Source organism: Actinocorallia libanotica (assembly GCF_039525175.1).
GTDB lineage: Bacteria > Actinomycetota > Actinomycetes > Streptosporangiales > Streptosporangiaceae > Actinocorallia > Actinocorallia libanotica.
Genome location: NZ_BAAAHH010000009.1, coordinates 1 through 56,600 on the forward strand (window position 1 = coordinate 1; position 56,600 = coordinate 56,600).

General features: G+C 72.3%; 52 protein-coding genes (1 of these 52 running past the window's edge). 35 read left to right on the top strand and 17 right to left on the bottom strand.

Annotated features, from left to right (window positions below; all coding sequences use genetic code 11):
* The first annotated feature begins 118 nt into the window (after positions 1-118).
* The 9 genes from ABD140_RS13330 to ABD140_RS13370 are packed head-to-tail and all read left to right on the top strand — an operon-like array spanning position 119 to position 8,839.
* On the top strand, positions 119-658 hold the full coding sequence (locus tag ABD140_RS13330) for a MaoC family dehydratase (protein ID WP_344240447.1): 540 nt from the start codon (positions 119-121) through the stop codon (positions 656-658).
* Positions 655-1,683, top strand: a complete 1,029-nt coding sequence (locus tag ABD140_RS13335; protein WP_344240449.1) for an LLM class flavin-dependent oxidoreductase — start codon at positions 655-657, stop codon at positions 1,681-1,683. Before ABD140_RS13330 ends, ABD140_RS13335 begins: the two co-directional genes overlap by 4 nt.
* Entirely contained in the window at positions 1,680-2,882 is a 1,203-nt protein-coding gene (locus ABD140_RS13340) for a CaiB/BaiF CoA transferase family protein (protein WP_344240451.1), read from the top strand. The genes ABD140_RS13335 and ABD140_RS13340 overlap by 4 nt, the downstream gene beginning before the upstream one ends.
* Positions 2,879-4,222, top strand: a complete 1,344-nt coding sequence (locus tag ABD140_RS13345) for an MmgE/PrpD family protein (protein ID WP_344240453.1) — start codon at positions 2,879-2,881, stop codon at positions 4,220-4,222. The genes ABD140_RS13340 and ABD140_RS13345 overlap by 4 nt, the downstream gene beginning before the upstream one ends.
* Positions 4,212-5,294: a RidA family protein gene (locus ABD140_RS13350; protein WP_344240455.1), complete on the top strand. Its 1,083-nt coding sequence runs from the start codon at positions 4,212-4,214 to the stop codon at positions 5,292-5,294. Before ABD140_RS13345 ends, ABD140_RS13350 begins: the two co-directional genes overlap by 11 nt.
* The gene (locus ABD140_RS13355; RefSeq protein WP_344240457.1) at positions 5,291-6,433 is read left to right on the top strand and encodes an acetyl-CoA acetyltransferase; all 1,143 of its coding nucleotides are present in this window, start codon (positions 5,291-5,293) and stop codon (positions 6,431-6,433) included. Before ABD140_RS13350 ends, ABD140_RS13355 begins: the two co-directional genes overlap by 4 nt.
* Positions 6,430-6,831, top strand: a complete 402-nt coding sequence (locus tag ABD140_RS13360) for a Zn-ribbon domain-containing OB-fold protein (RefSeq protein WP_344240459.1) — start codon at positions 6,430-6,432, stop codon at positions 6,829-6,831. Before ABD140_RS13355 ends, ABD140_RS13360 begins: the two co-directional genes overlap by 4 nt.
* Positions 6,832-6,833: 2 nt before the next feature.
* Positions 6,834-7,997 (top strand): acyl-CoA dehydrogenase family protein, encoded by a 1,164-nt coding sequence (locus ABD140_RS13365; protein WP_344240461.1) that lies wholly within the window; start codon positions 6,834-6,836, stop codon positions 7,995-7,997.
* Positions 7,994-8,839, top strand: coding sequence for an HpcH/HpaI aldolase/citrate lyase family protein (locus ABD140_RS13370; protein WP_344240463.1), 846 nt, complete (start codon positions 7,994-7,996; stop codon positions 8,837-8,839). The genes ABD140_RS13365 and ABD140_RS13370 overlap by 4 nt, the downstream gene beginning before the upstream one ends.
* A 97-nt stretch (positions 8,840-8,936) precedes the next feature.
* Here ABD140_RS13370 and ABD140_RS13375 read toward each other — a convergent pair whose 3' ends face one another.
* The 5 genes from ABD140_RS13375 to ABD140_RS13395 all read right to left on the bottom strand — a co-directional run bounded on the left by ABD140_RS13375 (position 8,937) and on the right by ABD140_RS13395 (position 14,648).
* On the bottom strand, positions 8,937-10,049 hold the full coding sequence (locus ABD140_RS13375) for an ABC transporter substrate-binding protein (RefSeq protein WP_344240465.1): 1,113 nt from the start codon (positions 10,047-10,049) through the stop codon (positions 8,937-8,939).
* Positions 10,050-10,223: 174 nt separating this feature from the next.
* Positions 10,224-11,660 carry an FAD-dependent oxidoreductase gene (locus tag ABD140_RS13380; protein WP_344240467.1) on the bottom strand — a complete coding sequence of 479 codons (1,437 nt, stop codon included), beginning with the start codon at positions 11,658-11,660 and terminating at the stop codon, positions 10,224-10,226.
* A 54-nt stretch (positions 11,661-11,714) separates the two neighbouring features.
* Positions 11,715-12,164: a DUF3598 family protein gene (locus ABD140_RS13385; RefSeq protein WP_344240469.1), complete on the bottom strand. Its 450-nt coding sequence runs from the start codon at positions 12,162-12,164 to the stop codon at positions 11,715-11,717.
* 2 nt (positions 12,165-12,166) lie between these two features.
* Positions 12,167-13,591: an aldehyde dehydrogenase family protein gene (locus tag ABD140_RS13390; protein ID WP_344240471.1), complete on the bottom strand. Its 1,425-nt coding sequence runs from the start codon at positions 13,589-13,591 to the stop codon at positions 12,167-12,169.
* A gap of 10 nt (positions 13,592-13,601) precedes the next feature.
* Positions 13,602-14,648, bottom strand: a complete 1,047-nt coding sequence (locus ABD140_RS13395; protein ID WP_344240473.1) for a nitrilase-related carbon-nitrogen hydrolase — start codon at positions 14,646-14,648, stop codon at positions 13,602-13,604.
* 174 nt (positions 14,649-14,822) lie between these two features.
* Here ABD140_RS13395 and ABD140_RS13400 point away from each other — a divergent pair, with 174 nt between their 5' ends.
* The 4 genes from ABD140_RS13400 to ABD140_RS13415 all read left to right on the top strand — a co-directional run bounded on the left by ABD140_RS13400 (position 14,823) and on the right by ABD140_RS13415 (position 19,908).
* Complete coding sequence (locus tag ABD140_RS13400; protein ID WP_344240475.1) at positions 14,823-15,662, top strand: VOC family protein; 840 nt, start codon at positions 14,823-14,825, stop codon at positions 15,660-15,662.
* The gene (locus tag ABD140_RS13405) at positions 15,659-17,128 is read left to right on the top strand and encodes an FAD-dependent oxidoreductase (protein ID WP_344240477.1); all 1,470 of its coding nucleotides are present in this window, start codon (positions 15,659-15,661) and stop codon (positions 17,126-17,128) included. Before ABD140_RS13400 ends, ABD140_RS13405 begins: the two co-directional genes overlap by 4 nt.
* A gap of 263 nt (positions 17,129-17,391) precedes the next feature.
* A complete protein-coding gene (locus tag ABD140_RS13410) occupies positions 17,392-18,618 on the top strand; it encodes an ABC transporter substrate-binding protein (protein WP_344240479.1) in 1,227 nt (408 codons plus the stop codon).
* A gap of 60 nt (positions 18,619-18,678) precedes the next feature.
* Positions 18,679-19,908: an ABC transporter substrate-binding protein gene (locus ABD140_RS13415; RefSeq protein WP_344240481.1), complete on the top strand. Its 1,230-nt coding sequence runs from the start codon at positions 18,679-18,681 to the stop codon at positions 19,906-19,908.
* A gap of 99 nt (positions 19,909-20,007) precedes the next feature.
* Here the strand turns inward: ABD140_RS13415 and ABD140_RS13420 are convergent, their stop codons facing one another.
* The 3 genes from ABD140_RS13420 to ABD140_RS13430 form a co-directional block, all read right to left on the bottom strand.
* A complete protein-coding gene (locus ABD140_RS13420) occupies positions 20,008-20,940 on the bottom strand; it encodes a VOC family protein (RefSeq protein ID WP_344240483.1) in 933 nt (310 codons plus the stop codon).
* 14 nt (positions 20,941-20,954) lie between these two features.
* A complete protein-coding gene (locus tag ABD140_RS13425) occupies positions 20,955-21,392 on the bottom strand; it encodes a YybH family protein (protein WP_344240485.1) in 438 nt (145 codons plus the stop codon).
* A gap of 99 nt (positions 21,393-21,491) precedes the next feature.
* A complete protein-coding gene (locus ABD140_RS13430; protein WP_344240487.1) occupies positions 21,492-22,505 on the bottom strand; it encodes a zinc-binding dehydrogenase in 1,014 nt (337 codons plus the stop codon).
* A 120-nt stretch (positions 22,506-22,625) separates the two neighbouring features.
* On the opposite strand from ABD140_RS13430, the gene ABD140_RS13435 reads away from it, so the two are divergent.
* The 7 genes from ABD140_RS13435 to ABD140_RS13465 all read left to right on the top strand — a co-directional run bounded on the left by ABD140_RS13435 (position 22,626) and on the right by ABD140_RS13465 (position 29,847).
* The gene (locus tag ABD140_RS13435; RefSeq protein WP_344240489.1) at positions 22,626-23,222 is read left to right on the top strand and encodes a cupin domain-containing protein; all 597 of its coding nucleotides are present in this window, start codon (positions 22,626-22,628) and stop codon (positions 23,220-23,222) included.
* A gap of 26 nt (positions 23,223-23,248) precedes the next feature.
* Complete coding sequence (locus tag ABD140_RS13440) at positions 23,249-24,814, top strand: alpha/beta hydrolase (RefSeq protein WP_344240491.1); 1,566 nt, start codon at positions 23,249-23,251, stop codon at positions 24,812-24,814.
* Positions 24,815-24,937: 123 nt separating this feature from the next.
* Positions 24,938-25,288 carry a hypothetical protein gene (locus tag ABD140_RS13445; protein WP_344240493.1) on the top strand — a complete coding sequence of 117 codons (351 nt, stop codon included), beginning with the start codon at positions 24,938-24,940 and terminating at the stop codon, positions 25,286-25,288.
* Between the two features lie 29 nt (positions 25,289-25,317).
* Positions 25,318-26,145 (top strand): IclR family transcriptional regulator, encoded by an 828-nt coding sequence (locus ABD140_RS13450; protein ID WP_344240495.1) that lies wholly within the window; start codon positions 25,318-25,320, stop codon positions 26,143-26,145.
* A gap of 221 nt (positions 26,146-26,366) precedes the next feature.
* Positions 26,367-27,236, top strand: coding sequence for a branched-chain amino acid ABC transporter permease (locus ABD140_RS13455; protein ID WP_344240497.1), 870 nt, complete (start codon positions 26,367-26,369; stop codon positions 27,234-27,236).
* Positions 27,236-29,113 (top strand): branched-chain amino acid ABC transporter ATP-binding protein/permease, encoded by a 1,878-nt coding sequence (locus ABD140_RS13460; protein WP_344240499.1) that lies wholly within the window; start codon positions 27,236-27,238, stop codon positions 29,111-29,113. Before ABD140_RS13455 ends, ABD140_RS13460 begins: the two co-directional genes overlap by 1 nt.
* Positions 29,110-29,847, top strand: a complete 738-nt coding sequence (locus ABD140_RS13465) for an ABC transporter ATP-binding protein (protein ID WP_344240501.1) — start codon at positions 29,110-29,112, stop codon at positions 29,845-29,847. Before ABD140_RS13460 ends, ABD140_RS13465 begins: the two co-directional genes overlap by 4 nt.
* A 294-nt stretch (positions 29,848-30,141) precedes the next feature.
* Here the strand turns inward: ABD140_RS13465 and ABD140_RS13470 are convergent, their stop codons facing one another.
* The 4 genes from ABD140_RS13470 to ABD140_RS13485 all read right to left on the bottom strand — a co-directional run bounded on the left by ABD140_RS13470 (position 30,142) and on the right by ABD140_RS13485 (position 34,945).
* Positions 30,142-30,888 (bottom strand): hypothetical protein, encoded by a 747-nt coding sequence (locus tag ABD140_RS13470; RefSeq protein WP_344240503.1) that lies wholly within the window; start codon positions 30,886-30,888, stop codon positions 30,142-30,144.
* 89 nt (positions 30,889-30,977) lie between these two features.
* Positions 30,978-32,255 carry a DUF4437 domain-containing protein gene (locus ABD140_RS13475; protein ID WP_344240505.1) on the bottom strand — a complete coding sequence of 426 codons (1,278 nt, stop codon included), beginning with the start codon at positions 32,253-32,255 and terminating at the stop codon, positions 30,978-30,980.
* 97 nt (positions 32,256-32,352) lie between these two features.
* Positions 32,353-33,900 carry a class I adenylate-forming enzyme family protein gene (locus tag ABD140_RS13480; protein ID WP_344240507.1) on the bottom strand — a complete coding sequence of 516 codons (1,548 nt, stop codon included), beginning with the start codon at positions 33,898-33,900 and terminating at the stop codon, positions 32,353-32,355.
* Positions 33,901-33,973: 73 nt separating this feature from the next.
* Positions 33,974-34,945 carry a VOC family protein gene (locus ABD140_RS13485; protein ID WP_344240509.1) on the bottom strand — a complete coding sequence of 324 codons (972 nt, stop codon included), beginning with the start codon at positions 34,943-34,945 and terminating at the stop codon, positions 33,974-33,976.
* 142 nt (positions 34,946-35,087) lie between these two features.
* Between ABD140_RS13485 and ABD140_RS13490 the strand changes: the two genes are divergently transcribed.
* From ABD140_RS13490 to ABD140_RS13520, 7 genes are all read left to right on the top strand, one after another.
* A complete protein-coding gene (locus ABD140_RS13490; RefSeq protein ID WP_344240511.1) occupies positions 35,088-35,537 on the top strand; it encodes a DUF3598 family protein in 450 nt (149 codons plus the stop codon).
* Between the two features lie 139 nt (positions 35,538-35,676).
* Positions 35,677-36,645, top strand: coding sequence for an ABC transporter permease (locus ABD140_RS13495; RefSeq protein ID WP_344240513.1), 969 nt, complete (start codon positions 35,677-35,679; stop codon positions 36,643-36,645).
* Between the two features lie 8 nt (positions 36,646-36,653).
* Entirely contained in the window at positions 36,654-37,541 is an 888-nt protein-coding gene (locus ABD140_RS13500; protein ID WP_344240515.1) for an ABC transporter permease, read from the top strand.
* A gap of 32 nt (positions 37,542-37,573) precedes the next feature.
* Positions 37,574-39,130, top strand: a complete 1,557-nt coding sequence (locus ABD140_RS13505; protein ID WP_344240517.1) for an ABC transporter substrate-binding protein — start codon at positions 37,574-37,576, stop codon at positions 39,128-39,130.
* A complete protein-coding gene (locus tag ABD140_RS13510) occupies positions 39,130-40,125 on the top strand; it encodes an ABC transporter ATP-binding protein (RefSeq protein ID WP_344240519.1) in 996 nt (331 codons plus the stop codon). Before ABD140_RS13505 ends, ABD140_RS13510 begins: the two co-directional genes overlap by 1 nt.
* Entirely contained in the window at positions 40,122-41,054 is a 933-nt protein-coding gene (locus ABD140_RS13515) for an oligopeptide/dipeptide ABC transporter ATP-binding protein (protein ID WP_344240521.1), read from the top strand. Before ABD140_RS13510 ends, ABD140_RS13515 begins: the two co-directional genes overlap by 4 nt.
* 35 nt (positions 41,055-41,089) lie before the next feature.
* Entirely contained in the window at positions 41,090-42,118 is a 1,029-nt protein-coding gene (locus tag ABD140_RS13520; protein WP_344240523.1) for a nitrilase-related carbon-nitrogen hydrolase, read from the top strand.
* 64 nt (positions 42,119-42,182) lie between these two features.
* On the opposite strand, the gene ABD140_RS13525 is transcribed toward ABD140_RS13520, so the two are convergent.
* Positions 42,183-43,496, bottom strand: a complete 1,314-nt coding sequence (locus ABD140_RS13525) for a flavin monoamine oxidase family protein (RefSeq protein ID WP_344240525.1) — start codon at positions 43,494-43,496, stop codon at positions 42,183-42,185.
* Between the two features lie 273 nt (positions 43,497-43,769).
* On the opposite strand from ABD140_RS13525, the gene ABD140_RS13530 reads away from it, so the two are divergent.
* Genes ABD140_RS13530 through ABD140_RS13560 form a run of 7 tightly spaced genes read left to right on the top strand, consistent with a single transcriptional unit; the run spans position 43,770 to position 52,721 of the window.
* Entirely contained in the window at positions 43,770-44,387 is a 618-nt protein-coding gene (locus ABD140_RS13530; RefSeq protein WP_344240527.1) for a TetR/AcrR family transcriptional regulator, read from the top strand.
* Positions 44,384-46,102 (top strand): acyclic terpene utilization AtuA family protein, encoded by a 1,719-nt coding sequence (locus ABD140_RS13535; protein WP_344240529.1) that lies wholly within the window; start codon positions 44,384-44,386, stop codon positions 46,100-46,102. Before ABD140_RS13530 ends, ABD140_RS13535 begins: the two co-directional genes overlap by 4 nt.
* Complete coding sequence (locus ABD140_RS13540; protein WP_344240531.1) at positions 46,099-47,241, top strand: acyl-CoA dehydrogenase family protein; 1,143 nt, start codon at positions 46,099-46,101, stop codon at positions 47,239-47,241. Before ABD140_RS13535 ends, ABD140_RS13540 begins: the two co-directional genes overlap by 4 nt.
* On the top strand, positions 47,238-48,815 hold the full coding sequence (locus ABD140_RS13545; RefSeq protein WP_344240533.1) for an acyl-CoA carboxylase subunit beta: 1,578 nt from the start codon (positions 47,238-47,240) through the stop codon (positions 48,813-48,815). The genes ABD140_RS13540 and ABD140_RS13545 overlap by 4 nt, the downstream gene beginning before the upstream one ends.
* Positions 48,816-48,822: 7 nt before the next feature.
* Complete coding sequence (locus tag ABD140_RS13550; protein ID WP_344240535.1) at positions 48,823-50,778, top strand: acetyl/propionyl/methylcrotonyl-CoA carboxylase subunit alpha; 1,956 nt, start codon at positions 48,823-48,825, stop codon at positions 50,776-50,778.
* A complete protein-coding gene (locus ABD140_RS13555; RefSeq protein WP_344240537.1) occupies positions 50,775-51,938 on the top strand; it encodes an acyl-CoA dehydrogenase family protein in 1,164 nt (387 codons plus the stop codon). Before ABD140_RS13550 ends, ABD140_RS13555 begins: the two co-directional genes overlap by 4 nt.
* Positions 51,939-51,965: 27 nt before the next feature.
* Positions 51,966-52,721: an enoyl-CoA hydratase family protein gene (locus ABD140_RS13560; protein ID WP_344240539.1), complete on the top strand. Its 756-nt coding sequence runs from the start codon at positions 51,966-51,968 to the stop codon at positions 52,719-52,721.
* A 211-nt stretch (positions 52,722-52,932) separates the two neighbouring features.
* Here the strand turns inward: ABD140_RS13560 and ABD140_RS13565 are convergent, their stop codons facing one another.
* Positions 52,933-53,736, bottom strand: coding sequence for an SDR family NAD(P)-dependent oxidoreductase (locus ABD140_RS13565; RefSeq protein WP_344240541.1), 804 nt, complete (start codon positions 53,734-53,736; stop codon positions 52,933-52,935).
* Positions 53,737-53,838: 102 nt separating this feature from the next.
* Between ABD140_RS13565 and ABD140_RS13570 the strand changes: the two genes are divergently transcribed.
* Entirely contained in the window at positions 53,839-54,483 is a 645-nt protein-coding gene (locus ABD140_RS13570) for a TetR/AcrR family transcriptional regulator (protein WP_344240543.1), read from the top strand.
* A gap of 69 nt (positions 54,484-54,552) precedes the next feature.
* Here the strand turns inward: ABD140_RS13570 and ABD140_RS13575 are convergent, their stop codons facing one another.
* The 3 genes in view from ABD140_RS13575 to ABD140_RS13585 are tightly spaced (at most 26 nt apart) and all read right to left on the bottom strand, a layout consistent with a single transcriptional unit that may run on beyond the window.
* Positions 54,553-55,836 (bottom strand): FAD-dependent oxidoreductase, encoded by a 1,284-nt coding sequence (locus ABD140_RS13575; RefSeq protein ID WP_344240545.1) that lies wholly within the window; start codon positions 55,834-55,836, stop codon positions 54,553-54,555.
* A gap of 26 nt (positions 55,837-55,862) precedes the next feature.
* A complete protein-coding gene (locus ABD140_RS13580; protein ID WP_344240547.1) occupies positions 55,863-56,573 on the bottom strand; it encodes a maleylpyruvate isomerase family mycothiol-dependent enzyme in 711 nt (236 codons plus the stop codon).
* Positions 56,573-56,600 carry the 3' end of a fumarylacetoacetate hydrolase family protein gene (locus tag ABD140_RS13585; RefSeq protein ID WP_344240549.1) on the bottom strand. Its footprint extends 818 nt past the window's final position, so only the last 28 of its 846 coding nucleotides appear in the window; its start codon lies beyond the right edge, outside the window — the gene reads right to left on this strand; its stop codon occupies positions 56,573-56,575. Before ABD140_RS13585 ends, ABD140_RS13580 begins: the two co-directional genes overlap by 1 nt.

The following is a 56,600-nucleotide window of genomic DNA, read 5'->3' on the forward strand; positions in this document are numbered from 1 at the left end:
GCCGGCCGGCGCCCGCGGGCCGGATCCGGCCGCGCGGAGGGCCTGGGCCATGCTTGATTTTGAAACATCAGACCTTTAGTCTGTAGCTAATATCAGACTTTTTGCGAAGGGCTGTACCTTGACCGTTCACGAAGCCGGCATCGGGCGTTATTTCGAGGACTACACCGTCGGGGACGTCTACCAGCACCCCTTCGGCCGGACCATCAGCGAGACGGACAACACCTGGTTCACCCTCCTCACGCTGAACACCAACCAGAACCACTTCAACGCCGACTTCGCCGCCCGCGCGCCCTACGGCAAGCTGATCGTCAACTCCGGGCTGACCGTCGCGCTGGTGCTGGGCCTCTCGGTGGTGGACATGAGCCAGAACGCGTTGCTCAACCTGGGATGGACCGACATCAAGCTGACCCACCCGGTCTTCGTCGGCGACACCCTCTACGCCGAGTCGATCGTCACCGAGACCCGCGAGTCCAAGTCGCGGCCCTACGCCGGGATCATCACCATGCGGACCCGCGGCCTCAACCAGGACGGCGAGGAGATCGTCTCCTGGACCCGCTCGGTCATGATCTACAAGCGCGGCGCCACGCACGACAAGAACTACTTCCCCGAGGCCAAGACCGGGCAGCTGCAGCTCCCTCCCACCGGGGAACCGGCGTGAGGGGCCTGAACATCACCTTCGGCCCCTGGGGGGAGACCCTCGAGGAGCTGGTGGCCGCCGGGCGGGCGGCGGAGGAGGCGGGCGCCACCACCCTGTGGGTGCCCGAGCTGCACCGCAGCGCCACGGTCTCGGCCGCGGCGCTGGCCCAGGGCACCTCCACCGCCCGGATCGGCACCGCCATCGCGCTGGCCTTCACCCGCAGCCCGATGACCACCGCGCTGGAGGCGCTGGACCTGGACGAGCTGGCCGGCGGCCGGTTCGTGCTCGGTCTGGGCAGTGGCGTCAAGCGGCTCAACGAGGACTGGCACAACGCCCGCTGGGGGAAGCCCGTCGCGCACCTGCGCGAGACCGTCGCGGCGGTGCGGCACTTCGTCGCCCACGCCGCCGACGGCACGCCGATGACGCTGGAGGGCGAGCACGAGCCGATGCGCATCCGCGGCTACCAGCGCCCCTTCCCGCAGGCGCGCCGCGAGATCCCGGTGTACGTGGCGGGCATGGGCCCGGCGATGACGCGGCTGGCCGGCGAGATCGGCCAGGGCTGGATCTCGCACGAGCTGTGCTCCCCGGCCTGGCTCGCCGACCGCTCCCTGCCGCCGCTGCTGGAGGGCCTGGCCGGGAGCGGCCGGGACCGCGCCGACCTGGACGTCGTCGTCTCGGCCTGCTGCTCGGTCGACACCGACCTGGAGACGGCGCGCCGCCGCTCCGCCGGGACCGCGGGCTTCTACGCCTCGGTGCGCACCTACGCCGACTTCTTCGCCTTCCACGACCTGGCCGAGGACCAGGAGAAGGTGATCGAGGCCTTCCGCGCCGGGACGGGAGCCGACCACCTGGGGGGCGCCGTCTCCGCCCGGATGGCCGACACCCTCACCCTGACGGGGACCTTCGACCAGGTCGCCGAACGGATCTCCGCCTACGCGGGCACCGCCGACTCCATCAAGCTGACCCCGCCCGTCCACGGAGTCGGTCCCGCCGACATCCGTGCCGCGCAGGCGCGCATCATCGAACTGATCAGGGAGCTGTCGTGAAGCCCTTGCAGGACGTCCGCATCATCTCCCTGGAGCAGTACGGCGCCGGGCCCTTCGGATCGCTGCACCTGGCCGACATGGGCGCCGAGATCATCAAGATCGAGGACCCCCGGACCGGCGGCGACGTCGGACGCTACGTGCCCCCGTACGCCGAGGACGAGGACTCGCTGTTCTACGAGACCTTCAACCGCAACAAGAAGTCGATCTCGCTGGACATGTCCACCCCGGCGGGCCGCGCGGTCTTCGAGGACCTGGTGCGCGACGCGGACGCGGTCTACTCCAACCTGCGCGGGGACGTCCCGGCCAAGCTGAAGATCACCTACGACGACCTCAAGCACCTCAACCCGCGGATCGTCTGCTGCTCGCTCACCGGCTTCGGCATGACGGGCCCGCGCGCGAAGCAGCCCGGCTACGACTACATCCTGCAGGGCCTCGCCGGCTGGATGGACCTCACCGGCGAGCCCGAGGGGCCGCCCACCAAGTCCGGCCTGTCGCTGGTGGACTTCTGCGGCGGCTACGTCGCGGTCGTCTCGCTGCTGACCGGCCTGCACGCCGCCCGCCGCGACGGTGTGGGCATGGACTGCGACGTCTCCCTGTACGACACCGCGATCTCGATGCTCACCTACCCGGGCACCTGGCACATGAACGCCGGTTTCACCCCGGTGCGCACCCGCCACTCGGCGCACCCCTCCCTGGTGCCCTTCCAGGCGTTCCAGGCCAAGGACGGCTGGATCGTCGTCGGCTGCGCCAAGGAGAAGTTCTGGCAGCGGCTCGTCGAGGTGATCGACCGTCCCGACCTGGGCGCCGACCCCCGCTACGCCACCTTCGCCGACCGGCAGAAGAACGCCGGCGCTTTGCTTCCGGAGCTGGAGCGCACCCTCGCCACCCGGACCGTCGAGGAGTGGCTCGCGCCGATGACCGCCGCGTCCATCCCCTGCGGCCCCATCAACGACGTCTCCCAGGCGCTCCAGGAGGAGCACACCCTCGCCCGCGATCTGATCGTGGAGACCGAGCACCCCAGGTACGGCACGCTCAAGAACCTGGCCTCCCCGGTCCGGGTCGGCGCGGAGCGGCCCGAGTACCGGCGCGCGCCCCAGCGCGGCGAGCACTCCGAGGAGATCCTCCGCGGGCTGCTGGGCTACTCGGGCGAGCGCGTCGCCGAGCTCGCCGACGAGGGCGCCTTCGGAGCACGGCCGTGACGACCATCGCCGAGGAACTGGCCGACTGGGCGCTGGGCGTCCGGCCGGATCAGGTGCCCGAGGACGTGCGGCGGGCGGCGGCCCGCCACCTGCTCGACGCGCTGGGCAACGCGGTGGCGGGGGCCAAGGCGCGGGCCGCCGTCGCCGCGGTGCGCGCCGCCCGGGCGATGGGGCCCGGTGACGCGCTCGTCATCGGGGAGTCCGAACGCCTCTCCCGCCCGGCGGCCGCGCTGGCCAACGGGGTGCTGATCCACGCGCTGGACTTCGACGACACCCATGCCGGCGGGCTCGTGCACGCCTCGGCGCCCGTCGTGCCGGTGCTGCTCGCCGAAGGCGGCGCGGTGAGCGGCGAGGAGGCGCTCACCGCCCTGGCGATCGGCCTGGAGACGATCTGCCGGCTCGGGGCGGCGGCCCCCCACGGCTTCCACGCCGTGGGGCTGCACGCCACCGCGGCCTGCGGGGTCTTCGCGTCGGCGCTCACCGCCGCCCGGCTGCGCGGCCTCTCGGCGGCCGAGACCGTCAACGCGCTGGGCATCGCGGGCAGCCGCGCGTCCGGGCTGCTGGAGTTCCTCAACACCGGCAGCTCCACCAAGCAGCTCCACCCCGGCTTCGCCGCCTCCGACGGGCTCGTCGCCGCCGCCCTCGCGGCGGCGGGAGCCACCGGACCCTCGACGGTGTTCGAGGGCGAATACGGCCTCTACCGGGCGCTGGCCCGCCGCGACGCCGACAGGTCGGCGATCCTGGACGGCCTCGGCGACCGGTGGGAGGCGACACGCATCACCGTCAAGCCGTACCCGGCCTGCCAGCTGATGCACGCCCAGCTCGACGCGGCTCACGAGGTGCGCGCCGAGCTGGTCGACCACCTCCGCGACCTCGACGAGGTGGTCGTCGAAGCCCACCCCGACGCCGCGTCGATCGTGTGCGCGCCCGGCAAGGAGACGCCGCGCTCGGCCTACGACGCCAAGTTCAGCCTGCCGTGGAGCGTCGCGGCGATGCTGGTCGACGGCTCGGTGACCGTCGCGACCTACGACCGGATCGACCGCCCCGAGGTGACGGCCCTGGCCGCGCGGGTGCGCACCGAGGTCGTGGACTTCGGCGGCGTCGCCGCCGACCAGCCCGGCCGCATCCGCGTCCGGACCGCCGGGGGCCGGACCGCGGCCGCCGAGGTCGCGCGCAGCGGCGGCGGTCCCGACGACCCCGGCATCGACCGGCTCGTCACCGCCAAGGCCCTGGGAAACCTCGGCCCCGGCGGCGAAAAGATCATCGACCCTGTTCTCGGCCTGGCCGACGCGCCGTCCCTGGCCGGCCTCATCCGTGCATTGGAGAACCATGAGCTCTGAAACGACACGCCTGTCGTCGGTGGCGGGCACCGTCGAGGACGCCTACGCCGGAGCGTTCGCGGCGCTGGCCGAGGCGGGTCTCGGCCCGGCCGACGTGGTGCACGTGGTGGAATACGCGACCAACGCGGCGCTGGACTCCTACGAGCGGGTCGAGAACGCCCGCACGGCGGCGTTGGGCGGCCACCAGGCGCCGGTCGCCACCGTCGGCGTGGAGGGGCTGCCGCAGGAGGGCGCGGAGCTTTCGGTCGAGCTGACGGCCTTCCCCGGCGGCGGGCAGCTGGTGCAGGCGCACCCGGACGAGGGCTTCCACCGGGGGACGCTGCGCGTCGCCGACGACATCGTCTACCTGCCGAGCATCCACCCGCACGACGGCGCCTCCATCGTGTTCGCCGACGACTTCCGCGAGCAGTACCGCTACTGCCTGGAGCGGGCCGGCGAGCTGCTGAAGGCCGCCGGGCTCGGCCTGGACGCGCTGGTGCAGACGACCGACTACACCGCGCAGGCCACCCGTTCGCAGTACCCGCGCTGCGGCCGCCCCCGCAAGGAGCTGCTCGGCGGGACGGGCACCGACGGCAAGCCGGTCCACCCGGGCGCGGCGGGGATCGTCATCGACCAGGCGGTCGTGCCGGGCGCGATGGTCTCGCTGGACGCGATCGCCTCGGCGGCGCCGTTCCGCGCGGTCAACCCGGGCTGGCAGCGCTACCGGACGCTGACGTACAAGCCGGGCCTGGCCACCGGGCGCACCCTGTTCATGTCGGGGTTCGGCGCGCTGGAGCCCGCCACGCAGAAGGCCATCTTCGAAGGCGACCTCGCGGCGCAGGCGGAGTACACCTACGCCGCGATCGCGGCGGTGCTGCGCGAGGCCGGGCTGGGGGAGGACCTGCCGTACGGCTGCGTGCCGCGGCTGGTGGAGTACATCACCCCCGACGCCGTCGCGCGCTACGACGAGATCGCCGAGATCCGCCGCAAGTACTTCGGCGACACCCCGGCGCTGACGTCCGTGGTGTGCTCGGCGCTGCTGCGGCCGGAGTTCCTCATCGAAGTCGTGCCGACGGCGGTGTTCCCCTCATGACCGTCGCGATCGTCGGGGCCGCCGAATCCGACCTCGGAGTGACCGGCAAGTCCATCCTCACCCTGCAGGCGCAGGGAATAACCCGGGCGCTGGCCGACGCGGGCCTGTCGCTGTCGGACGTGGACGGACTGGCCACCGCGGGCGTCTCCCGGTTCTCGACACCGCAGCTGGCGGAGTACCTCGGGCTGGAGCCGGCGTGGTCGGACTCCACGTTCGCCGGGGGATCGGCGTTCGAGATGTACGTGGCGCGCGCCGCGCAGGCCATCGAGGCCGGGCAGTGCTCGACCGTCGTCATCTCCTACGGCTCCAACCAGCGCTCGGCCAGGTCGCGCTCCCTGGGCGGAGTGCAGGAGTCGCACATTCCGCAGGCGCAGTTCGAGGACCCGTACGCGCCGCTGTTCCCGCTGTCGTACTACGCCATGGCCGCGCAGCGGTACCTGCACTCCTACGGGGGCGGACGGGAATGGCTGGCCGAGGTGGCGGTGGCCGCGCGGGAGTGGGCGCTGCTCAACCCCAAGGCGTTCCGCCACGAGGCGGGGCCGCTGACCGTCGAGGAGGTGCTGGCCGCCAAGCCGGTCTCCTCCCCGCTGACGGTCGCCGACTGCTGCCTCGTCACCGACGGCGGAGGCGCGATCGTGCTGACGTCCCTGGAGCGCGCCCGCGACCTGCCGAAGCCGCCCGTGGTCGTGCTGGGCTACGGCGAGTCGACGACCAACGCCTCGATGACGGCCGTCGACAACCTGCTGCGCCCCGGCTCGTTCGCCTCGGGGGAGAAGGCGTTCCGGATGGCGGGGCTCACCCCGGCCGACGTGGACGTGCTGCAGCTGTACGACTCGTTCACCATCACCGTGCTCCTCACCCTGGAGGGGCTGGGCTTCTGCAAGCCCGGCGAGGCGGGCGAGCTGGTCTCCAGCGGGCGGATCCGGCCCGGCGGCGACCTCCCGCTGAACACCTCCGGCGGCGGGCTGTCCTACAACCACCCCGGCATGTTCGGGCTGCTGCTGCTCGTCGAGGCCGTCCGGCAGCTGCGCGGCGAGTGCGGCGCCCGGCAGGTCCCCGGTGCGGAGATCGCGCTGGCGCACGGCACGGGCGGCATCTTCTCCACCCACGCCACCGTTCTTCTGGGGGCCGACCGATGAACGAACCCGACATCCCCGTCGACGAGGTCACGGGGCCCTGGTGGGAGGCCACCCGCGAGCGGCGGCTGACCGTCCAGAAGTGCCGGGGGTGCGGACGCCTCCAGCACTACCCGCGGGCCCTGTGCACCGGCTGCGGCGGCACCGACCTGGACTTCACGGACGTCTCGGGCCGCGGCACCGTCGACTCCTTCACCGTGGTGCACCGCGCGCCCCGGCCCGGCGTCGAGGCGCCCTACGTGGTGGCCCGCGTCCGGCTCGCCGAAGGGCCGCTGCTGCTGACCAACCTCGTGGACGCCGAGCCCGGCTCCTGGCGGTGCGACGCGCCCGTGGAGGTCGCCTGGCGCGCCCTGCCCGACGGCCGCAACCTGCCGGTGTTCACCCTCGCGAATCAGGACTGATCATGGATTTCTCCCTCTCCGAAGAGCAGAAGATGTTCCGCGACACGCTGCGGGACTTCGTCAACAAGGAGATCCGCCCCGTCGCCCAGGAGTGGGAGGCCTCCGGCCGCTACCCCACCGAGATCGTCGAGGGCATGAAGGAACTGGGGCTGTTCGGCCTGACCGTCCCCGAGGAGTACGGCGGCCTCGGCGTCGACATGGTGTCGTTCGCCCTGGTCTTCGAGGAGATCTCCAAGGGCTGGATGGGCATCGCCGGCATCCTCGGCAGCCACTCCCTGGCCTGCTGGATGATCAACAAGCACGGCACCGAGGAGCAGAAGGCGCGGCTGCTGCCGGACCTGGCGGCCGGGCGCCGCCGCACCGGCATCGGCCTCACCGAGCCGGGCGCGGGCACCGACCTGCAGGGCATCGCGACCACCGCGCGGCTGGAGGGCGACCACTACGTCGTCAACGGCAGCAAGACGTGGATCACCAACGCCCGCCACGCCGACCCGCTGCCCGTCCTCGTCAAGACCGACCCGACGGCCAGCCCCGCGCACAAGGGCATGTCGGTGCTGCTCATCGACGCCGACACACCCGGCTTCACCGTCTCCCGCGACCTGCCCAAGCTCGGCTACAAGGGCACCGAGTCGTGCGAGATCACCCTCGAGAACGTCCGCGTGCCCAAGGAGAACCTCCTCGGCGGCGTCGAGGGCCGCGGCATGCAGCAGGTCCTCGGCGGTCTGGAGGTCGGCCGCATCAACGTCGCCGCGCGCTCCCTGGGCATCGCGCAGGCCTCCTACGACGAGGCGCTCGGCTACGCCGCCCAGCGCGAGGCGTTCGGCAAGCCGATCCACGACTTCCAGGCCGTCCAGCTCAAGCTCGCCGAGATGGCCATCAAGGTGCAGGCCTCCCGCCTGCTCGTCTACTGGGCCGCCGCCCAGGCCGACGCCGGGCACCGCGTCGACATGGAGGCGGGCATGGCCAAGACCTTCGCCTCCGAGGCCGCCATGGAGTGCGCCCTCACCTCGATGCAGGTGCACGGCGGGTACGGCTACTCCAAGGAGTTCGTCGTCGAGCGGCTCTTCCGCGACGCGCCCCTGATGAGCATCGGCGAGGGAACCAACGACATCATGCGCACCGTCATCGCCAAGGCGCTGACCAGCGGCAAGAGCGTCATCGGATGACCGCGCGCTCGGCCCTGTACGTCCCCGGAGACGTGGCGGACAAGCTCGCCAAGGCCCTTGCCAGGGGCGCCGACGAGCTGATCGTCGACCTCGAGGACGCCGTGCCCCAGTCCGGGAAGGAGGCGGCCCGCGCCACGGTCGCCTCCTGGCTCGGCGGCCTCCCGGCCGGAGGCGCGGGCCCCCGGTTGTGGCTGCGGATCAACCCCGGCGAGCAGGGCCACGAGGACCTGCGCGCCGTGGCGGCTCCCGGACTGGCCGGCGTCTGCGTCGCCAAGGCCGAGGACCCGGCCGATCTGGCGGAGCTCGACGCCCTGCTGACCGGCCTGGAGGCCGAGCGCGGCATCGCCGAGCCGCTGCGGCTCATCCCGCTGCTGGAGTCGGGCGAGGCTCTCTTCCGCGCCCGCGAGCTGGCCCGCGCCCCGCGCGTGGTCAGGCTCCAGCTCGGCGAGGCCGACCTCGCCGCCGACCTGGGCGTCACACCCTCCCCGGACGGCCGCGAACTGCTGTGGGCCCGCTCGCAGGCCGTCGCCGCCAGTGCCGCCGCGAAGATCGAACCGCCCATCGCCCCGGTCAGCACCGACTTCCGCGACCTGGACGCGCTGCGGGAGTCCACGCGGGCACTGCGCAGGCTGGGCTTCTGGGGCCGCGCCTGCATCCACCCCGCCCAGATCCCCGTGGTCCACGAGGTCTTCACCCCCACCGAGGCCGAGACCGCCAAGGCCCGGGACGTCCTCGCCCGCTACGACGAGGCGCTCGCCACCGGCTCCGGCGTCTGCCTCGACGCCGGAGGCCGGCTCATAGACGAGGCGGTGGTCCGCTCCGCTCGCCGCCTCCTTTCCTGACGCCTCGGTCGGGAAGGGCAAGGGTCCGCCGGTTCACGCCGGCGGGCCCTTCGGCGTTCGGGGGACCGCCCGGTCCGGGAGCCCGGACCCCGCGCGCTCAGCCGGTGTGGAGGATCCGGAAGCGATCGGGTTCTGCCGGATCCCGATCGACGACCTGGACGGGCGGTCCGTCCCATTGCCGGACGCCGATGCCCGGTACGCGGGAGAACCGGATCCACCCGCGCGTACCCTCGACCGCGACGCCCGGCCAGGGCGCGGCGGTGCGCGTGCGTTCCACGCCGTGAGAGCGCAGCACGTCGGCGAGGACGGTGATCGTGTCGTAGCCCTCGAAGGCGACGAAGGAGGGCGCCTCGGCCAGCCGCTCGCGGAGGGCGGTCTCGACCCGTGCGCCGAGGGGGCCGAGGCGTTCGGGCAGGTAGCGCAGGAACGGGATCGCGGTGCCGTCGCCGCCGAGCGACGCCGCCCATGAGGCGAACTCCGGTTGCCCGGCCGGAGCACCGATCATGATCTCGGCGAGGCGCCGGTCGCGGCGGACGGACTCGACGAGCGCCACCGCCGGTTCCGGGTGGCCGACCAGGAGGAGGAGGGCCGTCGCGCGGTCGACGGCGAGCTCGTCGCATGCCGCCGCGGGGGAGAGCGCGCTCATGTCGAGTTCGAGGACGGTGCCGCCGCGTCGCGCGAAGCGCTCGCGCAGGAGGCGGGTCCCGGACGCCCAGTAGACACTCGGTTCGGCGGCCACGGCGATGCGGGTGTGGCCTTCACGGAGGAGGAAGTCCGCGTAGATCCGCCAGCCGCGGGACTGCGGCGGGGCGAGGCGCGCCACCCGTTCCGTCGGATGCCCGGTGAGCGCGTCGAGCACCGCCGACGAGCACAGGAACGGCAGGCCGAGGGCGTCGGCCCTGGCGGCGGCGGCGCGGGCGGCGACGCTGTGGTACTCCCCGGCCAAGGCGGCCACGCCCAGGCGCGCCAGCTCGTCCACGGCCGCCGCGGCCCGCCGCGGATCGGCCGCGGTGTCCCGGACCACCAGCGCGAGCGGCCTTCCGGTGATCCCGCCGGCCTCGTTGACGTCGCGAACGGCCAGTTCGAGTCCGGCGAGCAGGTGCCGGCCCGCCTCGACCCAGCCGGGCCGGGTCAGCGGAGCGAGGGCGCCGATCCGGACGGCCGGCCCGCCGGTCCGCTCCGCTCCGGACGGCGATGGCGGCGTGTTCATGCGTCGGCCCTCCCGTGTGACGATGGGTCGTGGTCCTTTCGTGCCCGCGCGCACGGTGAGAGTCTTCCACCGCCCGGCGGCGCCACGATCCGGCCGCATCGCTTCGAGGCCGCCGGGACGCCCGAAACCCCTGGCGGGTCGGGTCCGGCCAGGGGTTCTCCGCCTGCGCGCCCGCTATGCGGCCCGTCCGGCCGACGCGGCGAGGCGGCGGCCGAGGAGGCGGCCGAAGGTGATGGCGGGGGTGACGAGCATGCCCGAGCAGAAGCTCTGGCCGCAGGTGGCGGCGGCGCCGATCACCTCGCCGATCGCGTACAGGCCGGGGATCGAGGTGCCGTCGGTGCGCCGCACCCGAAGGTCGGAGTCGATGTCGAGACCGGCGAACGTCACCAGCGAGATGCCGTGGTTGCGGATCGCGTAGAACGGCCCCCGCTCCAGCGGCAGCGGCAGGTGGGTGCGGCCGAAGTCCGGGTCGGCCCCGGCCGCGACCGCCTCGTTGTAGCGCGCCGCGGTCGCGGCCAGCCCGGCCGGGTCGATGCCGGCGAGGCCGGCCAGCTCCTCCAGCGTCGCGGCCGAGTGCACGCCCGTCCGCTCGTTCGCGCGGGCGCGCAGCTCCTCGGGGGTCCAGCCGACCACCAGCGGGCGGCCGTCCCGCGTGGACTCCAGCATCGCGTCGTCGAACACGGTCCAGAACGTCATGTCCTCGATGCGGGTGAGCTCGCGCTCCTTGACGTCGATGGACGGCTCGTCCTCGGCGACCCAGCGCCGCCCGGACCTGTCGACGTAGATCTCCACCGGGGGGCGCTCGGCGGTGACGAGGAGCTGGCGGTCCGACCAGTTGGCCTTCCCGGGGGAGACCGGGTCGGGCAGGCCGCCGAACGAGGGCAGGTAGGAGCCGGTGCCGGCCACGGCGGCGTCCAGCTCCCGGGCGAGCAGGATGCCGTCGCCGGTCGAGGTCGGGTGGGCCGCGGAGACCAGGGGGGCGCCCTCGAGCTCCAGGAACAGCTCCGGCTCGGCCGCGAAGCCGCCGGTGGCCAGCACCACGTCGCGGGCGCGCACCTCCACGTCCTGGCCGCGGCGCAGCACGGTCACCCCGGTGACGGCGCCCTCGCCGTCGGCGGACAGGCCGATGACGGGCGCGTTCTTCCAGACCTCCAGCCTGCCGGTGGCGACCGCCTCGTCGAGCAGCCCCTCGAACACCTCCAGGATCGACACCGCCTCGTCGACCCCGTAGTAGGTGCGCGGCGTCCCGTACGGCTCGTGCCCGTAGACGATGCGCGGGGTCTCGGCGGCGAATTTGAAGCCCCGCCCGTCCAGCCAGTCGACGGTCTCGGCGGCGTTCTCGGCGACGGTGGCGATGAGGTCCTCGCGGGCGGTGCCCTCGCTGATGCGGCGGATGTCGGCCAGGTGGGCCTCGGGCGAGTCGGTGATGCCGCGCTCGGCCTGCCTGCGGGTGCCGGCCGCGGCCATGTGGCCGCCGGAGACGTGCAGGGTGCCGCCGATGCGCTGGTCCTTCTCGACCAGGAGGACCCTGGCTCCGGCGAGCGCCGCCTCGGCCGCGCAGGGAATGCCCGCGGTGCCGGCTCCGACGACCACGAGGTCGTAACTTTCCACGACTGGAATCTCCTGTAGTGCTGGGGTTTCTCTCGGGCGGGCGCGGTCCCGCGGTCAGGGCGTGTACCAGCGCTCGGGCTCGACGCCGGGCAGGCGGCGCTCCTCGATCACGGTGAGGCGGCTGAGCGCGCCGTTCTCGAAGTGCTGCCACATCCGGGTGCGGTAGTCGCCGTCGGGCATCGACATCTCGACGATGCGCTCGCCCGGCCGCGCGTTCCAGCCGAAGGTGAACAGGACGGCCTGGCCGCCGGCCCGCAGGGTCGTCCCCCACATCTCCTCGTCGACGAACGCGACGTCGTCGCCGTCGACCACGGCGCGGTAGTGGCGGGACTCGGGCTCGGCGCCCTCCCGGAGGTAGACGACCTTCTCGGTCCAGTCGGTGCCCTCCATCCGGCCCTCCTGGCGGCTGGCGAAGCGCTCGACCAGCGTGCCGTCGGGGTCGAGCACGGTGTAGGTGCCCTCCCAGACTCCGGACATCTCTCGCAGGATCTCGGCGATCGTCATCATCACTCCGCGGTGTCGTAGTACCAGGGGCGGGGGCCGGACGCGTTCCGGACGAGGAGGGCGCGCCTGCGCAGGAAGCGGCGGACGGAGGGCGGGCCCATGCGGGACCCGCCGAGCCCGGACATCTTGAAGGAGTTCTTCTCGGCCTCGGGGACCATGCCGGTGAGGCAGACGTCGTTGACGCTGACGCCTCCGGCGTCGATGCGGTGCGCGATCGGCAGCGCCTCCTCGGCCGTGCCGGCGAACACCGCGGCGCTGAGCCCGAACTCGGTGTCGTTGGCGAGCGCGACGGCCTCCTCCGCGTCGTCGTAGGCCATCACCGGGATGATCGGCCCGAAGGTCTCCTCGCGCATCAGCCGCATCGAGTGGTCGACGCCGGTCAGCACGGTCGGCCGCAGGTAGGAGCCGCCGCCGACGAGCTCGATCTCGCCGCCGGTCCGGATCTTCGCGCCGCGGGCGACGGCGTCCTCCAGCTGCTCGCGCAGGATGGCGACCTGGGCCTCGGTGATGATGGGGCCGATCTCGCCGTCGGTGGGGCCGGGCAGGGCGAGCCGCACCTTCTCGGCCTTGGCGGCGAGCGTCTCGACGAACTCGTCGGCGACGCGGCGGTCCACGTACACCCGCTCGATCGACATGCAGGCGTGCCCGGAGTTGACGGTCGAGCCCCACAGGACGGCCGAGGCCGTGCTGTCCAGGTCGGCGGAGGCGGTCACGACCGCCGGGTCCTTGCCGCCGAGCTCCAGGAAGGCGGGGATGAACCGCTCGGCGGCGGCCCGCGCGACCGCGCGGCCGGTGCCCACGCTGCCGGTGAAGCACACCGCGTCCGCGGCCTCGATCATCGCGGCGCCCGTCGCGCCGTCGCCCTCCACGACCGTGAAGACCTCCGCGAGGTCCGCGGCCTCGGCGATGCACGCGCGCAGCGCCGGGATGAAGCGGGGCGTCATCTCGCTCGGCTTGAGGATCACGGCGCATCCGGCCAGGAGGGCGGGCACCGCGTCGATGAGCGCGAGCTGGAGGGGGAAGTTCCAGGGGGAGATCGCGGCGACGACGGGGTAGGCGACCAGGTCGCCGGTGGTCCGCACGGAGGGGTCGCCGGTGGCGACGAGGTCCGCGGGCGCGAAGACCTCCGCGGCGAAGGAGGACGCCCGGTCGACGCCGGACAGGACGGCGTCCACCTCGATGACCGAGACCTGGTGGCGGCCGGTGTCGTCCTCCAGCAGGCGGACGAGCTCCGCGCGCCGCCGCGTGACCGCCTCCTTGAAGGCGGCGAGGACGGCGATGCGCTGCTCGACCGGCCGCGCGGCCCAGGACGGCTGGGCGGCGCGCAGCCGGCCGGCGACCTCGCCGACCGCGGCGGCGTCCAGCGCGGTGATCTCGTAGTCGGCACGGCCGGTGCGCGGATTGCGGACCGTTATCTGCTTCGTCATGGGGGTCTCCTCAGATCAGGCCGTCGGCGGCCAGCCGGTCGATCACGGCGCGCTGGGTCCGCAGGAAGTGGGCGCGTTCGGTCTCCCCGGGCCGCACCGTGTCCGGCGGGTAGAACGACGTGCCGGCGTAGCTCGGCGCGTAGAGCTCGAAGCGCTGGCGGGGGAGGAGGTTCATCATCTCCGGCGCCCGCCGCGCCCGGCGCAGCGCGGCCAGGTCGAGTTCGGCGTTGGCGGCCATCGACTCGCCCTGCCCCGCCTTGGCCAGGACGTTCCCCCGGTAGTCGACGATCTGGCTGGAGCCGTCCGCGGACTCGGGGGGCAGCCCCATGCCGTACACGCCCGAGGTGTTGGCCGAGACCACGTACGCGCCGTTCTCCGCGGCGCGGGCCAGCTTGGCGACGTTCTTCGGGGAGAGCAGACCGCTGCAGATCTCCGAGGAGCCGTGCAGGAACACCTCGGCTCCGCGCATGGCGAGGCAGCGGGCGACCTCGGGGAAGAGGATCTCCTCGGAGGCGATGGCGGCGAGGTTGCCGATCTCGGTGCGGGCCACGGGGAAGAGGGCGTCCTCCCCGTAGACGGACAGGTACCTGTCGAGGACGTCGTGCGGGGTGACGGCGAACATCGAGTTGAGCCGCCGGTAGCGCAGGACGGTCCGGCCGCGCGGGTCGAAGACGACCGACGCCTGGAAGTACAGGCCGGGGAAGTGCTCGTCCAGTTCGTAGGCGTTGACGCACAGGAACAGCCCGGTGTCACGGCTGAGCTCGGCCAGCCGGGCGTACTCGGGGCCGTCCGGGTCGAGGGCGGCGCGCTCGCACCACTCGGGGAGCGGCTCGCCGATCGGATGGCCGGTCAGCAGGTATTCGGGGAGCACCACGAGCCTGAGCCCGCCGACGAACCGCTGGGTCGCGGCGACCTGGTCGGCCACCCGGTCGATCGCCGCCCTGATCAGGTCGCGGGCCGCCGCGGCGTCGGGCGCCCGGTTGACGGCGTGGCACGCGCTCTGCAGCGCGACCGCGCGGTAGGCGGTCACCGGCTCGATCTCGTCGTTCTGGCTCACACACACCTCTGTTCCACCCACTGAAACACCGTTTCTGGCGACTATAGGAGAGGGCGCAGCGGTTTGGGAAGCCCTCCGGTGGATCGGTCAGACCATTGACAGGAGGGGGGCCTCCTCCTAGCTTGGAACGATGTTCCGTTCGATGGAACGAGCAGGCTGAGAGGGAGGATGACGTTGTCGCTTGGAGCGATCATCGAAGCGGTCGTCGCGTGCCGGGACGTCGCGGCGTCCGCCGGGTTCCACACCCGCGCGTTCGGACTCGAGGAGGTCGGACGGGACGGCGCCGAGGTGCTCCTGGGCGTGCCGGGCGTGGAGACCGGCCGCCTGCGGCTCGTGCCCGCCGCGGAGGGGGCGGAGGAGGCGGAGCCCCGGGTCTGGGACGTCGGCCCCCGGCTGCTCGGCATGTACTCGCGCGACCTGGAGCGCTCCACCCGGATGATCGACGAGGCGGGCGGCCGGTCGCGGGAGCCGGTGACCTACCCCTACGGCGCCGCCTCCCTGAGCGAGGCCGTGGCGCTGGGCAGCGACGGGGTCTGGTGGACGCTGCCGAAGGCGGGCCCCGGCCACCGGCCGAGCCCCGCGCTCGAGGGCGACCCGGAGCGCCTGCACGGCGAGCTGCACACGGCGGTCCTGGTGCCCGCCGACCACGACGAGGCGCTGCGCTTCTTCACCGAGGCGGGCGGCCTGCAGGTGGCCTTCGACGGCGAGATGGGCGGTGAGCCGTTCGAGCGGATGATCGGCATGCCGCCCGGGGCCGCCCTGCGGCTGTCCTTCCTGGTCTCGGCCGACCAGGCGCCCGCCCGGCTGGAGATCATGTCGTTCACCGGCGTCGAGGCGCGCGACCTGTCCGGCCGGCCGCTCGGGCTGCGCCGGCTGGTCTTCGCCGCCGCCGACCCCGACGCGACGGCCGCGGCGCTGCGGGTGTGCGGCGGCGTCCCCGTCGGCGAGCGCGTCGTGCGCGGGCCCGCGGGAGTAGAGGTGGAACTGCGCCGATCCGGGAAGGGAGAGGCATGATCGAAGAAAACATCGGACATTTTGATGTCGTGGTCGTCGGCGCCGGAACCGGCGGGCTGTGCACGGCCATCGAGGCCGCCGCCGGAGGCGCGCGGGTCCTGCTCGTCGACAAGCAGGAGGAGATCGGCGGCATGCTGCACATCGCCAACGGCGAGTTCAGCGGGGCGGGCACCCGCCGCCAGGCCGCGCATGGCATCAGCGACACCCCCGAGGACCACTTCGCCGAGGTGATGCGGCTGTCCCACGGCAAGGTGGACGAGCGGCTCGCCTGGCGGAGCGTGCGCGCCCAGGGCGAGACGGTCGACTGGCTGGAGGGCCACGGCTTCGCGTTCGACCCCGCGACCCCGGGACTGGTGCACGGGCACGAGGTCTACTCGGTGCCCCGCACCTACTGGGGCGTGGAGCACGGCCGTTCGGTGGTCGCCGTGCTGCGGCGGCTGCTGGAGGAACGCGTCGCCGACGGCTCGGTGACGCTGCGGCTCGGCGTCCGGGTCGAGGGAGCCGTCGTCGCGGACGGCCGGGTGGCCGGCGTGACCGGGACGGGCCGCGGCGGCGCGGTGGCCGCCCGCGGCGACGCGGTCGTCCTGGCCACCGGCGGCTACGACGCCGACCCGGCCCTGCGCAACCGGTTCCTGCCGCCGGGGTGCGAGAACGCGCTGATCGCCTGCCTGGACCACGCGACCGGCGACGGCCTGGTCCTGGCCGAGGAGCTGGGCGCGGCCACCAGCGGCGACGGGTACTTCATCCCGGTGATGGGCCTGATCCCCGACCCGGGCAGGCCGGGCTTCGCGGTCGACTACCGCGAGGCGTTCGTCGAGGTGGCACCCGCCTACCGGACCCCGCACGAGATCTGGGTCAACCGCGACGGCGCGCGCTTCGTCGCCGAGGACACCACCAGCCCCGAACACCGCGAACGCGCGCTGCTGCGCCAGCCGGGCATCGAGATGCACGTCATCTGGGACCGGGCGGTCGCGGAGGCCGCCGAGCCGCTGCTGCGCAACGGGGCGGGCGACTGGACGCGGGAGCGCATGCGCGACGAGCACGACCGCGGCCGGTGGATCGTCACCGCCGACTCCCTCGAGGAACTGGCGGAGAGGCTCGGCGTGGATCCAGGCGGACTCGCCGAGACCGTGCGGAGCTACAACGAGGCGGTCGCCGCCGGGCACGACCCCGAACACGGGCGGACGACCCTGCCCCTGCCGATCCGGGAGGCCCCGTACTACGGGCTCACCTCGGTCGCGGCCTCCCTGCTCAGCCGGGACGGACTGCGGGTGGACGACGACCTGGCGGTCCTCGACCGGGAGGGCGCCCCGATCGCCGGCCTGTACGCGGTGGGCGAGGTGCTGGGCAACAACGTCTTCGCCGGCGACAACTACGTCGGCGGCATGAGCGTGACGCCCGCGATGACGCTCGGCCGCGAGCTGGGCCGCGCGCTGGCCGCCGGACGGAAAAGCGCCCGCGGGTGACGCCCCGCTCCGGCGGGCAGGTGGAGCGTCATCCGTATGACGTATCCGCTCCATTGCCTGGAGAGCGTGTCTGGCCTGCTGGAAGCATCGAACGGAACCCCATCAGTGCTGGGGAAACCGGATGGAAACCTGTGCGCACCGGTCCGCGAAATAAACATCAGACAAATTCTTGACGCTGAGCTCGCCGATTTCTAGGCTGCTCGTGACTTTCGTTCCGCACCGCGGAATCCGCTTCGGGGACGAAGAATCTCAGGAGGTACCACGTGCGCAGGTCCGCGATCCGTTGGGTTTCCGTGCTGGCGGTGGGCGCTCTGGCGCTCGCCGGCTGCGCGGGCAAGGAGGAGCGCGCGGGTGACCGGGGCGCCGGCGGCGCCGGATGGGCGGAGGGGGACACGATCAAGATCGGTCTCATCTCGCCGATGACCGGCCCGTACGCGATCCTCGGCATCCTGCAGCAGAACTCGATCCAGGTCGAGATGGACCGGATCAACCAGGCGGGCGGCGTCGGCGGGGCCGAGCTGGAGCTGGTCGTCCGCGACTCCGCCCTCGACCCGGGCAAGGCGGTGCAGGCCGCCAACGAGCTGGCCGGCGACGCCCAGGTCCGCATGGTCGTGGGGCCCTCGCTCTCGGCCTTCTACAACGCGGCCAAGGGCGTCTACGAGCAGAACAAGAAGATCAACTGCCAGCCGGGCGTGGGCACCGGCGACTTCGGCGCCCTGAAGTACGGCTTCCGCTCCCAGGACCCCAACGACATCGGCGTCGAGAAGCTGATGCAGTACTTCAAGAGCAAGGGCGTCAAGTCCGTGGGGCTCGTCTACGAGGCCGACGACGCGGGCAAGGCCAACGACGGCTTCCTGACCGAGCTGGCGCCGAAGTACGGCATCGAGTACCTGGGCTTCCAGCAGACCCGGCCCGACGACCAGTCGCACCGGCCGTACGTCGACAAGCTCAAGGACGCCGGAGCGATCATGGTCTCCAGCAACGTCAGCGGCGCCAAGACGATGGCGGCGGCGGGCGAGGCGGGATACGGGGGCATCCTGGCGGGCACCTCCGGCCTGCAGAACGTCTCCTTCCTGGACGCGGCCGGGGACATGGCGGTCGACGCGGTGTTCTCGGCGGTGAACGTCCAGTTCAACATCCGCGACAAGGAGAGCTGGAAGCCCGGCTACCGGGCGCACGTCGAGGAGATCGTGAAGAGGCACGGCGTGGTCGAGGGCCCCAAGTCGGGCGCGAAGATGCCCAAGGGGACCGCGATCGCCGCCGACTGCGTCACCGCGTTCGCCGCCGCGGCGGAGAACGTGGAGTCCCTCGACGCCGACGCGCTCGCGCCGGCGATCGAGAAGCTCGACATCTCCGACGCCCAGACCCCGTCCGGCAACCGGATCAAGCCCGCCGACCACGAGTTCTTCCACGTCGAGGACATGCACATCTACCGGTGGGACAAGGACGGCGAGGGCTGGTTCATCACGGACGTCACCCCCGAGTCCTGACCCCGCGGTGCCGGAGGCCACGTCCCGCACCGCCCGCATGATCTGAGAGGAAGACCCCCCATGTCCGTTAAAGCCGGATACAAGGTTACGGCGCTGCTCGGCGCGGCCCTGCTGCTCACGGCCTGCGCGAGCAAGGAGGAGCGAGCCGGAGGGCGGCAGGAGTCCTCGGGCGGCGGCTGGAGCGCCGGCATGCCCGTGGTGAAGGTCGGGCTGATCGGCCCGATGACCGGCCCGTTCGCCGTCGCGGGCATCTCCCTGGAGAACTCGGTGAAGGTCGAGATCGACCGCCTGAACGCCGCGGGCGGGCTCGGCGGCGCCAAGCTGGAGCTGGTCGTCCGCGACTCCGGGCTCGACCCGGCCAAGGCCGTGCAGGCGGCGAACGAGTTCTCCGGCGACGCGAGCGTCGGCCTGGTGGTGGGCCCGGCGCTGACCGCCTTCTACAACGCGGCCAAGGGCTCCTTCGAGAGCGGCAAGAAGATCAACTGCCAGCCCATGGTGGCCACCGGCTCCTTCACCGACCTCAAGTACGGCTTCCGCGCCCAGGACCCGGTCAGCCTCGACGTCGCCAAGATGATCGCCCACCTGAAGTCCCAGGGCGTCACCTCGATCGGCGTCGTCTACGAGGGGGACGACGCGGGGAAGAACACCGCGGACGAGGTCGAGAAGCAGGCGGTGGCCGCGGGCCTGGCCTGGAAGGGCTTCGAGGCCACCCGGCCCGACGACCAGTCGCACCGGCCGTACGTCGACAAGCTCAAGGACGCCGGCGCGATCTGGATCTCCAACTCCTCCAGCGGCGCCAAGACCATGGCCGCGGCGAACGAGGCGGGCTACCAGGGCCTGGTCGTGGGCGGTTCGGGCGCCCGCAACATCTCGTTCGTGGAGGCCGCGGGCGACGCCGCCGACGGCACGCTCTTCAGCGCCACCTACTACCCCTACCCGAGCCGGGACGGCAGGGACGCCTGGAAGCCGGGCTACCTGCGGCACACCCAGGAGATCGAGAAGCGCTTCGGCAAGAACACCGGGCCCAAGACCGGTGCGGAGTCGCCCAAGTCCGCCGAGATCGCCGCGGACTGCGTGTTCGCTTACACGCAGGCGGCCGAGCAGGCCCGGTCCATCGACCCGGACAAGGTGGCGGCCGCGCTGGAGAAGATCGACATCCCCGACACCGAGACCCCGTCCGGCAACTCCATCAGGATCGAGGACCACGAGTTCTTCGGCCTCGACGACATCCACGTCTACCAGTGGAAGAAGGACGGCGAGGGCTGGCACACCGTCGAGATCGAGAGCTGATCCGGCGCGTCCGGCGCACGTCGCCGAGGGGCCCGCTCGTCGCGCGGAGACGAGCGGGCCCTTTCGCGCGCCCCGTGTTCCGCGCGCCGCGGGCGGCGGTCACCGGGGCTGGTGGAACTCCAGGACCTCGCCGTCGGGCCCGAAGAAGGAACGGGCGAGGACGTGCCCGTACGGCGGGAGGTCCAGCTCGACCGCCGGGCACACCGGCGTGCCGCCGAGCCCGGTGACCAGCGCGGCGGTGGCCGCGAGGTCGTCGGTGGCCAGGGAGACGGACAGGATGCCCAACTGCGGCGGCACCGCCCGGCCGCGCTGCTGGACCCCCGGGAACCCGACGTACTGGGCCATCTCCAGCCGGCCGGTCGCCGGGCTGTCCGGGACGTACATGTTGATGTTGCGCAGGCCGGTCCCCGGCGGCAGCCGGAAGAAGGACTCCATGTCCTCGACCAGCTTGTCGTAGAGCTCGACGTAGCCGAGCGCGGCGTAGAAGTCCGCGGAGGCGCGGGCGTCGGAGACGTGGACCGCGACGGTCTGCAGCGCGCTCGGCCGCCCGTCGTAGCCCGCGAGGGGCGATCCCGCCGCGGGCTCCAGCTGGAAGACGTCGAGCACGGTGCCGTCGGGATCGTAGGACAGCGAGTCCCAGGCGGACAGGTCCGCGGCCGCCGTCCAGTAGGAGGGTTCGGACTTGCTGCGGCCTCCGGCGGCGCGCAGCCGCGCGACGGCGTCGTGGATGTCGCCGACCCGGATGTTGAGCGCGTAGAGCCCGTAGTCCTGGGCCCGCGCGTAGTCGCCCCAGTACGGCTCGCCGGGCGCGTCGAACTCCACCAGGCGCAGCAGCCCGGTGGCGGCTCCCGCCGGCCCCAGCACGGCCGTGCGGCCGGTGAGGCCGGGAGGCATCTGCCACAGGAGCTCGGCCGCGTGTCCGGAGACCTCCGCTTCGGCGAGCCGCGTGTAGGCGAACACGTCCTGGTAGAAGGAGCAGGAGCGTTCCAGGTCCGCCACGGCCACCGTCGCCGCGCGCAGTTCACTGATCATGGGTGCTCCCCGGCTCAAGACAGGGGGTTGGCGCCCTCGGGCCACCAGTCGCCGGCGCCGTAGGGGTCCTCCAGCGGCTGGGAGCCGTGCTCGTGGACGATGCGCCACTCGCCGTCCTCTCGGCGCACCAGCCAGGTCATCCGCATGCGCAGGCGGCCGGCCTTGCCGTCGCCGACGATGTCGTAGTCGATGACGCCGCAGACCTGCGCGAGGGCGTCGCTCTCCCAGACGAACGGGCCCTCGACCCAGCGGAACGCGGTGATGCCGACCGGGGACCTGAAGTAGGCGCGCCACCCCTCGGCGATGCGGTCGCCGCCGTGCGTGGTCCAGCGGGGCCCCTCGACGAAGACATAGGCGTCGTCGGCGGGGGAGAAGGTCGCCAGGACGCCGTCCACGTCCTTGTCGATGACGGCGTTGAGCATTGCTTCGGCCGTGCCGAGGGGTGTGCGCATGAGGGCCTCCAGCTTCCGGCCGTTCCAGTTTGCGGAACGGCGTTCCAGCTTAAGACCATATTTGTCTGATGTATCAGGGTCAAGGGTGGGCGGGCCGGGTCACCCGCGTGCGACGCGCACGATCACCTTGCCGGTGTTGCGCCCGGACATGAGCCCGCGGAAGGCGGCGGGCGCCGACTCCAGGCCCTCGTGGACGTCCTCCAGCGGGTTGAGCCGCCCCTGCGCCAGGAGCCCGCCGACCTCGCGGAGGAAGTCCGGCCGCAGGTCCTCGTGGTCGTAGACGACGAACCCGTGCACCACCGCGCGGGTCCGCATGATGAGCCCCGCGGGCAGCGAGGCGGGGGTGCCCACCTCGTTGGCGTTCTCGGGCAGCCCGCACAGCACGACCCGCCCGCCCGGGGACACCAGGTTCATCACCCCTTCGAGCACCGCGCCGCCGCCCATGTGGAGGTAGCCGTCCACCCCGTCCGGGCAGGCCGCGGCCAGGGCCTCGGTCCAGCGGGGGTCGTGGCGGTCCACGGCCGCGGTGTAGCCGAGGCGCTCGACCGCGACGCGGCACTTCTCCGGCCCGCCGGCGATCGCGACGGTGCGGGCCCCGGCGAGCGCGGCGAGCCGTCCCGCCACGCTCCCGACGCCGCCGGTCGCCGAGGAGACCACGACGGTGCCGCCGGCGGCGGGGCGCATCAGCCGGGTGACCGCGGCGTAGGCGGTGAGGCCGGGCGTGCCGAGGGCGCCGAGCGCGGCGGTGCGGGGCACGCCCGGGGGCACGGACAGCGGGCTCAGCGACGAGGCGGGGACGGCGGCGTACTCCTGCCAGCCCGTCTCGGCCTCGACCCAGGCTCCCGTCTCCAGGACCCGCGCGATCGCCCTGCCCGGCACGAGGTCGCCGGGGGCGATCGGCGGATGCCCCAGGTTCCGGCCGGTCAGGGTGCCGCGGACGTAGGGGTCGAGGGAGAGGTCGAACGTGCGGACCAGCACCTCTCCCGGACCGGGCCGCGGGACCTCGGCCGTCTCCAGGCGGAAGTCCTCCTCGCGGGGGACGCCCGCAGGGCGCTCGGCCAGGACGATCCTGCGCTGCGACGCGGGAGGCTGCATGCCTGCGGGGGTGTTCACGTGCCGCTCCTTCTCTGCGTGGGCTCACCCAGGGTCGCATAGTGGAACGATGTTCCGCCAGAGGGAATAAAAGTGCGGAAAGGCTTGAAAGCCCAAAGGTCTGACCTTTAGGCTCCGCGCATGACGACTCCGTGTGCGCGCTTCTCCGTCGTCGACCTCGACGCCCCCGGGGGAGCGTGGGCCGAGGTGGCGATGCCCGCCTCGTCCTCGCCCGTGCGGCTCATCCGCCTGCACGCCGACGCGGCCACCGGCGCGTCGGTGTCGCTGGTCGGCTTCCCCCCGGGCTGGACCAGGCCGGGCACCGGCCACTACCTCTGCGCCGAGGAGTTCGCGGTGCTCCGAGGACGGATCTCCGTCAGCGGCACCGCCTACCCCGCCGGCGCGTGCGCCCGCCTCCCCGCGCTGGCGACCCGGACGGCCAGCGCCGTGGGCGCCGACGGCTGCCTGGCCGTCGCCTGGTTCTCCGGACCTCCCCGCTGGCGGGACGGCATCGCGGACGGCGTCGCGGACGGCGCCCCCGCGGCCGCAGGCGAGCCGGAACCGGCCGGCTCCGTGCTCCTCGGCTCCCTGGCGGAACTGCCCGAGCCCCCGCCCGGGACCGCGGACTTCGACATGACCTTCCTCGACGCCCGGAAATGGGCGTACGTCCCGCACGGCCACCCCTTCCCGGACCTGCCCGGCCGCGTCCTCGTCCGCCGCCGGCCGTCCGGATCCTGAGAGACCTCGAGAGACCAGGGAGACACATGCGACCGGGATACCTCACTCTGCCCACCGGACAGCTGCACTTCAGGCAGGCCGGCACCGGCTCGCCCGTGGTGCTGCTGCACGACGCGCCCGGTTCCGGCGCCGCCTGGGACGCCGCGCTGACCGAGGAGCTCGCCGCGTCCCGCCGGGTCATCGCCCCCGACCTCATCGGCTTCGGCGCGACCACCGCGACCGGCGACGCCGCGGACCTGGACGCCCAGGCCGAACTGCTGGCCGCCGCGCTGACCGCGCTGGGGGTGCGGCGCGCCCCGGTGGCGGCCGAGGGCGCGGGAGCCGCGGTGGCGGCGCGGCTGGCCGAACGCCGTCCCGGACTCGTCCAGGACGTCCTGGTGCTGCGCGTTCCGTACCACGGCGCCGAGTCACCGCCCGCCCTGCCCGAAGTGGAGGCGGGCGGCGGGCACCTGCTGCGGCTCTACGACGAGATCCGCGACAGCCTCCTCTTCTCTCCCTGGTGGCGGCCGGCGGCGGCGAACCGGCGGAGGCGCGGGCTGCCGCCCGCCGAAGTGCTCCACGAGCTCTTCCTCGACACCGCCGAACACGGGGACGCGCACCGGCGGCTCGCGGCGAGCGCGGCGCTGGCCTGGCCCGGCGCGGCGGCCTCCCCGCGCCTGCGCCACGCGGACGGCGACTGGGCCGCCGGCATCCTGGCGCTTCCCGAGGGCGACGACGGCCCCGTGCCGTCGGACGGCGCGTCGGGGGAGCGCTCGTACCTCCGGGCGGGCTCTGGCGATATCCATCTCCGCCGCTTCGGCGACGGCTCGTCCGGCCGCCGTCCCGTCCTGGCCCTGCACGCCAACCCGGGTTCGGGCGCGGGCCTGGAACCCCTGGCCAGAGCACTCGGCGAGAGCCGGCAGGTCATCGTCTGGGACACCCCCGGCCACGGCCGCTCCACCCCGCTTCCGGAAGGCGGCGCCCCCACGCTCGCGGGGACGTACGCGCCGCTCCTGGTGGAGCTGCTGGACGGGCTGGGCGTCGAGCGGTGCGACGTCTACGGCACGCACACCGGGGCGGGACTGGCGGTCGAGCTGGCGATAGCGGCGCCGGACCGGGTGGGGGCGCTCGTCCTGGACGGGGTGCCGCTCTTCGACGACCAGCCGGAGCTCGTCGCCTCGATCCTCGCCGACTACTTCGTGGACCTCACCCCCGATCCGCACGGCTCGCACCTGCGCCGCGCCTGGGGCGTCTCCGCGGACATGGCGCTGTGGTGGCCGTGGTTCCGGCACACCGCGGACGGCGTCAGGGACGTCGACCCCTACCGTCCGGAGTTCCTGCACCGGGTGACGCTGGACATGCTGCGCTCGGCGCCCCACTACCACCGCTACTACCGCGCGGGCTGGCAGTGGCCCTGCACCCGGCGGCTGCCGCTGGTGCGCAGGCCCGCCCTGGTGGGCAGCACCCGCACGGACCCGCTCGCGCCGATGACCCCGACGGCCCTGCGCCTGCTGGACGGCGCCGCCGAGACGGTCTTCGCGCCGCTGGGCGCCCCGGGATCCCCGGAGGCCAACGCCGCCCTGCTGGCCCGCTATCTCGACGCAGTGTCCTGACCTGGGACGTCGGCGGGCAAAGGGGATGCCCGGCCCGGGAGAGCTTCCCAATTTCGTGGAACGGCGTTACTGTCTGCGGAACAGCCGCGCAGTGCGCGTCTATCAGAGAAGGTGCGACCCGCGATGATCTATCTCGTCTACCGGATGAAGCTCAGTCCCCGCGCCCGCGGCGACATGCGGGGATTCTGGAACTGGCTGGAGGACCGGGAGCGCTGGTTCTACCGCGACCTCCCGATGGTGCGGGAGGTCCGCTGGTACTACAGCGTGATCGGCGACGTGTACGTCGTCGAGAACTGGGCCGCGTTCGAGGACGAGGCCGGCTGGGGCGGGTACCGCTCGGCACTGGCGACCATGAAAACCGACGACGCCTGGGAAAACCGGCGCGTCAGCCAGGACGAGTGGTGGGAATTCCTTGACACGAGAATTGTCACCGATCTTCCGGTGCAGGTGGGATTCCAACACCAAAATGGTTGACGCCACGTAGCCGCCCCCCGGAGGAACACATGCCCACCAGGAATCACAGCGCCGTGCCAGGCGAGCCGACCGTCCGCGAGAACACGGGACAGGTGATCGCCACCGTCGAGCGTGCCGTGGACGTGCTGATGTACTTCGTCGAGACGTCGGCGGCGACGCTGGGGGTGACCGAGATCGCCGAGGCTCTGGGAATGTCGAAGGCGGCCGTGCACCGGATTCTGTCCTCCTTGCGGGGAAGGCATCTCATCGCGCTGGATCCGGTGAGCAGGCGTTATTCCCTGGGAATCGGCGCGATGCGCCTCGGTTTGTCCTACCTGGACAGACTCGATGCCCGGCATATCGCCACCCCGGAATTGGTGACGCTTTCCCAGCGCACCGACGAGACGGCCACCCTGTCCCTGCGCACCGGCTGGTCCCGGGTCTACGCCGACCAGGTGACCCCGGCGCGCGAGGTCATCATGAGCGTCTCCCTCGGCGTGCCCTACCCCCTGCACGCGGGCGGCTCGTCCAAGGCGTTCCTCGCCTTCCTCGCCGACGACGAGATCGAGGCGTACCTGTCGGAGGTCCGGCTGGAGCCGCTGACCGACAGCACGATCGGCGACGCCGTCCGGCTGCGGGAGGAGCTCGCGGAGATCCGCGAGCGCGGCTGGGCGCAGTCGTTCGCCGAGCGCATGTCGGGAGCGGCCTCGGTGGCCGCGCCCGTCCTGGACCACCACGGCCGGCCCGTGGTCGTCGTCAGCGTCTGCGGGCCGCTGGAGCGCTTCCGCACGGAGGTCGACGCGTGCGTGGAGGCGCTCCTGGACTCCACGGGAAGGCTGTCCGCCCAGATGGGATGGGCGGCGCCGGAGGGGGGCTGACGGTTCGCGACCCCGCCGCGCCGCCGGGCCGCTCGTGGAGCGGACCGGCGGCCCTTCGGCCGTCACATGGCTCCGTTCTGGAGCCTTCCAGCCCTTCCGACAAGGCGGAACGTAAAAGTCTGACCTATTGACACAGAGAAAACGGAAGCCTAGATTTCAAACCCTGTTCTGGTCACCGGAACAGGGTTTGCCCGTCTTCGTCCTTCCAAGGAGCAGTGCAGATGAGCCCTGAGGCGATCATCGACGGACTGTTCGCCGGTTCCGTGTACGCTCTGGTCGCACTCGCCCTGACCATCGTCTTCCAGCCGACCCGGATCATGAACTTCGCGCAGGGGGAGGCCGTGATCCTCGGCGCCGCGGTCGCGTATCAGATCGTCGCGCTGGAGAAGCTGGGCTGGGCCGCGACCCTCGGCATCACACTCGTCCTGGCCGCGTTCATGGGACTGCTCATGGAACGCATGATCATGCTGCCCGTCCGGCTGTCCGGGTCGCGCTACGCATGGATCATCGCGACCCTCGCCGCGGCGCTGATCTTCCAGTCCCTGTTCAACCTCACCTACTTCGACGTCGACGCCCTGCGGCCGAGCCCCGTCATCGACGGCGGCTTCCAGCTGGCGGGGGTCACCGTGGAGTGGCAGGAGGCGCTGGCGATCGTCGTGGCCCTGGCCGTGATGGCCGGCTACGACCTCTTCCTCCGGCGCTCGGCCTACGGCCGGGCGATCCGGGCCACCGCCCACAACACCGACACCTCGGTCCTCATGGGGATCCCGGTCCAGCGCATCATCGTCCTCTCCTTCGTGATCGGCGCGATGATCACCGCGATCGCGGGCATGCTCGCCGCCCCGGTGATCTTCGTGGCCCCCGCGGCCGGCCTGCTGTTCACCATCAAGGGCTTCACCGCCGCGGTGATCGGCGGCGTCGGCTCCCCGCGCGGCGCCCTGGCCGGCGGCATGCTCGTCGGCCTTCTCGACACCGTCGTACGGAGCATGGTCGGCGGCTCCGTCGGCAACTTCGCGGTGTTCGCGGCCCTCGCCGTGATCCTGGTCGTGTTCCCGTCCGGCCTGTTCGGCAAGCCCATGGAGGCACACTGATGACAACGGTGGAATCTCGCGTCACCGGCGCGGCGCGGCGGTCGGTGTTCGACTCGCCCGGCTACCACCGCGCCCGGACGGCGCTCCTGGGCGGCCTGTCGGTCATCGCGGTCGCGGTGCTGGTCGCCTGGCCGATGATCACCGACTACTACAGCTACAACGCCTCGTACTACAACGGCCTGGTCGCCTCCGCGGCGATCAGCGCCATCCTGACCATCTCCCTGAACCTCTCCATGGGGTACGGCGGGATGCTGTCGATGATGCACTCCGGGCTCCAGCTCGCCGGCGGTTACGCCACCGGCCACCTGGTGGTCCACCTCAGCGGCTCCTGGCTGCTGGGCATCATCGCCTCGGTGGTGGTGGGCGCCCTCGTCGCGCTGCTGGTGCTGCTGGTCAGCCTCCGGGCGGCCTACCTGTACTTCGGAATGATCACCCTGGCCGCCAACCTCATCGTCATCGAGATCGGCAGGGAGTGGGAGCCGGTCACCGGCGGCATCGTGGGCATCAGCGGCATCGCCCCCGGGTCCGGCGGCGAGGTCATGTCCAAGGAGGCGTTCTACTACGTGGTGCTCGCCTGCCTCGCGCTGATGTACGTGCTGCAGCGCAACCTCGTGCGCAGCGGCGTCGGCCGGGCCTCGATGGCGGTGCGCGAGTCGGCCGACACCGCCTCCGCGATGGGCATCGCGCCCTCGGGCGCCAAGCTCCTGCTCTTCGGCATCTGCGGCGGCATGGCCGGCCTGTCCGGCGCGCTGTACGCCCTGCAGCTCGGCTTCATCAACCCCGACGTCGGCCTGCTCGACAACGGCATCATCTTCTTCGTCGGCCTGTTCCTCGGCGGCATCTCCACCCTGGTCGGCCCGGTCATCGGCGTCGGCTTCATCGCGGTGCTCGTCGAGCTGATCAAGGACCAGGCGCGGTACACCACGCTGGTGCTCGGCCTGCTCCTGCTGACGGCGATGATGGTGATCCCCCAGGGCATCGTGGGCACCTGGAAGGCCTCCCGGTTCGGCCGGGACAGGCTGCCGGAGCTGACGGACGAGGAGCTGCCCGAGGAGGTGCCCGACGTGGTGCCCGAGGTGCGCGACGTCCCCGAGGGGACCGCCGCGCTCGAGGGCACCGGGATCGTGAAGCACTTCGGCGGGGTGCACGCCCTCGACGGCGTCGACATCCGGATCATGCCCGGCACCGTCCACGGGATCATCGGCCCCAACGGGTCGGGGAAGTCCACGCTCGTCTCCTGCCTGACCCGCTACCACCGGATCGACGCCGGAGAGGTGCGGATCTTCGGAGCCGGGGCCCCGGCCGCCGCCCACGGCGTCGCGCGCGCGGGCGTGACCCGGGTGTTCCAGGTCCCGCACCTCTTCGAGCGGGTCAGCGTCCTGGACAACGTCCTCACCGGCATGCGCATGCAGGAGGACTACTCCTGGCTCGGCGCCGTCCTGCGCTCGCCCGCCTACCGGCGCCGCGACCGCAAGGAGCGCGCGGAGGCCAGGGAGCTGCTCGCCTTCGCCGGGCTCGCGGGCCGCGCCGACTGGCTGGCGTCCTCCCTCTCGCACGGCCAGAAGCGGCTCCTGGAAGTGGTGCGCGCGGTGGCCAGCAGGCCGAAGGTGCTCATCCTGGACGAGCCGGCCACCGGTCTGACGTCCGAGGAGCTCGACGCCCTCGGCCGGCTGTGCCGGGTGCTGCGCGAACGCGGGCTCGCCGTCGTGCTCATCGAGCACAACGTCGACTTCGTCATGGGGCTCTGCGACGAGCTCACCGTCCTGGAGAGCGGCAAGGTGATCGAGCGCGGCGACCCCGAGAAGGTGCGCGGTTCGGCGGCGGTCCTCGAGGCGTACCTGGGACGGCCCGACCTGGTGGAGGAGGAGGCGTCGTGAGCGCGCTGCTGCAGCTGTCCGGACTGACCGCCGGCTACGGGGGCGTGCGCGCCCTCGACGGTCTCGACCTGCACGTGGACGAGGGCGAGTTCGTGGTGCTGCTCGGCCCCAACGGGGCGGGCAAGACGACGACGATGAAGACCGTGTCGGGCCTGCTCAAGCCGGTTTCCGGCCAGGTCAGGTTCGCCGGGAAGGACCTGGCGCGGGTGCCGGGCTGGCGGCGCACCGGGCTCGGGCTCGGCCACGTGCCCGAAGGCCGGCAGATCTTCCCCGACCACACCGTCCTGGAGAACCTCTCCCTCGGCGGCTTCCCCACCCGGCGCCGCCGCGGCGAGAACGAGCGCAGGCGCGCCGAGCTGCTGGACATCTTCCCGCGGCTGGCCGAACGCGGCTCCCAGCTCGCCGGCACCCTCTCGGGCGGCGAGGCGCAGATGCTCGCCGTCGCCCGCGCCCTGATGGCCGACCCCCGCCTGCTCATGCTGGACGAGCCGTCCCTCGGGCTGGCCCCGCTCAAGGTCGCCGAGCTGTTCGGCTACCTCAAGCGGCTGCACGCCGAGCGGGGCCTGACCATCCTGCTCGTGGAGCAGCAGGCCGGCACGGCGCTCCGCCTCGCCGACCGCGGCTACGTGTTGGAGCGCGGAAGGGTCGCCGTCGAGGGCACCGCCGCGGAGCTGCGCGACGACCCCCGCGTCCAGGCGGCCTACCTCGGGCGCCTCCGCCAGGAGACCGCCTGACGACCGGCCCCGGCTGAGACCGGAAAGAGGCCTGGCGGGCGACGATGACGTCGCCCGCCAGGCCTTTCGCATGCAGGGGGAACCCGCAGGTGCCACTGGTGGAGACGCCTGCCGCGGCCTGTGCCGCACGGTGCGCCGGGCTTTGCGGTACGCCGCCCTACCGTGCCCGGAACCCTGCCCGTTCCGGCCCGACCGGTCTGTGCGGGGACGGGAAGACGGGCCTGCGCAAGGGGGAACGCGAGAAGGGGCGGAGGAGCGGGGTGCGCTCCTCCGCCCCTTCGGGGCGGGCGTGGATCAGTTGAAGGCGGTGGTGCCGGGCTTGACGACGCCGAGGAAGGCCGCGAGGAGGACCAGGAACCAGATCGCGTAGACGTAGGGCAGGCAGGAGCGGATGGAGTGCTTGATCTGCTGCTCGACCTCGGGACTGGAGCCCTCGGTCACCAGCTTGCCGAAGGCGGGGCCGAAAGGCGCGAGCTTACGGCGGATCATCACGCCGGACAGGATGCACAGCGCGTACGCGGCGACCTTGGCGGCGAGCCACTTGGGGTTGGTGGTGACGCCGAACGGCTCGGCGCTGAAGAAGACGTAGCCGGAGACGGCCAGGAGCCCGGCGCCCAGGCCGTAGCGGACGACGAGGTCGAGCCGCTGCACCACCTTGCCGAACGGGGTGGCGCCCCGGGTGTAGTCGTAGACGACCAGCGCCAGCCAGACCAGCGAGCCCGCCCAGGCCAGGGCGACCAGCCAGCCGGGGAAGACGTCGTCGCCGAACGGGCTCAGCGCCATGAGCGTCACGCCGCTGGGCAGGAAGAGCACGAGGCAGATCCGCGGCGCCATGTCCACGCCGTGCATGATCTTGGTGGCCACCGAGCGGGCCGGCACCGGCTGCTCGGACTGCATGATGAACCTGCTGGAGTAGAAGACGCCGATGTCGCTGCCGAGCCAGTAGACGAAGAGCACGATGTGGAGCAGGATCGCCAGGCTGTAGGAGTTGAGCCCGTGGACGGGCTCCATGGCGGGTGCGGCGGACAGGGTGAGGGGCATGTGAGGCTCCCGGAGAGACGGCCGTGGCCGGACCCGTAGGGCCCGGCCACGGTTTTCGCGGTTTTCTGACGGAGGAGGGGAGGGGGCGGTTACATGCCGTCGCCGTCCCAGCGTCCGCGCGAGCGGCTGCGGACCGGCAGGGAGGAGATGATGGGCGCCGGGATGTGGTCGCCCGGCTTCCACGCCCGCCCGTGCGCCCAGTTGTGCGCGCCCGAGTCGGTGCGCTCGTCGGCGTGCTCCAGCGACGCGGGGTCCGCGCCCCAGTCCAGCGCCGGGACGTCGTGCCCGTGCCCGTGCTCGTGCTCGTGGTCGTGGTCGTGCGAGTGGTCGTGGCCGTGGTCGTGCGCGTGGCCGTGCTCGTCGGAGTGGCCGCCCTGCAGGCGCGCCGCGTCCATCGCCTTGGCGATGGCCAGGATGCTGCGGTCGGTGCCCTGCCCGTGCTGGGTGTACCGCGCGTCGGGCTGCCCCTGGTCGCGCTGGAACTGCCACGCGGCGGTGAGGTCGGCGATGTCCTTCTCGCTGCGCCAGGTGGGGCCGGAGCCGAGGTCGTGGGAGGACTGCGACCAGCGCATGCGGCCGCCCTCCGGCCCGTAGTTGACCGCCTCGCCGCCCCAGCGCAGCCACTCGTTCTGGGTGTACCAGTTCTGCAGCTCGCCGTCGGAGCGCAGCAGCCAGGTCGCGCCGCCCTCCATGGTGGTGAAGTGGCCGTGCTTCACCCGCGCGGGGCGGAAGAAGTACGTGCCCAGGTCCAGGGTGCCGAAGTTGTACTCCATGTGGCCCTGGGTGGTGTAGGCCTCCTCGTAGCAGGGGTGGTGGGCCAGGCGGTGGTCGGCCCAGCCCTCCTGGGCGTGCACCAGGCGGGTGTAGAAGCCGGTCACCGGGTCCACGTGCAGGTACTTGATGAAGAGGCCGGGCATGGGGCCGGGGTTGGGGACGGCGTCCCACCGCATCGCGTCGCTGTCGATGACGATGACCTCTTCGCGGGCGCCCTCCCAGCTCGGGTGGGCCAGGGAGTCGACGCGGTCGAAGCCGGCGTCGCCGTACTCGCGGTAGTGCAGGAGCCGGGTGCCCTCGGCGAAGGTGATCGCGTCGGTCGGCACGCCCTTCGGCGCGTAGACGTAACCGCCCTTGCCGATCTTCCGGCCGCCGTAGGTCATCGAACCCTCGAGCACGTAGTACTCGCTGTTGGCGTGGTGGATGCCGGGCCCGCGACCCCAGTCGGTGTGGAAGTCGATGCGCAGCGAGGAGGAGCCGTCCTCCTCGTCCACCGACAGGCGGCGCTCGCTGGCGCGTCCCTCACCGTTGATGAGCTCGGCGCCGTGCCACACGTAGTCGTCTTCTTGGATCAGCTCGACATGGGGGCGCACTGTGATGTCCTTCCACTGGGCTCAAAGCCGTGTCTCATGAAATGAAACGCCGTTTCGTTGCTTCGAAGGTAATTGTCTGAGGTTTCCAGGTCAAGCCTCAGAAGGGGTCGGACTTCGGCTTGAGGTCACGTTTGACGACCTTGCCCGCCGCGTTCCGGGGGAGGGCGTCGACGACCTCCCAGCGCCGCGGCGTCTTGTAGCCCGCCAGCCCGGCGCGGCAGTGCGCCTGGAGCTCGGCGAGCACGCCGTCACCGCCGTCACCGCCGCGCAGCACCACGTAGGCCACGACCTCCTCGCCCCAGGTCTCGGAGGGGGCGCCGGTCACGGCGACCTCGGCGACGGCGGAGTGCCCGGCCAGCACCTCCTCGACCTCGCGCGGGTACACGTTGAGGCCGCCCGAGATGATCATGTCCTTCTTGCGGTCGACGACGTGGACGTAGCCCTCCTCGTCGCGCACCACGATGTCGCCGCAGGTGAGGAAGCCGTCCTCGGTGGTGCACTCCCGCGTCGCCGCCTCGTTCTCGTGGTAGCCGTTCATGAGGAACGGGGAGCGGCTGAACAGCTCGCCGGGCTCGCCCGGCCCGGCCGGCCGGCCGTCGGGGCCGACGACCCGCAGCTCCGTCATGTACCAGGCGTGGCCCACCGAGCCGGGCTTGCGGTGCTGGTCGGCCGGGCGGAGGTTGGTGATGATGCCCGCCTCCGTCGAGCCGTACAGCTCGTGCACGCCGCAGGCGGGGAACGCCTCCATGACCCACTGCTTGAGCGCCCAGGGGAGCGCGGCGGCGTTGAAGTAGAGCGTGTCGAGGCTGGAGAGGTCGCGGCCGGCGAGCTTCGCCTCGTCCAGGGCGCGGAGCATCTGCGCGTGCGTCGGCACCAGGAACACCGACCGGGCGCGGTCCCGCTCCACCAGGTGGAGCAGCGCCTCGGGGTCCCACTTGCGCAGCATCGTCACCGTGCCGCCGGTGTGGACGGGGGCGTAGCCGAAGGCGAAACCGGCGCCGTGGTACATCGGCGCCACCGCGACCGACGTCCGGCCGGTGCCCAGGCCCCACTCCATCGCCGAGCAGTAGAACGTGAGGGCGCGGCTGCGGTGGCTGATCAGCACGCCCTTGGGCCGTCCGGTCGTGCCCGAGGTGTAGGTGATGCAGAACGGGTCGAGCTCGTCGACCGGCACCGCCGGATCCACCGCCCGTGCGGCGGCGAGCGCCTCCTCGTAGGAGCGGCCGGCCTGGACGCCGTCGATGGACAGGGCCGGGAGCCGCAGCTCCTCGATCGCGTCCCCCGCGACGGCGGCGCAGGCGTCGTCGAGGACGACGGCACGGGCCCCGGAGTGCTCCAGGATGTAGCGCGCCTCGGACGGGGTGAGGCGCGGGTTGAGCGGCACCAGGACAAGGCCGGCCTTGGCGATTCCGGCGGCGATCTCCGGATACTCCAGCCGGTTGCCCAGCAGCACCGCGACGCGGTCGCCGGGGGAGAGGCCCCCGGCGAGCAGGGCGCAGGCCAGGCGGTTCGAGCGGTCGTCGAGGGCGGCGTAGGTGAGGGCGCGGTCGCCGTCGATCACCGCCGTCGCCAGGGGGGTGGCGCGGGCGAACTCGCGCACGCCGCCCGCGATCGACAGAGGTGCGCCTCCACGGAGGACGGGCATGCTTGTTCCTTTCGGGAAGGCCGTGGCCGACGCGCCTCGGGGGAGCGGCGCGCGGCGGGGACGGGCGGTTCGGTCAGTCCCGGGGCTGCCAGAGCGTGACCGAGACGCCGTTGGGGGTCTCCACGCCGGCCGCGGCGGCGCGGCCGTGCCACGGGTCGTCGGTCTCGACCGGCCCGGCGAGCACCCGCCCGCCGGTGCGCCGGACGCTCTCCAGCGCGGCGGCCAGGTCGCGGGTGCGCACGGACCAGCCGCTGTGGCCCAGCGAGCGGGCGGGGCGCTGGGCGGCACGCCGGTCCACGCGGTGCTCGGTGTCGGCGGAGGTGACCTCGATCCGGGCGGTCTTCTCCCCGGCCAGGAACGCCAGGCGCATCCGGGTGCCGTCCGGCAGTCCGGCGACCTCGTCGAACCCGGGGGAGGTGAACACCACGTCGTACCAGACGTCCATGCCCAGCCCCTCGGGTCCCCAGAAGGCGACCTCGGCGTCGGCGTCGGGGACGTGGCAGACGACCGAGGTCAGCTCGGTGTAGGAGCGCTCCGGGTCGGCGTTCCACGCCTCGGTGCCGCGGACCGCGGCGGGCTGGACGAAGACCACGACGGTCCCGTCCGGCGCGGGGCAGATGCCCTGCGTGACCTCGACCTCGCGGTCGCCCACCGCGACGCCGTAGGTGGTGGGGGAGACGGTCCAGGGGTACCCGGCCTCGCCGAGCTCGGCGTGCGCGGCCTTGATGTCGCGGGCGTACATGTCGATGCCGACCAGGCCGACGTCGAGGTTGTGCGGGGCGGCGGCGGGCGCGACCGGCTCGGGCACCCGGACGAGGTGGATCCGCCCCGTCCCGGATCCGGCGGCGGCGAGCGCCATCACCTCGAGGTCGGCCGGGCCCGTGCCCCACAGGGCGTCGGCGACCGCCGCGGGGACGGTGCCCTCGGCCGCGACCTCGTAGCCCAGCCGGCCGGTGAAGAGCTCCAGATGGGGGCCGAAGTCGCTGACGCCGACGATCGCGGCGGTGATGCCCTCGATCAGCGGCCGGGGTGTGTCCTGGGTCATAAGGGCAATCCTCAGAGTTTTTTCGTTCCTTGTAACGGAACGCTGTTCCATTGGAATGAGGATCACGCTAAGGTCGCTGCCGCGGCCCTGTCAACGGCGCCGCTACCACACCCCCGTGACCACCTGTGACCAGGGAGGACCCATGCGCGCGGCCATCACGAAGATGCCGATCATCGCCAAGCACCTCGGTGAATGGCGGGGCGAGTACATCCACATCGACGCCGACGGGACCATCGTGGACCGGCACGCCTCGCACCTGTACTGCCGAGTCCCGGAGGACGGAACGTTCGACATCGTCCAGACCAACACCTACACCTGGGCGGACGGCCGGGAGGAGGCGTTCGACTTCGGCGGCAGGCTCGACGAGGAAGGCGTCTGCCACTTCGACACCGAGCGGATCATCGGCGAGATGAGCCAGGTGGACGACCAGACGATCGTGCTGACCTGGTCGTACAAGAACGACCCGTCGAACTACCTGTACGAGCTGATCCAGCTCTCCCGCGACGGACTGCACAAGTGCCGGACCTGGCAGTGGATGGACGGCGACCGACTGGTCAAGCGCACCGTCATCAACGAGACCAAGGTCGCCTGACCGCCGACCCGCCGGTTCTCATCCGCCTGTTCCCCCAGGGCCCCGGTCCCGGGGGACGGCGCCCCGCTCCACCCGTACCCCCCGCGCACCCGCCGCCTCCCCCGGCCGGCGGTGCCCATCACGCAAATGAGGACCCGGGATGCTTCGGTATGTCGGACGTAGAGTCGCCGGTCTCGCGCTGGTCCTGCTCATCGTCCTGACCCTCGTCTTCTTCATGCTCCGCGCCGCGCCCGGCGGTCCGGTCGACGCCTACCTCGGGATGAACCCGACCCCGGAGAAGCGCGCGGAGGTCGAGCACCGCTTCGGCCTCGACCAGCCCATCTGGGTGCAGTACGCCAAGTTCCTCGGCAACCTCCTCTCCGGCGACCTCGGCAACTCGCTCTTCAGCGACCGGCCGGTGAGCGCCATCATCGGAGAGCGGCTGCCCGTCACCCTCGAACTCAGCCTCGCCGCGTTCGTCTTCTGGATCGCGGTCGGCCTGGCCGCCGGCGCGCTGGCCGCCCGCAAGCGCGACTCGTTCACCGACGGGTTCGTCCGCGTGGTCAGCGTCATCGCGCTCTCCATCCCGAGCTTCTGGCTGGCGCTGGTCCTGGTCGTGGTCTTCGGGCTCTCCATCAGGGGGGTCCTGCCCTCCAGCGGCTGGGTGCCGTTCACCGAGGATCCCTGGGAGAACCTGCGCAGCGTGGTGCTGCCCGCCTTCGCCCTGGGACTGGGCTCCGGCGCGATCATCGCCCGCACCCTGCGGGCGTCCATGATCGAGACCGCGCAGGCCGACTACGTCTCCTTCGCCCGCGCCATGGGCATGAACGAGCGGCGCATCCTGCGCGACATCACGCTGCGCAACGCGATCATCCCCACGGCGACGGTCATCGGGCTCATGCTCGGCGTCTTCGTCAGCGGCACCGTGCTCATCGAGAACGTGTTCAACATCCCCGGGATCGGCCAGACCATCGTCGGGGCGTTCCGCCAGCACGACTACCCGCTGGCCATCGCCTGCACGCTGGTCACCGCCTCGGTGTTCCTCGTGGCCAACCTGGTCGTGGACCTCCTCTACTTCGTGCTCAACCCCCGGATACGCGCCGGGTTCCTGAACGGGACGGCCCGCTAGACATGGTGATGACCCGAGTGCTCCCCCGGCCGTGGGCCGTGCGCCTGCGGCCGCCGCGGATGTCCGCGCTGACCTGGACCGGCCTGGTCCTGCTGCTGCTGTTCCTCCTGCTGGCCCTGGCCGGCCCGCTGTTCACCGGCGACGCCACGGCCAGGACCGGCGAGACCCTCGCCGGCCCGAGCGCGGCGCACCCGTTCGGCACCGACCACCTCCAGCGCGACCTGTTCGCCCGCACCGCCGAGGGCGCGCGGGTGTCGCTGCTGGTGGCGGTGGCCGGCGTCGGGTTCGGCCTGGCGGTCGCGGTGCCCGCCGGGCTGGTCGCCGGATACTTCGGCGGCCGCTGGCCCGACGACGTGATCATGCGGATCCTGGAGGCGCTCCAGGCGCTGCCGCTCTTCGTCTTCGCCCTGTTCGTCATCGGCATCACCGGGACCGGCGACACCGAGCTGGGCTTCCTCACCCTCACCTCGACCACGAAGGTCGTCCTGCTGCTGGGCGTCGGGTTCATCCCGTACTTCGCCCGGGTGACCCGGTCGGCGACCCTCGTGGAGGTGCAGGAGGACTACGTGGACGCGCTGCGCGTGGTCGGCGTCCCCCGCCGGCGCATCATCGGCGGCGAGATCCTGCCCAACGTGCTCCCGCCCGTCCTGGTCCAGGCGTTCCTGTGGATCGGCGTCGCCATCTTCGCCGAGAGCGCCCTGAGCTTCCTCGGCCTGGGGATCCAGCCGCCCCGGCCCAGCCTGGGCAACATCCTCGGCGACGCCACGAGCTACATGCTGCTCGGCGCGTGGTGGTACTCGATCATCCCCGGACTGGTCATCCTCATTGCCACGATCGGCTTCAACCTCCTCGGCGACGGGCTCGGCGACGCCCTCGACGCCGACGCCCGCCACTGAGTCACATCCCCCCGAACCCTAAGGAAGACCCGATGACCGACATCTCCCGCGCCACGATGGACCGCCGCCGCTTCCTCACGCTCACCGGCGTGCTCACCGCCGGGGCGCTCGCGATGACCGCCTGCGGGACGGACGACGCCCCCGCCGCGAAGGGGGCCACGCCCGAGAAGGTCACGTTCGGCGTCCTGTCGATCTCCGACTACATGAACCCGCTCACCAACACCTCCAAGCGGGTGCACTGGGTCCTCGACCCGGTCGTGGAGTCCCTCTACACCTACGACGCCGATCTGCGCTCGGTCCCGCTGCTGGCCGACGGCGAGCCGGAGGTCTCCGAGGACGGCCTGACCTGGACGATCAAGCTCAAGAAGGGCGTCGTCCACCACAACGGCGACCCGCTCACCGCCGACGACGTCGTGGCCACGATCGGCTTCGTCAGCGACCCCAAGAGCACGAGCGACTGGACCTCGTTCTTCGTCGGCTACATCAAGGAGGCCAAGGCGGTCGACGCGCAGACCGTGAAGATCGAGCTGACCACGAAGTTCGGCGTGCTCCGCTCCCACCTCACCAACCTGCCCATCGTGCACAAGGACTTCGTCGAGCGCACCGACACCACCATGGGCACCGGCCCCTTCAAGCTGGAGAAGGTGACCCAGGGCAGCGAGGTCTCGCTGGTGCGCAACGACGCCTACCACGGGGCCAAGCCCGCGATCGCCACCCTGGTCTTCCAGGCGATCCCCGACCCGGCGACCCGGATGGTCAACCTGCGCGAGGGCAAGATCCAGATCATGACGGACGTCGCTCCCGAGAGCGTCGAGCTGCTCAAGAGGGACAGCGCCGTCAAGGTGCACGAGGTCGACGCGCCCAGCGACCTCATCACCTACTTCGTGACGAACAAGGCGCCGTTCGACGACGTGAAGGTGCGCCAGGCGCTCGCGTACGCCATGGACCGCAAGGGCGTCCGCGACATCGTCTACTCCGGGAACGCGCAGATCGCCCAGGGGCCGATCGGCCCCTCGGTCGAGGGGCACGACGCCGCGCTGCAGATCTACGGCGAGGCTCCCGACATCGCGAAGGCCAAGGCGCTGCTGGCCGAGGCGGGGAAGCCCTCGCTGAAGTTCACCCTGATGGTGACCAGCGACTCGCTGATGAAGAACATCGGCCAGGTGCTCGCCGAGGGCTGGAAGCAGGCCGGCATCGAGTGCACCCTGGAGGTCCTCGACTTCAGCCCGTGGGTCAAGAACTGGGCGACCGGCAAGTACGAGATGGCGATGACGTCGTTCGAGAGCGGTTTCGGCGGCGGGCGCACCGCCTTCACGCTGCTCACCACGATGAGCTCCAAGTACCCGCTCAACTTCGGCTACAAGAACGAGGAGGTGGACGGGCTGCTCGCCCAGGCGTGGGCCACCTCCGACGACGCGGAGCGGGCCGAGGTCTGCAAGAAGATCAACGGCCTCCTCGCCGCCGACGCGATCATGATGCCGCCGGTCTACCCCCGGCTCGTCGTGGCCCAGCGCAAGGAGATCGAGACCCTCGACGAGAAGGTCATGGGAGTCAGCCGCCTCTCGCTGCCCTCGGCGCGGACCTACTGATGTTCGCCAGGCAGAAGACCGCCGGGGCCGCTTCGCCGGCCCCGGCGGGGGGCCCGCTGCTGTCCGTGCGGGACCTCGCCGTCACGTTCCGCACCAGGAGCGGCGGGGTGCCCGCGGTGCGGGAGGTCTCGTTCGACCTGGCGCGAGGCGAGGTCCTCGGGCTGGTCGGGGAGTCGGGATCGGGCAAGAGCACCCTGCTCACGGCGCTGATGCGCATGCTGCCGCGCAACGCCGAGATCACCGGCGGCCGCATCGGCTTCGCCGGCGCCGACCTGGTGTCCCTGAAGGAGGACGGCATGCGGCGGCTGCGCGGCGAGCGCATCGGGCTCATCCCGCAGCGGCCGATGACCTCGCTGTCCCCGTCCACCTCCGTCGGCCGCCAGCTGCGCTGGCACCTCGGCGACATCGGCGACGGCGAGCTCCGGGAGCTGCTCACCGGCGTCGGGCTGGGCACCGTGCTCGACCGGCTGGACGGCCACCCGTTCGAGTTCTCCGGCGGGCAGCTCCAGCGGCTGCTCATCGCCGTGGCGGCCCTGGGCAAGCAGCCCGACCTGCTGCTCGCCGACGAGCCGACCACGACGCTCGACGCCACCGTGCAGGCGCAGGTGCTGAGGCTGCTGCTGGAGCTGCGCGAGCGGACCGGCCTGTCGATGGTGTTCGTCACCCACGACCTCGGGGTGATCTCGCAGGTCAGCGACCGGATCGGCGTCATGTACGCGGGGCTGCTGGTGGAGCTCGCCCCGGCCCGCTCGGTGCTGGAGACCCCCCGGCACCCGTACACGCGGGCGCTGCTGGAGGCGGTCCCGGGGAGGGGCCGCAGAGGCGAGCCGCTGCGCACCATCCCGGGCTCGGTCACCGGCGCCAACCGGCTTGCCGGCTGCCCGTTCGCCCCGCGCTGCGCCGCCGTCATCGACCGCTGCCACCGGGAGCGTCCGGAGGCGCGCCCGGTGGGGGACGCGCTGGTGCGCTGCCACCGGGCGGAGGAGGAGATATGAACGCGGTAACGGTGGAGGACCTGGAGAAGCACTACCGGATCAGGTCCGGCCGCGGCGGCGACCGGGTGGTGCACGCCGTCGACGGCGTCTCGTTCGAGGTGCCCGAGGGCCGCACCCTGTCGATCATCGGGGAGTCGGGCTGCGGCAAGTCCACGATCGCCCGGATGCTGGTCCGGCTGGCCGATCCGACCGGGGGCCGGATCCTCGTCCAGGGCCGCGACGGCGTGGACCGGCGCGCGATCCAGCTCGTCTCGCAGAACCCCTGGTCGGCGCTGAACCGGCGCAAGAGCATCCGCCACGCGCTGGAGCAGCCGCTGGCCGTGCACGGGCTGCACCCGGGCAGAGCCGCGCGGGCGGCACGGGTCCGCGAACTGCTGGAGCTGGTCGGCCTCACCGAGGAGTACCTCGACCGGCGGCCGGGCGGGGTGAGCGGCGGCGAGCTGCAGCGCGTCACCGTCGCCCGGGCGCTGGCCGTCGAACCGCGGGTCCTCGTCCTGGACGAGCCGACCGCCAGCCTCGACGTCAGCGTCAAGGCGCTGCTGGTCAACCTGCTGCTCGACCTGAAGCGGCGCCTCGGGCTCAGCTACGTGCTCATCACCCACGAGATCGACATCGCCCGGCACCTGGCCGACGACGTCGCGGTCATGTACCTCGGCAGGTTCGTCGAGACGGGCCCGGCCGAGCAGGTGTTCGACGACCCCCGCCACCCGTACACGCGGGCGCTGCTCGCCGCCGTGCCCGGACTCGACCGCAGGTCCGGGACGCCGCTGACGGGAGAGGTGCCCTCCGCGGTCTCCCCGCCGCCCGGCTGCCGCTTCCACACGCGCTGCCCCCTGGCCGTCGACGCCTGCTCGGCCGCGGAACCGCCGCTGCGGCGGGAGGAGGACGGCCGCCTGGTCGCCTGCCTCCGCGCGGACGAACTCCACTGACCCCGCCGAACCCACCGACAAGGAGATGTGAACCGATGAACTCCGCCCACACCCAGCAGGCCGACGGCCGCTACGCCACCGCGCCGCTGGCCAAGGACGTCTGGACCCTGGGCGTCGTGCAGTCCCGGGTGCACCCGACCCCGGACCCGTCCGGCATGAAGGCCAACCTCGACCACATGCTGCACCTGATCGACAACTCGTTCCACATCGGCTTCGGGCCCCGGCCCGACCTGCTGTTCTTCCACGAGTTCCCGATCAGCGGATGGGACCACTGGACCAAGGCCGAGGCGGAGAGCCGCTGCATCGAGATCCCCGGCGAGGAGACCGAGCTGATCTCCGCCAAGGCCCGGGAGTACGGCTGCCACATCGCGTTCGGCGCCTACGTGCGCGACCCCGACTGGCCGGGCCACGTGCTCAGCATCACCACGCTGATCGGCCCCGACGGCGAGATCGTGGCCAAGCACTGGAAGGCGCGCAACGTCAAGGGCATCTTCGAGGGGCAGGAGCTGTTCACCACCACCGTCTACGACGTGCTCGACGAGTACGTCGAGAAGTACGGCAGGGACGCGGTGGTCCCGGTGGCCCGCACCCCGCTGGGCAACATCTCCATGTCCTCCACCCAGCTGGAGCCCGAGCTGTTCCGTGCCGCGGCCATCAAGGGCGCCGAGGTCTTCCTGCGCACCGCCAGCGGCAGCTTCTCCGAGATCGACGTCCGCGCCTCCGCCCTGCACAACCGGGCGTACTGCGCGATCGTCAACAACTCGGTGCTCGCCGCCGAGTCCCCCTTCTTCGAGGACACCGGCGCCGGCGGCAGCGCCATCTACGGTCCCGACGGCAACGCCATCGCCGCGGCGGACAGCAAGTTCGAGAAGCTCATCCTCGGCCAGATCCCCATCGCGGCGTTCCGCGCCCGCCACCGCCAGCCGGACATCCACTGGGACCTGTACCGGGAGATCTTCGACGGCTACCAGAGCCGCTTCGAACCCGGTCTCTACACCCCCTACCAGCCGACGAGCCTGAAGGACGCCGGCGACTACCTGAAGGGCCGCTCCCGCTGGGCCTGACCGGCCGACCCGCCGAAGGGGCACGTCCGCGACGACGGGCGTGCCCCTCCACCGTTCCGGCCCCTCAGCCGGAGCCGAGCCGGGCGAGGACGCGGCCCGCGGCACGTTCCCCGGACTCCAGCGCACCCTCCATCCCGCTGTCCTCCACGCTCAGATGCTCCCCGGCGAACTGGACACGCCCGGTGTCGGCCTCGACGGCCGCCGCGAGCGCCGCCATCTGCCCGGGAAGCGGCATGGCCCAGGCCCCGCCGGCCCACGGCTCACGCCCCCAGGAAACGATCCGGGTGATCTCGACGGCCCCGACCGCCGCAGGCCGCACACGGCCGAGCTCCCCGAGGACGATGTCCCGCTGCTCCCGCTCATCGAGCCCGTCGAGCACCCGGGCCTCACGCCCGGTGACCCAGACGGCCAGCGCACTGGGACCATCGGCCGCCAGCCGCCAAGGCAGCAGCCGCTGAATCCGGCTGGTCGTCCACATGGCGTGAGGCAGCCCGTCCTCCTCCCAGAACGGCCGGCGCGCCACCAGGTGATACTTGGTCAACGCCGGATAGGGCAGCTCATCGATCAGCCGAGACACCACCCCCGGCAACGCGGGCAGCGCGCTCCAAGCCCGCAGCACGGAGAACGGCACCGCGACGATCACATGCCCCGCGGTGATCTGCTCCCCGTCCGCCAGCTCCACGACCATCAGATCCCCGCTCTCGCGGACCGCCGTCACCGCACTCCGCACCCGCACGCTCCCGCCCAGCCGAGCGGCCATCGACTCGGGCAACCGCGCATTACCCCCGACGATGTTCGACGTCTGCGGCGAATGCCGCGACGCCCGCTGCACCGCCCGGAGCATGGCCAACGCCGAGGTGCCCCCCAACGTCTCAAAGGTCCCCGCCCGATCGGCCAACGCCACCGCCTCGCCGGAGAGCCCGACCGAGTGGAGATAGTCGGTGAGCGGAACGTCCCAGCGCTCCGCCTCCGGCGCCATCCAGTCCCGAGGCCCGCCCAACGGATTGTTCTTCGCGAGCGCACCCGCGACGAGCAGCGCAGGCGGAACGGCACGCTCCTCCCCGGAGAGCGGATTCCCGGGATTCCCCGCCCAATCGAGCGCCGTGCCGACATGCCCGTCCACGACGACCGCATGCTCCCGCATGGAGTACGCGACCGGCTCCCGTTCAAGCCCCGCCGCCTTCACATGGGAGATCAACCGCGCATACCCGTCCCCGATGTTGACCGCCCCGGCCTCCTCGACCCCGTTGACCCCCTCCAGCGACCTGATCCGCCCCCCGACCCGCTCCGCGGCCTCCAGCACGAGCACATCCACCCCGGCCTCCCGAAGGGAGATCGCCGCCTGCAGCCCCGCGAGCCCCGCTCCGACGACGACCACATCATGCCCGCTCCCCATCCCGGATCCCTTCACTCACCCGCCGCCGTCGACACGCCACCCGAAAGACGCACCAAGTTCCGCTACGCGGAATGACGTTTCGGAATCTAGTTCTCATGGACGGGCACCGTCAACAGCTCTCCGCCCGCGCCCAGAGGAGAGCGCGGTCGCGGGGAGGTCGTCTTGGGGCCGATGGCGGAACGTGGCCATGGGGGGGTGGGCGAATCAGTAAAAGTCAGTCTTGACTGTTTGTTTCTCAAGGGGCAGGGTGGGCGCATGCCATCCACCGCGACGGGCCGGGTGTCGCAGGAGGAGCGGTCGCAGAGCATGCGGCAGCGGCTTCTCGACGCCACGGTCGCGTGCCTGGTCGACTACGGCTGGAGCGGCACCTCCACGGTGCTCGTGTCCGAGCGGGCCGGAGTCAGCCGGGGCGCCCAGCTGCACCACTTTCCGACCAAGAACCACCTGGTGCTCGCCGCGATCGAGCATCTGTGGGAGTCGCGGGGGGAGGCGTACCGGGCCGCCATCACCGGGCTGGGGGACGGGCCGGACCGGGTGCGGCGGGTCGTGCACATTCTCGGAGAGCAGTTCTCCAGTGACCTCTATGTGGCGGCGCTGGAGCTGTGGGTGGCGGCTCGCAGCGATGAGGCGCTGCACGCCGCGGTCATCCAGCTGGAGCACCGGATCGGGAGCGGCGTGCACCGGCTGACCGTGGAGGCGCTGGGGGTGGACGAGTCGGTGCCCGGCGTGCGGGAGCTCGTCCAGGCGACCCTCGACCTCGTCCGGGGGCTGGGGCTGGCCAACACGCTGACCGACGACTCCGCGCGGCGGCGGCGCATCCTCGACCGCTGGGCGGTCACCCTCGACCACGAGCTGAAGGAGCTGCGGGGATGAGCGGACGTTACCGCGTCGGGAACTGCTCGGGGTTCTACGGCGACCGCATGTCGGCGATGCGCGAGATGCTGGAGGGCGGGCACCTCGATGTGCTCACCGGCGACTACCTCGCCGAGCTCACCATGCTCATCCTCGGCAGGGACGCGCTGAAGTCGCCCGATCTGGGCTATGCCCGCACGTTCGCGCGGCAGGTGGAGGACTGCCTCGGCCTGGCGCTCGAACGCGGAGTGAAGATCGTCAGCAATGCCGGCGGCCTCAACCCCGCGGCCCTCGCCGGACGGCTGAGCGAGATCGCCAAGGGGCTGGGCCTCGATCCGGCGATCGCGTACGTCGAGGGCGACGACGTCAAGCACCTCGGTTTCGCGGGCGCGCTGACCGCCAACGCCTACCTCGGCGCCTTCGGCATCGCCGCCGCCCTGCGCAAGGGCGCCGACATCGTGGTCACCGGCCGCGTCACCGACGCCTCGCTCGTCGTCGGCCCGGCCGCCGCGCACTTCGGGTGGACGGAGACCTCCTACGACGAGCTGGCGGGCGCGGTCGTCGCCGGCCACATCATCGAGTGCGGCACCCAGGCCACCGGCGGCAACTTCTCCGGCTTCCGGAAGCTCGCCGAGCAGGGCGCCGACCTGGGCAGGCCGCTGGGCTTCCCGATCGCCGAGCTCGCCGCCGACGGTTCGAGCGTCATCACCAAGCACGAGGGCACCGGCGGCGCGGTCACCGTCGACACCGTCACCGCCCAGCTGGTCTACGAGATCCAGTCGGCGCGCTACCTCAACCCCGACGCCACCGCGCTGCTCGACACCGTGCGGCTCACGCGGGAGGGACGCGACCGGGTGCTGGTCTCCGGGACGCGCGGGGCCCCGCCGCCGGAGCGGCTCAAGGTCTGCCTCAACGAGCTCGGAGGCTGGCGCAACACCGTGGAGTTCGTGCTCACCGGGCTCGACCTGGAGGCGAAGGAGGAGTGGGTCCGCGCGCAGCTCGCCCCCCGGCTCACCGCCTCCTCGGTCACCTGGACGCGCGGCGGGCTCCCCGCCCCCGACGCCGACACCGAGGAAGGCGCGTCCACCCTGCTGCGCTGCACCGTGATGGACGCCGCGCAGGAGCCGGTGGGCAAGGCGTTCACCGCCGCCGCGGTCGAGCTCGCCCTGGCCTCCTACCCCGGCTTCACCATGACCGGGCCGCCCCCGTCGCCCTCGCCTTACGGCGTCTACCGGCCCGAGTACGTCGACCGCTCGGCGGTACGGCAGACCGTCGTCCACGCGGACGGGACGCGCGAGGCGATCCCCGACCCGGTCGTGTTCGGCCCTGCAGAAGTGAAGGACGCGGGCCGCCGCCCCGAGCCGGACGCCGCGGAACCGGACGTCCCGACCCGCAGGCTGCCGCTCGGCACTTTCGTGCACGCCCGGTCCGGCGACAAGGGCGGCGACGCCAACCTCGGCCTGTGGGTGGCCGACGACGGCTCCCCCCTGCGCGAGCGGCGGATCGCCTGGCTCATCGGGCTGATGAGCCCCGGAAAGGTCCGCGAACTCGTCCCCGAGGCCGCGGACAAGGACGTCGACGTGTACGCGCTACCCGGCCTCGGTGCGGTGAACGTGCTGTTCCGGGGGCTGCTCGGCCAGGGAGTCGCGGCTTCGACCCGCTTCGACCCGCAGGCCAAGGCACTGGGGGAGTGGGTGCGCTCCCGCCTCGTGGACATCAGAGAGGACCTCCTGTGAACCCGGAACGGCAAGCACTCTTCGAGCTCGGCGCGGAGTTCGCCCGCCGCGAGATCACCCCCCGCCTGCAAGGGTGGGAGGACTCCGGCGAGATCCCCCGCTCGCTGCACCTGGCCGCGGCCAAGCAGGGGGTGCTGGGCATCGGCTTCCCCGAGGAGGCCGGCGGCGAGGGCGGCACGCTCGCGGACAAGGTGGCGCTCGACGAGGGGATGCTCGCCGAAGGCGCGTCCTCGGGCCTGATGGCCGCCCTGTTCACCCACGGCATCGCGCTTCCCCACATCGCCGCCCACGGCACGCCCGAACTCGTCGACCGCTACGTCCGCCCGACACTGGCGGGGGAGAAGATCGGCGCGCTCGGCATCACCGAGCCCGACGGCGGGTCCGACGTCGGCGGCCTGCGCACCACGGCGGTGCGCGACGGCGACCACTACGTCGTCAACGGGTCCAAGACCTTCATCACCTCCGGCGTGCGCGCCGACTTCGTCACCACCGCCGTCCGCACCGGCGGTCCGGGCTCCGGCGGCATCAGCCTGCTGGTCATCGACAAGGACACCCCCGGCTTCACCGTCGACCGCTCGCTGGCCAAGATGGGCTGGCACTGCTCCGACACCGCCGAGCTGTCCTTCGTGGACGTGCGCGTCCCGGCGGCGAACCTGGTCGGCGCGGAGAACGCCGGGTTCCTCTACATCGCCGAGCAGTTCGTCGTGGAGCGGATCGGCCTCGCCGTGCACGCCTACGGCATCGCCGCCCGGTCGCTCGCCCTCACCGCCGAGTACTGCCGGCGGCGCAGCACCTTCGGTGAACCGCTGATCAAACGCCAGGTCGTCCGCCACAAGCTCGTCGAGATGCACCGGCGGGTGGAGGTCGCCAAGGCCTACACGCACGCGGTCGTCGCCGAGCACGTCGCCGGGAACACCGGCGCCGAGGTCATCGCCGAGGCGTGCCTGGCCAAGCAGACCGCCGTCGAGTGCGCCACGTACGTCTGCGACGAGGCCGTCCAGCTGCACGGGGGAACGGGCTACATGCACGGGACCGAGGTGGAGCGGCACTACCGCGACGCCCGGATCCTCCCGATCGGCGGAGGCGCGACCGAGGTGCTCACCGACCTCGCGGCCAAACTGCTGGGATACACCTCATGACCGGGGAGGCACGGCGGGAGGCGATGCTGGCCAAGCTCGCCGAGCTCGACGCCGAGCACGCCAAGGCCGCGGCGGGCGGCGGGGAGAAGTACGCCGCCCGCCACCGCGGGCGCGGCAAGTTGCTGCCCCGCGAGCGCATCGAGCTGCTGGTCGACGAGGGATCGGCGTTCCTGGAGCTCTCCCCGCTGGCCGGGTGGGGCTCGGACTTCACCGTCGGCGCCAGCGTGGTCTGCGGCATCGGCGTGGTCGAGGGCGTGGAGTGCGTGATCACCGCCAACGACCCGACCGTGAAGGGCGGAGCCTCCAACCCCTGGACGCTGCGCAAGCTCTTCCGGGCCTCGCAGATCGCCGAGGAGAACGGGCTGCCCACGATCTCGCTGGTGGAGTCCGGCGGCGCGGACCTGCCCACCCAGAAGGAGATCTTCATCCCCGGCGGCAGGCTGTTCCGCGACCTCACCCGCGCCAGCGCCCGCAGGCAGCCGACGATCGCACTGGTCTTCGGCAACTCCACCGCCGGAGGCGCCTACGTGCCGGGCCTGTCGGACTACACGGTGATGGTCCGGGAGCAGGCCAAGGTCTTCCTGGCCGGTCCGCCTCTGGTGAAGATGGCCACCGGCGAGGAGTCCGACGACGAGACCCTCGGCGGCGCGGAGATGCACGCCCGCACCTCCGGCCTCGCCGACTACCTGGCCGAGGACGAGCACGACGCCATCCGCATCGGCCGCCGCATCGTGGCGCGGCTCAACCGGCGCAAGGCACGGCCCGAGCCCGCAGGGTACGCCGAGCCGGTCCAGCCTCCGGAAACTCTCCTCGACCTGATCCCGACCGACCTGAAGGAGCCGTTCGACCCGCGCGACGTCATCGTCCGCATCGTCGACGGCGTGAGCGCCGGCAACGAAGTGCCGTTCGACGAGTTCAAGCCGCTTTACGGACCCTCGCTGGTCACCGGCTGGGCGCGGATCCACGGCCGTCCCATCGGCATCCTCGCCAACGCCCAGGGTGTCCTGTTCAGCGAGGAGGCGCAGAAGGCGGCGCAGTTCATCCAGCTGGCCAACCAGTCCGACACCCCGCTGCTCTTCCTCCACAACACCACCGGCTACATGGTCGGCGCCGAGTACGAGCAGGGCGGGATCATCAAGCACGGCGCCGCGATGATCAACGCCGTCTCCAACTCGACGGTCCCGCACCTGTCGGTGCTGATCGGCGCCTCCTACGGCGCGGGCAACTACGGCATGAACGGCCGCGCCTACGACCCGCGCTTCCTGTTCACCTGGCCCAACGCCAAGTCGGCGGTCATGGGCCCGCAGCAGCTCGCGGGCGTGCTCTCCATCGTCTCGCGCGCCGCCGCCGAGTCCCGCGGCCTGCCCTTCGACGAGGAGGCCGACGCCGGGATGCGGAGCATGGTCGAGTCGATGGTCGAGGAGCAGAGCCTGCCGTTCGTGCTCTCCGGGATGCTCTACGACGACGGGATCATCGACCCGCGCGACACCCGCACCGTCCTGGGCATCTGCCTTTCCGTCATCGACTCCGCGCCCTACGAGGGCACCACGCGCTACGGCGTCTTCCGGATGTGAGGCCGAGATGACCATCACCCGTCTCCTCGTCGCCAACCGCGGCGAGATCGCCCGCCGCGTCTTCCGCACCTGCCGCACGCTCGGCATCCGGACCGTGGCGGTGCACTCCGACGCCGACGCCGCGGCTCCGTTCGCGGCCGACGCCGACCTCGCCGTGCTCCTGCCCGGCGACACCCCGGCGCAGACCTACCTCGACGCCGACCGCGTCCTGGCCGCCGCCGTCCGCAGCGGCGCGGACGCGATCCACCCCGGCTACGGGTTCCTGTCGGAGAACGCCGAGTTCGCCCGCGCCGTCATCAAGAACGGCCTCACCTGGATCGGCCCGACCCCGCAGGCGATGGACGCGATGGCCACCAAGGTGGAGGCCAAGCGGCTCATGGCGGACGCGGGCGTCCCCGTGCTGGCCGAGCTCGACCCGGCCGCCATCACCGAGGCCGACCTGCCCGTCCTGGTCAAGGCGAGCAGCGGCGGCGGAGGCCGCGGCATGCGGGTCGTCCACGCGATGGCGGACCTGGCGGAGGCCGTCCGACTGGCCTCGAACGAAGCGGCCAGCGCCTTCGGCGACCCGACCGTCTTCTGCGAGCCGTACGTCGAGCGCGGCCGCCACGTCGAGGTGCAGATCCTCGGCGACGCCCACGGGGCGGTCGCGGTCCTCGGCGACCGCGACTGCTCGCTGCAGCGCCGCCACCAGAAGGTCATCGAGGAGGCGCCCGCCCCCGGCATCGCCGACGCCGTCCGCGCGGCGCTGCACGAGGCGGCACGCACCGCGGGCGAGGCGATCGGATACGTCGGCGCCGGGACGGTCGAGTTCCTCCTCGACGGCGACCGGTTCTTCTTCCTGGAAATGAACACGCGCCTTCAGGTCGAGCACCCCGTGACCGAATGCGTGACCGGCCTCGACCTCGTCGCCCTGCAGATCGCGGTCGCCGAAGGCGAGGCGCTGGCCGACCTGCTCCCCGCGGGCCCGCCGGAACCCCGAGGCCACGCCGTCGAGGTGCGGCTCTACGCCGAGGACCCGGCCGAGGGCTACCAGCCGCAGAGCGGGACGCTCACCGCGTTCGACGTCCCCGGCGTCACGGCGCGCTTCGACAACCCCGCGTCGTACGGCATCCGCCTGGACAGCGGCGTCGAGGCGGGCACGGAGATCGGCACCTTCTACGACGCGATGGCCGCCAAGGTGATCGCGTGGGGGCCCACCCGCGAGCAGGCACTGCGCCGCCTGGCCGGCGCGCTGGAGCGGACGATCGTCCACGGCGTCCTCACCAACCGCGACCTGCTGGTGAACCTGCTGCGCGACCCGGTCTTCACCGCCGGAAAGGCGCACACGACGTACCTCGACGGCGCCGATCTGGCCGTGCTCACCCGCAACGGGTACGACGAGCAGGGGCTGCGGCTCGCCGGCCTGGCCGCCGCGGTGGCCGACGCCGAGGCGCGCAGACACCGCTCGCCCGTCCAGCGCGGCATCCCCGCAGCCTGGCGCAACGTGGTCACGCAGCCGCAGCGCACCGTCTTCGACCGGCTGACCGTCGAGTGGTACGGCGGACGCGACGGCTACACGTCGGCGGACGGCGAGATCCGCGTGGTCGAAGTACGGGACGACGCGGTGGTTCTGGAGCACGACGGCGTCCGGCGCCCCTTCACCGTGCGGCTCCACGGCGACCGGTGCGAGGTCGACTCCGTCCTCGGCCACCTGCCCCTGGTCCGGCAGCCGCGCTTCACCGACCCCGCCGCCCAGGTCGCGGCCGGATCGCTGCTGGCGCCGATGCCCGGCAGCGTCGTCGCGGTGCACGCGCAGGCCGGCGACACCGTCACCGCCGGACAGGTCGTCCTCGTCCTGGAGGCGATGAAGATGCAGCACAACGTCACCGCGCCCGCCGACGGCGTGGTGGCCGCGATCGAAGTACAGGTGGGACGGCAGGTCTCCGCCGGAGACGTGCTGGCGCGAGTCGAGGAGGACGCATGACGACGATGTTCACCGAACCCGAAGAGCGGCTCGCCCTGCGCGAGGCGGTGCGCAAACTCGCCGCCTCCTACGGCCGCGAGTACATCGAGGCCAAGTCGAGGTCCGGCGAGAAGACCACCGAGCTGTGGCGGGACATGGGCCGGAACGGCTACCTCGGCGTCTCCATCCCCGAGGAGTACGGCGGCGGAGGCGGCGGTATCGCCGACCTGTCGGCCGTCCTGGAGGAGGCCGCCGCGGCCGGGGCCCCGCTGCTGCTCATGGTGGTCTCGCCCGCGATCGTCGGCACGATCCTCGCGCGGTGCGGCACCGAGGAGCAGAAGCGGCAGTGGCTGCCCGGCATCGCCGACGGCACCACCACCGCGGCGTTCGCCATCACCGAGCCCGACGCCGGCTCCAACTCCCACCGGATCACCACGACCGCGCGGCGCGACGGCGACCGGTGGCTGCTCACCGGCCGCAAGACCTACATCTCCGGCGTCGACGAGGCGCAGACGGTGCTCGTCGTGGCCCGCACCGAGGACGCGCGGACGGGCAAGCTCAAGCCCGCCCTGTTCCTGGTGCCCACCGACGCCCCGGGCCTGGAGTACCAGCACATCCCGATGGACATCGTCTCGCCCGAGAAGCAGTTCAACCTGTTCCTCGACGAGGTGAGCCTGCCCGCCGAGGCCCTCGTCGGCCACGAGGACGCCGGGCTCGGCCAGCTCTTCGCCGGGCTCAACCCCGAGCGCATCATGGGCGCGGCCTTCTCCATCGGCATGGCGCGCTACGCGCTGGACAAGGCCGTGGAGTACGCCAAGACGCGCCAGGTCTGGAAGGAGGTCATCGGCGCCCACCAGGCCGTCGCGCACCCCCTGGCGAAGATCAAGATCGAGCTGGAGCAGGCGAAGCTGCTGACCCAGAAGGCCGCGGCGCTGTACGACGCGGGCGACGACTTCGCGGCGGGGGAATACGCCAACATGGCCAAGTACGCCGCCGGTGAGCTCGCCTGCAACGCCACCGACGTCGCCGTGCACACCCACGGCGGCAACGGGCTCGCCTCGGAGTACGGCCTCGGCACGATCCTCCTGGCCGCGCGGCTGGGCCGCATCGCCCCCGTCTCCCGCGAGATGATCCTCAACTTCGTGGCCATGCACAGCCTCGGCCTGCCCAAGAGCTACTGACCCGCGGCTCCGTCCGGAAGGAATCCCATGGCCGACGAGCTCGTGCACTACTCCGCCGCTGACGCGGTCGCCACCCTCGTGCTGGACAGCCCGCACAACCGCAACGCCCTCTCCCGGCGGCTCGTCACGGAGCTGGCGGCGGGCCTGGACCGGGCCGAGGCCGACCCGGACGTCCGCGTCGTGGTCATCCGCCAGGAGGGCCCGGTGTTCTGCTCGGGCGCCGACCTGTCGGAGGCCGCGGGCGGGAGCATGGAGGAGGGCGCCCGCGGCCTGATCTCCCTGCTGCGCCGGATCGTCACCCTCGACAAGCCCGTCGTGGCGCGGGTCGCCGGAGCCGTCCGCGCCGGAGGCATCGGCATCGTCGGCGCCTGCGACGTCGCCATCGCCTCCGACGACGCCACCTTCGCGCTGACCGAGGTCCGCCTGGGCCTGGCCCCGGCCGTCATCTCCCTGGTGCTGCTGCCCCGCATGCACTCGCGGTCCGCCGCCATGACGTTCCTCTCAGGCTCCGTCTTCACCGGCCTGGAGGCCGCAGACGACGGCCTGGTCACCTGGACGACCCCGGAGGGCGAACTCGACGACGAGATCGCCGACATCTGCGCCTCCTTCGCCAAGGGCCACCCCCAGGGCCTGCGCGAGACCAAGAGGCTGCTCAACAAGGCGCTCCTCGAGCACATCGACGCGGGCGCCGACGAGATGGCGGCCCTCTCGGCCCGCCTGTTCGCCTCCGAGGAGGCGCGCGAGGCCATGCTCGCCTTCCTCAACCGCACCAAGCCCGCCTGACCGGCGGCGAGGGCCGGCCGACCCGCTTCTCCTCCAGGCGGAGTGCCCTGGGGGAGGAGCGGGACGGGCGCTGGTAGCGGTTCCAGCGGAAGCGCCGGAAGAGCGGGACCGCGAGGCGGGCGGGGAGTCTGCGTACCGGGCGGAGCGTGAGGCTCATGGTCGGCCGGACGCAGCTCCTGGAGGCGGCCCTGCGGCTCTTCGCCTGTCGGCCTTATGCCCGCTCGGCGGTGAGGCGGCCGATGGTCCGGATGACCTGACGGCGGGTGGCCAGACGGCGGGAGAGGGTCGCCATGACCCGGTTGAGGCGTCCTGCGATGACGCTGGGCGGGGGGTTCCTGCGGTCCAGGGCGGCCAGTGCGGTGCGGACGACGTCGGAGGGCGCGGCGAGTCTGGACCCTCCGGCGGCCCGCATGGTGCCCACGACGTCGAAGAACTCGGTGCGGGTGGCGCCGGGGGACAGCGCCAGCACCCGCAGGCCGGTGCCGCGCGACTCTTCCCACAGCGCCTCGGTGAGGCTGAGCACGAACGCCTTGGTCGCGCCGTAGAGCGCCATGCGGGGATTGGGTTGATAGGCGGCCATGCTCGCCACGTTGACCAGTACCCCGCGCCCGGCCGTACGCAGCCGGTCGATGAAGGCGCGGCTGATGTCGGCCACCGCGGTCACATCGACGGCGATCTCCTGAAGCAGCCGTTGCGGATCGGCCTGGTGGAAGGGGCCGAAGGTGGCGAATCCGGCATTGTTGATCACGCTGGTGACGTTCAGGCCGAGCCCTTCCACGCGCGCGGCCAGCGCCTGCCCGGGGCGGTCGGTGGCCAGATCCATCTCCACCACATGGACCCGGACCCGGTGGTGTGCGCGCACCTCGGCGGCCAAGGCCTCCAGGCGCGGTCCGCGGCGGGCGACCAGCACCAGGTCCGAGCCGCGGGCGGCGAGCCGCCGGGCGAACTCGGCGCCGAGACCCGCGCTGGCGCCGGTGATCAGTGTGGTCTGTCCGCGGTAGTCGACGGCCGTCACGGCGAACCTTCTTTCAGTCGGTGCCTTCTCGGCAGCGAATGTCTAGATGGCAGTAAATGCCAAGAAGGCGGCTGCTGTCCAGTCGGGGTAGCCTGAGGTCCCATGACGACCTTGTGGGACCGTTCGCGGCAGGCCGCCGTCCAGGCGATCCTGGACACGGCGCTCCGCCTGTTCGCCGAGCAGGGCTACGAGCAGACGACGATCGCGCAGATCGCGCGGGAGGCGGGGATCTCGCAGCGCTCCCTGTTCCGCTACTTCGGCACCAAGGAGGACCTGGTCTGCGGGGATCAGGAGGCGCTGGGCGAGCTGCTGAAGCAGTCCGTCCGGCGGCAGCCGGCCGAGATGTCGGCCTGGGACGCCCTGCGCACCGGCTTCGAGGTCCTCCTGACCGCCAACCACACGCCCGAGCGGGCGCTGGAGCTGTCGCGCCTCATCTTCGACACCCCTTCACTGCACGCCCGCTACATCGAGAAGCGGCTGCGCTGGCAAGCCGACCTCCTCCCGCTCGTCCAGGCACGGCTGGACACCGGCTCCCGCCCGGCCCCCGCCCTGCAGGCCAAAGCGATCATCGCCACCGTCTTCGCCTGCGCCGACACCGCGACCGAGCTATGGGCCAGGGGTGAGGGGGAACTCGACCTGGCAGACCTCTACGACCAATGCCTCGCGGCAGTGAGACGCCCTTGTGAGCCGAACACGACGGAACCCCCGCATTCTTCGGAGGGCGACCCGGCCTCCGCGGCGGTCTGACCCGCTCGGGGTCGGTGGCCTCGACGCGGAGGTCCGGCGCCCGCCGCGCGGACGCCGGACCTCCGGTGGTCAGCGGGTGCCGGCCGGCTCCGGAACGCCGGAGACGTCGGCGGAGTCCAGGGGGATCGGGGTGAACATCGGCGGCTCCTCCTCGGGGGTCAGGGCCGTGGGGCCGTAGATCCACGCGGTGAAGGAGTAGTCGTAGGTGTCGCGGGCCCGTAGAAGGGCGTTGCGCTGGAGGCGGGCGACGCCGTCGAGGTGCCACAGCTCGCCCCAGGCGCGGGCCGTCTCCACCACCCGGCGGCAGTGCTCGGGGCGTACCGCCTCGTACGCCGCCAGCGCGCCCCGCCAGTCGACCGAGCCGTCCTCGGCGCGGCGGGCGGCGACGTGCCCGGCGAGCACCCAGCCGTCCTCGATGGCCATGACCGCGCCCTGCGCCATGTACTGCAGCGGCGGGTGGGCGGCGTCGCCGAGCAGCGCGATGTTCCCGTCGACCCAGGTCGTGATCGGGTCGCGGTCGAACATCCGCCACCACCGGTCGCGCCACATCAGCGGGATGCCCGCCCGGACGTCGGGGCAGGTCGCGGTGAAGGCGGCGTCGAGTTCGTCCGGGGTGCCCCAGTCCTCCTCGCCCGCGAGGGCCTTGGGGGACTGGAAGACCGCGACCTGGTTGAGCATCTCGCCGCCGCGCAGCCCGTAGTGGACGAAGTGACAGCGCGGGCCGACGTGGACGGAGACCTCGCTGAGGTCGACGTCCCGGCCGGCCTGCTCGATGGGTACCGCGGCGCGGTAGGCGACGTAGGCGGAGCTGACCGGCTCGTCCTCGACCAGGAGCCTGCGCGCGACCGAGTGCAGGCCGTCGGCGGCGATGACGACCCGCGCCCGGTCGGCGCGGCCGTCCTCCAGCAGCACCCGGGCGCCGGACGGGGTGTTCTCGTAGCCGGTGACGTGGGCGTCGGTGACCAGGTCGACTCCCGCGCGCCGGCAGGCGCGCAGGAAGATGCCGTGCAGGTCGCTGCGGTGGATGACCATGTACGGGAAGCCGTACTCGCGTTCCAGGTCGCCCAGGTCCAGGCGGGTCAGCTCGCTGCCGTCGACGGCGTCGCGCATCACCATGCTCTTCGGCAGCACGCCGAGGCCCTTGGCCTCCTCCAGCAGGCCGTAGTCGTGCAGGATCCGGGTGCAGTTCGGCGCGATCTGCAGGCCGGCGCCGACCTCGCCGAACTCGCGGGCCTGCTCCAGCACACGTACCCGCAGGCCCTCGCGGGCCAGGGCGAAGGCCGCGCTCAGGCCGCCGATGCCGCCTCCGACGATGAGAACGTCGACGGGGTTCGCGGAGGTGGGTGTGGTCACGTTGCTCTCCTCGGTGCCGTGGACGCTCACAACCACGCCGGCAGTGCCGGAGCGGGGGAGCCGTCGGTCGCGGTCAGGGCGTGCGGGCGGCCGGCGAGGTACGCCGCGACCTCCGCGAGCGGGCCGGTGACCGCGGTGGGGTCGCCTTCGCCGGGCAGTTCCCAGCGGTCGCCGGTGTCAGTGGCGGTGAGGACGACCGCGGGTCCGGGGGCGTTGCGGCGCTTGCCCGTGATGTCGTCGGCCAGCGCGGTCAGGAAGCCGGCGGGCAGGTCGGCGAAGGAGACACCGGAGGCCAGGTCGACGGCGTGCACGCAGACCTCGCGCGAACGCAGCCACGGGATCTCGGTCGCGGGGACCGTGCGGCCCTGGGCGGTGACCACCTCGGCGTCCCACTGCGCGGAGCTCAGGGCGACGGTGCCGGCGGTGAGCCGGTCCGCGGACCCCTGCAGCCAGGCGGCCAGCTCGGCGGCCGGCTTGGCGGAGCCGGCCTCGATGTCGGCGTTGCGTTGCTCCATCGAGGAGTACATCGGTGTCTCTTCGCCGGTGGCGGCCCAGCGCACCAGGTTGCTCAGCGCGTCGGCGTTCGCCGCCACGTGGGCGACCAGGTGCTTGCGGGTCCAGCCGGGGAGCCCGGACGGGGCGAGGTACTGCTCCTCGCCCCATCCGGCGACGGCGTCGAGGAACAGCCTGGTCCCCGTCGCGCTCCAGCTCAGCGTGTCTTCGGAGGTGCGGCGCATCAGGCCGCGTCCTCGGCCACGGTGTTC

Coding starts and splice junctions, on each gene's coding strand:
- ABD140_RS13385 (WP_344240469.1), bottom strand. CDS start 12,164: ATGACGATCGCCGAGATCCTGCGAGAGATGTCCGGAGTCTGGGAGGGC.
- ABD140_RS13530 (WP_344240527.1), top strand. CDS start 43,770: ATGCCATCCACCGCGACGGGCCGGGTGTCGCAGGAGGAGCGGTCGCAG.
- ABD140_RS13495 (WP_344240513.1), top strand. CDS start 35,677: ATGCTTCGGTATGTCGGACGTAGAGTCGCCGGTCTCGCGCTGGTCCTG.
- ABD140_RS13440 (WP_344240491.1), top strand. CDS start 23,249: ATGCGACCGGGATACCTCACTCTGCCCACCGGACAGCTGCACTTCAGG.
- ABD140_RS13470 (WP_344240503.1), bottom strand. CDS start 30,888: ATGCCCCTCACCCTGTCCGCCGCACCCGCCATGGAGCCCGTCCACGGG.
- ABD140_RS13580 (WP_344240547.1), bottom strand. CDS start 56,573: ATGCGCCGCACCTCCGAAGACACGCTGAGCTGGAGCGCGACGGGGACC.
- ABD140_RS13545 (WP_344240533.1), top strand. CDS start 47,238: ATGACCGGGGAGGCACGGCGGGAGGCGATGCTGGCCAAGCTCGCCGAG.
- ABD140_RS13370 (WP_344240463.1), top strand. CDS start 7,994: ATGACCGCGCGCTCGGCCCTGTACGTCCCCGGAGACGTGGCGGACAAG.
- ABD140_RS13350 (WP_344240455.1), top strand. CDS start 4,212: ATGAGCTCTGAAACGACACGCCTGTCGTCGGTGGCGGGCACCGTCGAG.
- ABD140_RS13360 (WP_344240459.1), top strand. CDS start 6,430: ATGAACGAACCCGACATCCCCGTCGACGAGGTCACGGGGCCCTGGTGG.
- ABD140_RS13555 (WP_344240537.1), top strand. CDS start 50,775: ATGACGACGATGTTCACCGAACCCGAAGAGCGGCTCGCCCTGCGCGAG.
- ABD140_RS13550 (WP_344240535.1), top strand. CDS start 48,823: ATGACCATCACCCGTCTCCTCGTCGCCAACCGCGGCGAGATCGCCCGC.
- ABD140_RS13450 (WP_344240495.1), top strand. CDS start 25,318: ATGCCCACCAGGAATCACAGCGCCGTGCCAGGCGAGCCGACCGTCCGC.
- ABD140_RS13435 (WP_344240489.1), top strand. CDS start 22,626: ATGACGACTCCGTGTGCGCGCTTCTCCGTCGTCGACCTCGACGCCCCC.
- ABD140_RS13390 (WP_344240471.1), bottom strand. CDS start 13,591: ATGACGAAGCAGATAACGGTCCGCAATCCGCGCACCGGCCGTGCCGAC.
- ABD140_RS13570 (WP_344240543.1), top strand. CDS start 53,839: ATGACGACCTTGTGGGACCGTTCGCGGCAGGCCGCCGTCCAGGCGATC.
- ABD140_RS13365 (WP_344240461.1), top strand. CDS start 6,834: ATGGATTTCTCCCTCTCCGAAGAGCAGAAGATGTTCCGCGACACGCTG.
- ABD140_RS13375 (WP_344240465.1), bottom strand. CDS start 10,049: ATGAACACGCCGCCATCGCCGTCCGGAGCGGAGCGGACCGGCGGGCCG.
- ABD140_RS13420 (WP_344240483.1), bottom strand. CDS start 20,940: ATGATCAGTGAACTGCGCGCGGCGACGGTGGCCGTGGCGGACCTGGAA.
- ABD140_RS13455 (WP_344240497.1), top strand. CDS start 26,367: ATGAGCCCTGAGGCGATCATCGACGGACTGTTCGCCGGTTCCGTGTAC.
- ABD140_RS13460 (WP_344240499.1), top strand. CDS start 27,236: ATGACAACGGTGGAATCTCGCGTCACCGGCGCGGCGCGGCGGTCGGTG.
- ABD140_RS13415 (WP_344240481.1), top strand. CDS start 18,679: ATGTCCGTTAAAGCCGGATACAAGGTTACGGCGCTGCTCGGCGCGGCC.
- ABD140_RS13405 (WP_344240477.1), top strand. CDS start 15,659: ATGATCGAAGAAAACATCGGACATTTTGATGTCGTGGTCGTCGGCGCC.
- ABD140_RS13490 (WP_344240511.1), top strand. CDS start 35,088: ATGCGCGCGGCCATCACGAAGATGCCGATCATCGCCAAGCACCTCGGT.
- ABD140_RS13505 (WP_344240517.1), top strand. CDS start 37,574: ATGACCGACATCTCCCGCGCCACGATGGACCGCCGCCGCTTCCTCACG.
- ABD140_RS13515 (WP_344240521.1), top strand. CDS start 40,122: ATGAACGCGGTAACGGTGGAGGACCTGGAGAAGCACTACCGGATCAGG.
- ABD140_RS13535 (WP_344240529.1), top strand. CDS start 44,384: ATGAGCGGACGTTACCGCGTCGGGAACTGCTCGGGGTTCTACGGCGAC.
- ABD140_RS13355 (WP_344240457.1), top strand. CDS start 5,291: ATGACCGTCGCGATCGTCGGGGCCGCCGAATCCGACCTCGGAGTGACC.
- ABD140_RS13560 (WP_344240539.1), top strand. CDS start 51,966: ATGGCCGACGAGCTCGTGCACTACTCCGCCGCTGACGCGGTCGCCACC.
- ABD140_RS13480 (WP_344240507.1), bottom strand. CDS start 33,900: ATGCCCGTCCTCCGTGGAGGCGCACCTCTGTCGATCGCGGGCGGCGTG.
- ABD140_RS13510 (WP_344240519.1), top strand. CDS start 39,130: ATGTTCGCCAGGCAGAAGACCGCCGGGGCCGCTTCGCCGGCCCCGGCG.
- ABD140_RS13520 (WP_344240523.1), top strand. CDS start 41,090: ATGAACTCCGCCCACACCCAGCAGGCCGACGGCCGCTACGCCACCGCG.
- ABD140_RS13425 (WP_344240485.1), bottom strand. CDS start 21,392: ATGCGCACACCCCTCGGCACGGCCGAAGCAATGCTCAACGCCGTCATC.
- ABD140_RS13485 (WP_344240509.1), bottom strand. CDS start 34,945: ATGACCCAGGACACACCCCGGCCGCTGATCGAGGGCATCACCGCCGCG.
- ABD140_RS13500 (WP_344240515.1), top strand. CDS start 36,654: ATGACCCGAGTGCTCCCCCGGCCGTGGGCCGTGCGCCTGCGGCCGCCG.
- ABD140_RS13445 (WP_344240493.1), top strand. CDS start 24,938: ATGATCTATCTCGTCTACCGGATGAAGCTCAGTCCCCGCGCCCGCGGC.